The sequence below is a fragment of the Microvirga sp. P5_D2 genome (assembly GCF_054049475.1).
This window is the reverse complement of record NZ_JBFUMH010000034.1, coordinates 1-41,868: the sequence shown is the minus strand read 5'-3', so window position 1 is coordinate 41,868 and position 41,868 is coordinate 1. Positions and strand designations below refer to the sequence as shown.

Below are 41,868 nucleotides of genomic sequence, written 5' to 3'. Positions count from 1 at the left end.
AGAAGGCCGTACACTGCCTGAAGCAAAGAGGCGCCTGGTTCCTGTTCCTGCCACCGTACAGTCCGGATTTGAACCCGATTGAGCAGGTCTTCTCCCAGATCAAAGCGCACTTGCGCACAGCCGAAGCCCGAACCGTTGAGGCGCTCTGGCACGCCATCGGCGACATTTGCGATCTGGTCGAGCCCGACGCATGCCGCAACTACTTCACCGCTGCCGGATATGGATTCGTCTGAATGCCCGTTGCTCTAGGCCCAAACAAAAAACCCACCCTCCGCGAGGAGGATGGGGTGATGATACAGCCGAATAGTCCGGCGATTAGGTGTTCATCGAGTCGAAGAACTCGCTGTTCGACTTGGTCTGACGCAGCTTGTCGAGCAGGAACTCGATGGCGTCCACCGTGCCCATCGGGTTGAGGATGCGGCGCAGCACGTACATCTTCTTGAGCGTGTCGCTCGGCACCAGCAGTTCTTCCTTACGAGTGCCGGAGCGGGTGATGTCGATGGCCGGGAAGGTACGCTTGTCGGCGACCTTGCGGTCGAGAATGATTTCCGAGTTGCCGGTGCCCTTGAACTCTTCGAAGATCACTTCGTCCATGCGCGAACCGGTATCGATGAGCGCCGTCGCGATGATGGTGAGCGAACCGCCCTCCTCGATGTTACGGGCGGCACCAAAGAAGCGCTTCGGGCGCTGGAGCGCGTTGGCGTCCACACCGCCGGTCAGCACCTTGCCGGAGGACGGAACCACCGTGTTGTAGGCGCGGCCCAGACGCGTGATCGAGTCGAGCAGGATCACCACGTCGCGGCCGTGCTCCACCAGGCGCTTGGCCTTCTCGATCACCATCTCGGCCACCTGCACGTGGCGGGTCGCCGGCTCGTCGAAGGTGGAGGCCACGACCTCGCCCTTCACGGAGCGCTGCATGTCCGTGACTTCCTCCGGGCGCTCGTCGATGAGCAGCACGATGAGGTAGCACTCGGGATGGTTGGTAGTGATCGACTGCGCCACGTTCTGCATCAGCACGGTCTTACCGGTGCGCGGCGGCGCGACGATGAGCGCGCGCTGGCCCTTACCGATGGGCGACACGATGTCGATGATGCGTGGCGAGAAATCTTTTCGCGTGGGATCGGCGATCTCGAGATTGAAGCGCTCGTGCGGGAAGAGCGGCGTCAGGTTGTCGAAATGCACCTTGTGCCGGATCTTCTCGGGATCCTCGAAATTGATGGTGTTGACCTTCAGCAGGGCGAAGTAGCGCTCGCCCTCTTTGGGTCCACGGATCGGGCCGTCCACCGTATCGCCGGTGCGCAGGCCGAATTTGCGGATCTGGCTCGGCGACACGTAGATGTCGTCCGGGCCCGGCAGGTAGTTCGAATCGGCCGAGCGGAGAAAGCCGAAGCCGTCCTGCAGCACCTCGACGACGCCGGCGCCGATGATCTCCACCTCGCGGGCAGCGAGCTGCTTGAGGATGGCGAACATGAGCTCCTGCTTGCGCATCGTGCTCGCGTTCTCGACCTCGAGTTCCTCGGCGAAGGTGATGAGTTCGGTGGCGGATTTGGATTTCAGGTCTTGAAGCTTGATTTCCCTCATCGGGGAACACTCTCGGGGTAAAAAGCGCGGGCAGGTTCACTGTGCGCGGGGGAGATCGGGGAAATATTCGACAGGGCCACCCAGTCCACGAAGAGTGACTGTTTAAGAGCCCTGTAGGCCCCCGGTGCAGCGCAACCTGTCTTTTATGGAAGAGAAGGTCTTTATAGCCGCGTTCGCGGGATTTCTCAAGTGCTGTTTGGAAAAGCTTTACTGGCGGTCACCCCGGACGGCGTTAGCGATCCGGGATGACCGGTGCAAATCAGAACGGCTTCACGATCACCAGGATGACGATGCCGATCATCAGAACCGTCGGCACCTCGTTGATCATTCGGTAGAATTTCGCCGGACGCACGTTCTGGTCGGCGGCGAAGACCTTGACGGTCTTCGACAGGAACCCGTGCATGCCGGACAGGATCAGCACGAGAAGCACCTTCGCGTGGAGCCAGCCGGAGGTGTACCAGCCGCCGTCCCAGATCAGGTAGAGGCCGAGCACCCAGGCGGTAATCATCGCCGGGTTGATGATCGCCTTGAGCAGGCGCCGCTCCATGATCTTGAAGGTCTCGGACTGGATCGAACCTTTTTGCGTCTCGCAATGATAGACGAAGAGGCGCGGCAGATAGAGCATGCCCGCCATCCAGGCGATGATCGCGATGACGTGGAACGCCTTGATCCAGAGATACAACATTTTTTAAGCCCCCCGCACGCGAGCGATCATCTGCTCGACATGAGCGGTCGGTGTCTCCGGCAGGATGCCGTGGCCGAGATTGAAGATATGCGGGCGGCCGCGCACCGCGTTCAGAATATGGTCGATCCCCTTCTCCATGGGCTCACCACCGGCGATCAGAGCGAGCGGATCGAGATTGCCCTGGGTGGCGATGGTATCCGGCAGGGTCGGCAGCACGAGGGCCGGATCGAGGGTCCAGTCGAGGGCCAGCCCATCGCCGATCCCGGCTGATGCGAAGCGATGGAGGTTGGCGCCGCCTCCCCGCACGAACACGATCACCTTGGCCTGAGGCCGTGCGCTCTTGAGGCCCTCCACCATGCGGCGGATCGGCTCGAGGGACAGCCGGTCGAAGAGAGCCGGCGGCAGAGCCGAGCCGAAGCTCTCGAAAATCTGGACCGCTTCCGCGCCCGCATCGATCTGGCGGATGAGATAGGCGGTGGAGGCCCGCACCAGCTTGTCGATGAGCCCATCCATGAAAGCCGGATCGCGATAGGCGGCCAACCGCGCCGGCGCCTGGTCCGGGGTGCCCTTGCCGGCAATCATGTAGCTCGCAACGGTCCAGGGCGCGCCGCAGAAACCGAGGAGCGTGGTCTCCTTCGGCAGCGATGACTTCAGGCGGTCGAGGGTTTCGAAGACGGGCTCCAGCCGCTCCAGCGGCAGCTCTTCGGCTAGCCTCTTGAAGTCCTCCTGCGAGGTGATCGGATCGAGTTTAGGTCCTTCGTTCTCGACGAAGCGCACGTCCTGGCCGAGAGCATGCGGAATGACAAGAATGTCCGAGAACAGGATCGAGGCATCGAAGCCGAAACGGCGGATCGGCTGAAGGGTCACTTCCTCGGCAAGCCTGGGATTGTAGCAAAGGTCGAGGAAGGAACCCGCCTGCTTACGGGTCTCCCGGTATTCCGGAAGATAACGGCCGGCCTGACGCATGATCCAGATCGGAAGAGGCCAGACTGCTTCGCCGTTCAGCACACGAAGGATCGCTTTGGTGGGACGCTCGCTCACAGGGCCTCTCTAAATATAAGAATCTTTGAATCTTAGAATCTGTTGTTTCTCTTGGGCCGTGAATCATAAAGCCGCAAGCCCGTCCACAAGCGGTCCACATTGCCCGGGGCGTTAACCATTCGTTTACGATTGGGGCAGCTCTGCCTCAATCCTTTCCGAAATCTTAAAGCTTAACAGCCCGTTAATGGAGATTAACGAAGTCTGAATCGAACCCTTGGAGGTGATTCGTACCGGATTCTCCCAATTCGGCGTCGGCAGAGTCGCACAACGGGCAGCCCTGTTGATGATCGTCCGACGGACTCACAGGGTGCTTTCCCTGGACCTCGGCGAACAGCCGTTCTATCCACATTTATCGACTCCTTTCCCGTGCTTCATACATGGGGTGAGGGAGCAATCCGTCTCAGGAGACAGGCCTTGGCGGGACGCAGCTATTTCCATCTCCATCTCGTGTCGGACTCGACCGGCGAGACCCTGATCACGGTCGCCCGCGCGGTGGTGGCCCAGTATGAAGGGGTGGCGGCCATCGAGCACGTCTATCCCCTGGTGCGCTCCACCACGCAGCTGGAACGGGTGTTGAGCGAGATCGAGACCGCGCCGGGCATCGTTCTCTATACCCTCGTCGAACCGGAACTTGCTCAGCGCTTGGAGGACACCTGCCGGGCGACGAGCTCACCGTTCCTCTCGGTGCTCGAGCCGGTGCATTCCCTGCTCTCCTCCTATCTCGGCACCCATTCGACGGCGCGGCCCGGCGCTCAGCACATGCTGAACGCGGAATATTTCAAGCGCATCGACGCCATGAACTTCACGCTCCTCCACGATGACGGGCACCTGCCCGACGATCTCGACGATGCGGATGTGATCCTGGTGGGCGTGAGCCGCACGTCCAAGACGCCGACCGCGATCTATCTCGCCAATCGCGGCTTGAAGACGTCGAACATTCCTCTGGTGCCCGGCATCCCGCCGCCGGCGATTCTGGAGACGGCCCGTAAGGCCCTCATCATCGGCCTCGTGGCGTCCCCGGAGCGCATCGTCCAGATCCGTCAGAACCGGCTGCTCAGCCTCAAGGCGGATGACGACACGTCTTACGTGGACCGCGACGCGGTGGCGGAGGAGATCGCGGTGTCGCGGCGGCTCTTCGCACGACATGGTTGGCCCGTGATCGACGTGACCCGCCGCTCCATCGAGGAGACGGCGGCCGCGATCATCGATCACTACCGGGACCACCGTCTGAAATTCATCGCGGAATAGGCCATGCCCCTGCTCTGGACCCCCACCGAGAACCTGTTGCTCGCTTCCACCAGCGCCACGCGTCTGCGCTTGCTCATGAGCGCGGGGCTCATGGTGGAAACGCAGAAATCTGAGGTCGATGAGCGGGCCATCGAGGCAGCAGTTCAGAAGGAAGCCCTCGATCCTCTGGAACTGGCGGCGCGTTTGGCCGCCGAGAAGGCGCTCGCCGTCAGCCGCCGCCATCCGGAACGGGTCGTGCTCGGCGCGGATCAGGTTCTCGCCTGCGAGGACGTGTTGTTCCACAAGGCGCCGAACCGCAAAGCGGCCCATCGAAAATTGCAGACGCTCTCGGGAAAGACCCACTTCCTGCATTCCGCCGGCGCCATCGCCATCGGCGGTAAGGTGGTCGAACAATTCGATGCGAGCGCGTGCCTCACTATGCGCAGGCTAACGGATGAGGCCATCGATCTCTATCTCGAACTTGCCGGTCCCGACGTGCTCCAGAGCGTCGGCGTCTATCATTATGAAAGCCTGGGGGCTCACCTGTTCGAGACCGTCGAGGGCGATCACTCCACGATCCTCGGCCTTCCCCTGCTCCCGCTTCTCTCAGCCCTGCGCCGTCTCGGCTGCCTGTCTCTTTAGGAACCGTCATGAAGAAGGCCTTCATCATTGGCCATCCGATCAAGCATTCCCGCTCGCCGCTGATCCATAGCTATTGGCTGAAGCAGTATGGGATCGACGGCTCCTATGAGCGCATCGATGTGGCGCCTGTGAACTTCGGGGATTTCCTCAACGGTTTCGAGAGCCAGGGCTTCGTCGGCGGCAACGTGACGATCCCGCACAAGGAAGCGGCCTTTGCCGCCGTCGACCGCATGACGGCGCGCGCGGAGAGATTGGGCGCCGTGAACACGCTCTGGATCGAGAACGGCCAGATCTGGGGCGACAACACCGACGTGCTCGGCTTCATGGCTAATCTCGATGCGAGCCTGGGGACAGGCTGGGAGCAGAGTGTGGATACCGTGCTCGTTCTCGGCGCGGGCGGTGCCGCGCGCGGCATCGTTGCGGGTCTTCAGGATCGCTCGCTCACGCGCATTCTCGTCACCAACCGCACGCGCGAGCGAGCCGAGGAACTGGTGCGCGCTTTGAGCGGCACCAGCGCGGTCAAAATCGAAACGCTCGCATGGGACGATCTCGAACGCGGCGTCGCGCAATCGCAGCTCATCGTCAACACCACGTCGCTCGGCATGGCGGGCCAGCCGCCTCTGCCCACCGATTTGAGACAAGCGCCTGACAACGCGATTGTCTCCGATATTGTTTACGTTCCCCTGCGCACGCCACTTCTCGCCGCCGCCGAAGCGCGCGGATTGCGCACAGTGGACGGCTTGGGGATGCTGCTGCATCAGGCGGCACCCGGCTTCGAGCGTTGGTTCGGCGTGAAACCGCAGGTGACGGCGGAGTTGCGCGCCATCATCGTGGCCGATCTCGCGAGCCAATCATGACGTTCATCCTCGGATTGACCGGCTCCATCGGCATGGGAAAATCGGCTACCGCCAATCTCTTCCGGCGGCTCGGCGTTCCGGTTCACGATGCGGATGCATCCGTGCACGCGCTCTATCGCGGCCGCGCCGCGCCGCTGATCGAGCGAGCTTTTCCCGGCACCGTCACCGATGGTGTGGTCGACCGCCGCGCCCTCGGTGGAATCGTGCTGGGCGATGCTGAAAAATTGAAACAGCTCGAATCCATCGTGCATCCGCTGGTGCGCGAGGAGGAGCAGAAATTTTTGTCCTCCGTCACGACGACCATCGCCGTGCTCGATATTCCTCTCCTCTTCGAAACCGGCGGTGAGAAGCGCTGCGACGCGGTGCTGGTGGTGACAGCGCCTTCGGATGTGCAGCGTCAGCGTGTCATGGCGCGACCAAACATGACGGACGAGACATTTCGTGCGATCCTGGCTAAACAGATGCCGGATGCCGAGAAGCGCGCCCGCGCGCATTTTCTGGTCGATACCGGCCGGGGTTTCGACTCCGCGACGGCGCAGGTGCGGTCCATTCTCGCCAGCCTCGCCGGGCGGCCGGGACGGCACACACAGATTTGAGAGACGAGTGTTTGACGATGTTGCGTGAAATAGTTCTCGATACCGAAACCACCGGCACCGACCACGCCAAGGGCGACCGGATCGTCGAAATCGGCTGCGTCGAGCTGCTCAACCACATTCCCACCGGCAAGACCTATCACGTCTATATCAACCCGGAATTTCCGGTGCATCCCGGCGCGTTCGCGGTGCACGGATTGAGCAACGAATTTCTCGCCGACAAACCGGTCTTCGCCGCCATCGCCGACGAATTTTACGATTTCATCCGCGACGGCCGCCTCGTCATCCACAACGCGCCCTTCGATATCGGCTTCATCAACGCGGAATTCGCGCGCACCGGCCATCCGGCGGTCAGTCTTCCGGATGCGGTCGACACGCTCATCATGGCGCGGCGCAAGCATCCTGGTGCGGCGAACAATCTCGATGCGCTCTGCTCGCGCTATGGCATCGACAATTCCAAGCGCACGAAGCATGGCGCCCTGCTCGACTCGGAAATCCTGGCCGAGGTCTATATCGAGCTGATCGGTGGCCGTCAGGTCGGCTTCGATCTCACCGCGCAGCCCGCGAAGGGCGCGGGTTCTGCCGCGCGCACCGATGCCGGCGCGCCGCGCGAGATTCGTCAGCGCCCCATGATCTCGCGTCTGACGGATGCGGAGCGCGCGGCCCACGCCGCCTTCATCGAGCAGCTTGGGGCAAGCGCGCTGTGGCGCGAATATATGGGCGAGGGTTCGCCGGAAACCTCGCCCTGAGCTGAGGCATCTTTTCCGCACATCAAACTTCCTCACGTCATCACCGGCCTTGTGCCGGTGATCCGATGAATTGAGGCGCAGCGCTTTTCGGATCGGGATGGCCGGGACAAGCCCGGCCATGACGTGGTGTGTCATTCCGCATCTCTTGAAGGCGGAGTGAAAAACAAAAAGGGCGAAGCAGTCGCCCGCCTCGCCCTCGAATTCTGGAAAAGCTGAACTGTCTTACGACAGAATCTGGCCGCCCGGCTGGCCTTGGACCTCGGCCGCGCGCTGGCGGTAGAGAGCCACGAAATCGATCGGGTCGATATAGAGGGGCGGGAAGCCGCCGTTGCGTACCGCTTCGGCAACCATCTGGCGGGCGAAGGGGAACAGCAGGCGCGGGCACTCGATCATGACCACCGGGTGCAGCTGGTCCTGTGGGATGTTCTGCACGCGGAACACGCCGGAATAGGTGAGCTCGAAGGCGAAGAGCACGTCCTTGCCGCCGACCTTGGCATCACCCTCGAGGGTGAGGTCCACTTCGAAATCGGCCTCGGCCAGCTGCTTGGCGTTCACGTTGACCTGCAGGTTGATCTGCGGGCCTTCCGCCTGCTGCTGCAGGGAGCGGGGCGCGTTGGGGTTCTCGAACGAGAAATCCTTGCAGTACTGCGCAAGGGCGTTCAGCGCGGGCGTTGCGCCGGGCGCTCCGTTGTTTGCCGGGTTGTCGGCCATGGTTTTCGTGCTCCGAAGAGGGGTATCGGTCGAGCCCGGACGTGGCGCTTCGTTCGAAAGCGCCTGATCGGCGACGGGCCGTGGAACTCCGCGCTATCATGTTTCCGGCGCGAGAGGCAAGATTTTGCAAGCCCCCGATTTTGCGAGCCTCCTTCGCTTGTCGTGGGGAAAGGTGGATGTTACGACCCCTAGGCCCCATATGCAAAGGATCACACCTTCTCCCTTTGGGGTATGCCCGGCCCAAAACCGGATCCCGACAGGCTGACAACTGGATCGACGATGCAGGACTCCTTCGACATCACGACCCTCATTTTTATCGTTCTCGCAATCTTCGTGATCTGGCGCCTCCGTTCGGTGCTGGGGCAGAAGACCGGCAGCGAACAGCCGCCCTTCGATCCGCTGTCGCGCCGCGATGCGCCGGTGCGTCCGGGCAACCAGACGCCCGAGCCCGATCACAATGTGGTGCGCCTTCCCGGCGCGAACGGCGCCCGCCCCGCCGCCGAGGTCCAGACTGCCGAGCGCTGGAAGGGCATCGCGGAGCCCGGCACGCCCATGGCGGCGGCGCTCGACGAGATCGCCCGCTCCGAACCCAATTTCGACGCTGCCGAATTTCTCGAGGGCGCCAAGTCCGCCTATGAGATGATCGTCTCTGCCTTCGCTGTCGGCGACCGCAAGACCCTCAAGGATCTTCTGTCGAAAGAAGTTTATGAGGGCTTCGAGCGCGCCATCACCGAGCGCGAGCAGCGCGGCGAGCGCGTGGAGACCACCTTCGTGTCCATCGACAAGGCCGAGATGGCCGGCGCCGAGATTCACGGCAAGGTGGGACAGATTGCGGTGCGCTTCCTCTCGCAGCTGATCACCGTAACCCGCGACACCTCCGGCAATGTGGTGGATGGAAGCCCCGACAGCGTCGCCGAGGTCACCGATGTGTGGACCTTCGCCCGTACGCTCGGCAGCCGTGATCCGAACTGGCAGCTTGTCGCGACCGAAGCGGGGCAATGATCCATGCGGGGCGAGTCCTCCTCGCGTGTTTCCTTATCGGGACAATGAGCATGTCGTCGAGCGAGGCCGCATCCGGCCTGGCGGGACAGGCGCGCCTGGAGCCCCTGTCATTCGCGGATCTGGCGGGCTGGGCTGATGACGATCACGCCGCCGCCTTCAGGGCCTTTCTCCGCTCCTGCCGCGCCCTCGACGCCAGCGCCGCCGAACTGCGCCCGGCGAAACTGCCTGAAAAGCAGCTGCTGGGTATCTGCCGCGAGGCGTTGAACGCCGGGAACCCGACACGCGCCCAGGCGCGCGGATTTTTCGAGACGCATTTCCAGCCCTTCGCCATTCACCCCCATTCCGGCAGGGGCTTTCTGACCGGCTATTACGAACCCGAATTCCGCGGGTCTCGCACCGCCAGTTCCACCTTCAAGGTGCCCCTGCTCGCCCGGCCCGACGATCTGGTGACGGTCGCGCAGGGGGAAACTCTTCCCGGCATCGACAAAAGCTTCCAGGCCGCGCGTCGCACGGCCAAAGGCTACGAGCCCTATCCGGACCGCGCCGCCATCGAGGATGGTGCGCTCGGGTTGCGGGCAAAGCCCGTCGTCTACCTTCGTGAGCCTGGCGAGGCCTTCATCATCCATGTGCAGGGCTCCTCCCGCATCCGCCTCAACGACGGTTCGGTGATGCGCGTGGCCTATGCCGGGCGCAACGGCAGGCCCTACACCTCCATCGGGAAGCTCCTGGTACAGCAGGGCGAGATGGACCTGGAATCCATGACGCTTGCCAAGCTCATGGGCTGGCTCAAGGACAATCCCGGTCCGGCAAAAGACCTGATGCGCCAGAACCAATCCTACATTTTCTTCCGCGAGGCCGATGAGCTGGCGCCGGAGGATGGACCCATCGGCGGATCGGGCATTCCGCTCGTGCCGGGCCGCAGCCTCGCGGTCGATCGCTCGCTCTGGGCCTATGGCCTGCCCTTCTGGCTGGAGGGTGAATTGCCGTTCTCGCTCGAAAAAGCCGAGCCCCTGCGCCGGCTGATGATCGCGCAGGATACGGGCTCGGCCATCGTCGGCCCGGCGCGCGGCGATTTCTTCTTCGGCAGCGGCGAGGAGGCGGGCGTTCGCGCGGGCCTTATGCGCCATACCACCCGCTTCGTGGTGCTGCAGCCGAAAGCTAAGTGATCCCTTCAGCATGACCAAGCGCCGCCGATCACGCCAGCTGAGTGCCGAGGAACGACGGCTCTGGTCCCATGTGGCGCGCCATGTCACGCCCATGAAGGGCAAGCTCTTGCCGGTCGAGCCCGAGCCGGACGAGGAGCCGGCGACCGCGCCTCCCCCGAAGATCACCTCGCCCTCCCCGGTTCTGCCCGCGCTTCCGGTTCAGAAGCCGGCTCTGCCGCCGCTCGCGCCCGTGGAGCGCAAGACCCTGGTAGCGCTGCGCCGGGGCCGCAAGGAGGTGGACAGTGTTATCGACCTGCACGGCATGCGCCAGGACGAGGCGCATTTCGCGCTCCTGCGCTTTCTCCATCGGGCCCAGAATTCGGGCTATGCCCTCGTGCTGGTGATTACCGGTAAAGGCGGCGCGGCCTTAAGTCCCGGCCTGTTCGAGGAGCGAGGGGTCTTACGCCGCATGGTGCCCCATTGGCTTCGCCTACCCGATCTCAGATCTCTTGTGGTCGGCTTCGAAGAGGCCTCTCCCCAACATGGCGGTTCCGGTGCACTCTATGTCAGGCTCCGCCGCAGGCGGGGCGCAGGATAGTGCGATGACTCCCTTTGGTGAACGGGTGCGGCAGCTGCGCCGCGAGCGCGGTCTCATGTTGAAGGACATGGCCGCCCATCTCGGCGTGTCGAGCGCCTATCTCTCCGCGCTCGAGCGCGGAGAGCGCGGCAAGCCCACCTGGGCGCTCATCCAGGGTGTCTTCCAGTACTTCCACATCATCTGGGACGAGGCCGACGAGCTGAAGCGGCTGGCCGATCTCTCCGACCCGCGTGTAAAAATCGATACCGCCGGCGCCGACCCGAAAGCCACGCTTCTCGCCAACCGTCTCGCCCGCGAAATCCGGAATCTCTCGGGAGGCGAACTCGAGGACATGCTCGCCATCCTCGACCGAGCGCAAAGCCGCGAGCGCCGTGCCCTGGTGCCGATCCAGGCCGTGCAGGATGCGGTCTGACAAGGCTTAAGTCTTGACCCCGACGGTCATGGATGCCAAAGCGCCTCAACTCATTCAGCAATTCGGTTACTCATGTCCCAGACCCGCATCGACGTGCTCACGCTCGGCAACGCCATCGTTGACGTGCTCGCCCATACCGACGAGGCCTTCCTGCTCCAGAAGAAGGTGCACAAGGGCGCCATGATGCTTATCGACGAGGATCGCGCCGAGGAGCTCTATCGGGATATGGGCCCCGCCACCATCGTGTCCGGCGGTTCCGGCGCCAACACGGCGGCGGGCGCTGCCTCCTTCGGTGTGAAGGCGGGCTTCATCGGCAAGGTGAAGAACGACGAGACGGGCAAGCTTTTCTCTCACGACCTGAAGGCCATTGACGTCCATTACGATGTGGCACTTGCCCAGGACGGCCCCGCCACCGCGCGCAGCTTCATTCTGGTGACGCCGGACGGCGAGCGCACCATGAACACCTATCTCGGCGCCTGCCAGAACCTCACGCCCGACGACGTGAACCCGGATACGGTGCGCGCCTCCAACATCGTCTATCTCGAAGGCTATCTGTGGGACCCGCCGGCAGCCAAGGAAGCTTTCCGCAAGGCCGTGAAGATCGCGCACGAGGCCGGCAACAAGGTGGCGCTCACGCTTTCCGATGCTTTCTGCGTCGACCGCTATCGCGATGAGTTTTTAGGCCTCATGCGCGATGGCAGCCTCGATATCCTCTTCGCCAATATCCACGAGCTGCAGAGCCTCTACGGTACCTCCTCGGCCGAGAGCGCCCTCGCGGCGCTCCGCGAGGAAAAGGTGCTCGGCGTGATCACCCGCTCGGCCGACGGCGCGCTGGTGGTGAGCCGCGGCGAGACGCTCGCCGTTCCCGCCTTCCCCGTCGAGCGCGTGGTCGACACCACAGGTGCTGGCGATCTCTTCGCATCCGGCTTCCTTGCCGGCCTGACGCAGAACCTCAGCCTCACGGATTGCGCCCGCCTCGGCGGCCTGGCTGCCGCCGAAATCATCAGCCATCTCGGCGCACGCCCCCAGACGAGCCTGCGCGAGCTGGCGCAGCAGGAAGGGCTCCTCGCCTGACGAGCGCCTAAGTTTTCACGGCTTCGGCAATCCTGGCGGCAACGAGCTTTTGCAGCCGCCAGAGATTGCTGTCGTGAATGCCATTCTCTTCAAGGTGAAGAACTGTGTTGTGGAGGTATTCGGCTCCCGATCCCCAATGCCCGCAGGCCTTGGCGAGCACATCGGCCACCTCCTCTGGGGCGAGCCGCCCGACATAGGCCGGGGCCTGACGGTTCATCACGAAGGCAAGGGCCGTAACGGGCCCTTCATCGGTCTCGACCTTGATCCAACGCGGCATGGAGTTCGCCGGCTTCACGGTAAACTCGCGCCGAAACAGTTTTCCTAATTGCTCCGGGAGCGAATGCCCGGGAAGACGGTAGAGCATTCCCTGGCATTGCCCGCCCCGGTCCAGCGCCATCATGAGCCCGGGCTGCTCTCGCGTCGCACGCCAGCGGGTGATCCGGAAACAGAAGGCGCGATGCCACCCGCGCGCCGTACCCAGCCGTGCCCCCGTATGCTCGATCTCCGGTTTCCAGATCAGGGAACCATAGGCGAAGAGCCAAACATCGCTGGCAGGTGGATGCGATGCCAGAATCCTGGCGACGACAGCATCGTAATCTGCCGCGTCATGATAGACGAGCCCAGGTTCCGGTCCGGGATCATCGAGAGCACGATGAACGAGCGTGATGAGATCAGATGTCAGCGCCATCTGCCGGGCTCCCATGGGATCACCTCCACTCGTGCTCATTCCAAAAAGACTAGCCTAAGTGGACCCCCTTCCAGAAATCCAGGGCCCATAGGTCTTACCCACCCGTTTTCCCGAACCACAGCCCGAACAAGGCGGCGAGCGAAACAAGCGCCAGGAAGCCGTTGAAGAGCACGAGCAGGAAGGGCGAGAGTTGCTGCACGTCCGGGTGAGGCGGCTGCGCTCCGGTGAACAGCTGACGCCAGACGGCGGCTGCGAAGCAGAAGGCGCTGAAGAACACCAGCACCGAGCCGGTCGAGAGGATCATCCAACCCGGCACCACCCCTTCGAGCAGCTTCTGCGCGCCGATGCCGGCGGCGAGCGAGGCGAGACCCGTGCGCACCCAGGCTGCATAAGTGCGCTCGGCGGCGAAGACGGTGCGGTTGGCGGCCAGTTCCGTGCGCCGGTCCGCGCTGTCCTTCATCTGCACGCTGGCAACGGCGCTGGTTTGAGCGGCAGCCTGCGTATGCTCGGCCGCCTCCTGCGTGTTTTCAGCCGCTTCCTGAGTCTGGACAGCGGCTTCCTTCGCGTGCTCGGCGCTGCGCTTGAGCTTTTCCTCGACCGGGGGTGTGGGCATGCGGCCTCCTTACAGAGGCACAACGCTCAAGATTGCGAAATGGATCTGAGATTACAGCCGCCGCAACGCCACCGTCTCGATCCGGTGGCTTGCGCCCTTCTTCAGGATCAGGCTCGCGCGCTGGCGGGTCGGCACGATGTTGTCGCGCAGGTTCACCAGGTTGATGCGGTTCCAGAGGCCGTCGGCGGTGGCGATGGCTTCCGTTTCCGCAAGCTCGGCGTAGCGGCGGAAATAGGAGAGCGGATCGCGGAAGGCCGTGTGGCGCAGGCGCAGGAAGCGGTTCACGTACCAGCGGTGCAGGTCCTCCTCCTCCGCGTCGATATAGACGGAGAAGTCGAAGTAATCGGACACGAAGGGAATGGCCTCGCCGTCCTTGGGCAGCCGTGCGGGTTGAAGCACGTTGAGGCCCTCGACGATGAGGATATCCGGCCGGTCGACCGTGGTTTCCTCGCCGGGCACCACGTCATAGACGAGGTGGGAATAGAGTGGCGCCTTCACGTTGCGCTTGCCCGCCTTGATGTCGGCGAGAAAGCGCAGAAGCTTGCCGGTATCGTAGCTTTCCGGAAAGCCCTTGCGCTCCATCAGGCCAAGCCGCGTCAGCTCGGCGTTGGGTAAAAGGAACCCGTCCGTGGTGATGAGGCCGACCTTCGGCGTGTTGGGCCAGCGGGCGAGAAGCGCCTTCAGCACGCGGGCGGTGGTGGATTTGCCCACCGCCACCGATCCGGCAACGCCGATGATGTAGGGCACCTTTTCCTCCTGCTCGGCCAGCAGGAAGCGCTGGGTCGCCTTGAACAGCCCCTGCGTCGCCGCGACGTAAAGCGAGAGCAGGCGGGACAGCGGCAGGTAGATCGCGGCGACCTCGTCGAGCGAGATCGGATCGTTGAGGGATTGCAGCTGCATCACCTCGTCGGCGGTGAGCGTCATGGGCGCATCGGCACGCAACTTCGCCCATTCGTCGCGCGAGAATGTGCGATAGGGGGAGAGGCCGTCATCGTCCGGCAGGTTCTGCAACACGTTGAGCTGGTCCATGCGAACCGCCTTTTCGTCTCAAAGCTTGCGCGAGGCTTTCTCCGCGAGCCCCGATTGTACGGTGCGGCGCTCCAGTTCGGCCATTACTTCACTTAGCGGAATGTTCGCGCCCTGCAACACGACCAAAAGATGATACAGCACGTCCGCCGCTTCCGCCGTCAGGTTCTGCCGGTCGCCCTGCACGGCGGCGATGGCTGCCTCCACCGCCTCCTCGCCGAGCTTTTTGGCCGGTTTGGCCGGCCCGCCGCTGAGAAGCTTCGCCGTATAGGATTCGCTTGCGGGAGCCGCGGCACGCTCGGCCACGATGCGGGCGAGATCGTCGAGGGTGAAGGAGGTCATGGTTGAACTAGCCCGGTAATGTTACGACAAGGGGACCGTTGCGTGTGGCGACGACCGTGTGCTCGTACTGGACCGTCGGAGCGCGCGGGTCGCTGAGCAGCGTCCATTCATCATCGCCGTCGGTCGCCCAGTTCGCACCCAGCGACAGAAAGGGCTCCACCGTAAAGACGAGGCCCTCACTCATGACCCGCCTCTCGGAGCGATCCGGCCAAGTGGGAATTTCTCCCGGTTCTTCATGAAGGGAATAGCCGATGCCATGGCTCGCCAGATTGCGGACCAGGGTATAGCCGTTCTTTTCCGCAAATGTCCCGATGGCCTGGCCGATCCCCGCAATCGGCTTGTCGGCACCAACCTGGCGCAGGCCTACCCACATCGCGCGTCGGCCGTCCCGACACAGCCGCTTGATGGCATTGGTGGTCGGCGGAACCATGAAAGAAGCGCCGGTATCGGCATAGACCCCGTTCTTTTCCGCCGAGATATCGATGTTGACGAGATCGCCTGCCTCGATCCGGCGAGTCCCGGGAATGCCGTGAGCGATCTGCTCGTTCACGCTGATGCAGGTTGCACCGGGAAAATCGTAAACGAGCTCCGGGCCGGAACGAGCACCGGCTTTTTCGAGAAGCTTGCGACCGATCATGTCGAGCTCCGCCGTCGTCATCCCCGGCTCAAGCGCCGCAGCCATGGCCTCAAGGGTATTGGCGACGATCCTGCCGATTTCCTGAAGCTTGTTGAGATCATCCTCGTTGGAGACCGTCATAGGCTAAATTCCTTCATCTGTCCGGGCTGCGGCGCGCTGGGCCACGATGCAGGCGAGATTGTCGAGAGTGAAGGAGGTCATGGGTGGTCCTCATCAAAGGGCCCCCTTCACGACTGGGTTGCCTTACGCTGCCTTACTGTTTTTCCCTGCCATGGCAAGTGCCGCCTTCAACCCGGCCCCCGGACTTGTGAGCGGTCGACCGGCCCGGCACAGCTCCGCTGCCCCGGTCATGGAAGCCTGAGCCAAGGCGACATGGGCAATTCCCTCGCCGAAGGCCTGATCCGCCGCTTGGGCGATCAGCGTGAGATAAGCTTCTCTCTGCCCGGCCTTGAACAGATCCCAAGCCGAGGGAACGAAACGCACGTCAACGCTTGCTCCGGTTGCCTGCGCTGCCGTCTCGAACAGGGCGCGGGTCGGCTCAAGGGTCGTTGCAACGGCACACAAAGCCACCACCGTTCCACCGTCTTTGGCAGCCTCGCGGGCCAAGGCTTCATCGATCCGCAGGATCGGCGTCGATGTCATCGCCGATGCCTTTGCAGCAACCGGGCCGAGGCTGGAGCAGGTCAAGAGCACGGCGTCCGCTTTCCCAGCCAGATCGAGAAGCGCCTTGATGGTTCTTTCTTCGATGGACGGGATGAGGCCCTTGTGTTGCTCCACCTCGGCCAGAAGCTCGGCGCGCACTTCATGAAGCAGCTGCACGGCGGAAAAATCTGCGTTGCGGCGGGCTTCCTCAAGAACTGTGATGTTGCTGTCGGCTGTGTGCAAGCATGCGATGCGCATTATCCGTCCTCATTGAGAGATGAGGATTAAAGTAGAGTTTTACGCAACTTTATCCAACCGCATCTTCAAGCCTGCCTTTGCCATGTAGCCCTTCGCTTCGGAAATCGTATGCGTGCCAAAGTGGAAGATCGAGGCTGCGAGTACCGCGCTGGCATGGCCCTTTTCGACACCGTCGACGAGGTGATCGAGATTGCCGACGCCGCCGGAGGCGATGACGGGGACGGAGACGGCGTCCGCGATGGCGCGCACGAGCGCAAGATCATAGCCGCCCTTGGTGCCGTCCCGGTCCATGGAGGTGACGAGGAGTTCGCCCGCGCCGAGATTCGCCACCTGCTTGGCGAAAGCGATGGCATCGATGCCGGTGGCGGTGCGGCCGCCATGGGTGAAGATCTCCCAGCGCGGTTCCTCGCTTGTCGACGAGACCTTCTTCGCATCGATGGCGACGACAATGCATTGGTTGCCGAATTTTTCCGAAGCCTCGCGCACGAAATCCGGGTTGTTCACAGCGGCGGTGTTGATCGACACCTTGTCGGCGCCGGCGAGCAGCAGCTTGCGGATATCCTCCACCGTGCGCACGCCGCCGCCCACGGTGAGCGGCATGAAGCAGGCTTCCGCTGTCCGCTGCACCACATCGAGCAGGATGCCGCGCGCCTCAACGCTCGCGGTGATGTCGAGGAAGCAGAGTTCGTCCGCGCCCGCCGCGTCATAGGCTTTCGCGGCTTCCACCGGATCGCCCGCATCGACGAGATCAACGAACTGCACGCCTTTCACGACGCGCCCGTCCTTCACGTCGAGGCAGGGAATGAGACGCACTTTCAGCATCAGGCAGGTTCCTTGCGCACGGAGCGGAGCAGCGCCAGGGCCTGATCCGGGTCGATGCGTCCGTCATAGAGCGCGCGGCCGGAAATGGCGCCGTTGAGCACGGCGCAATCGGGTTGAGTAAGGCGCTCGATATCGGCCATGGAGGCGAGGCCGCCCGACGCGATTACGGGGATCGAGACGGCGCGGGCGAGGCCTAAGGTCATCGGGAAGTTGAGGCCCTTGAGAATGCCGTCGCGGGCGATGTCGGTGTAGATGATTGCGGCGACGCCCGCATCTTCGAAGCGGCGGCCGAGTTCTTCGGCCGAGAGGGTCGAAGTCTGCGCCCAGCCTTCAACCGCGACCAAGCCATCCTTCGCGTCGATGCCGACGGCGATCTTGCCCGGATGAAGCCTTGCGGCCTCACGCACGAAATCGGGATCGCGCACGGCGGCGGTGCCGATGATCACGCGGGTCACACCCTTGGCGAGCCAGCCTTCGACGGTCTTCATGTCGCGAATGCCGCCGCCGAGCTGCACGGGAATTTTCACGCGCTTCAGAATGTCTTCCACCGCTGAGGCGTTCATCGGCTTGCCCGCGAAGGCGCCGTCGAGATCGACCACGTGAAGCCACTCGAAGCCTTGAGCCTCGAAGGTCGCGGCCTGATCAGCGGGATCGTCGTTGAATACAGTCGCCTGATCCATGTCGCCCTGAATGAGGCGAACGCAGCGGCCTTCCTTCAAATCGATCGCAGGATAAAGAATCACGGTTGCCACCTTAAAAAATTCGCAATGAGCTTCAGGCCGAGGGCCTGACTTTTCTCGGGATGAAATTGCGTGCCGACGATGTTGTCCCGCCCGACGATGGCCGTGACCGGACCGCCGTAATCGGCGCTGGCAATGACATCGCTGGGATCAGTGGGAGACAGGGCGTAGGAATGCACGAAATAGGCGTGCAGCCCGTCGGGCCCCGTGGGAATGCCATCGAGCAGCGCATGCGGACGGCTCTGTGTCAGCGTGTTCCAGCCCATGTGCGGGATCTTGAGATTGGGATCGCTCGGCGTGATCGCCTTCACGTCGCCGTGGATCCAGTCGAGCCCGTAGCTCGTGGTGTGTTCGAGCCCGCGCGTCGCCATGAGCTGCATGCCCACGCAGATGCCGAGGAAGGGGCGGCCCTCCTCATGCACGCGGCGTTGCAGCACCTCCACCATGCCCGGCACGGAATCGAGGCCCCGGCGGCAATCGGCGAAGGCGCCGACGCCCGGCAGCACGATCCGGTCGGCCTTGGCGACGAGATCGGGATCGGACGTCACGGTGATGGTCTGGTCGAGGCCCGCCTCGCGGCTTGCGCGCTCGAAGGCCTTGGCAGCCGAGTGCAGGTTGCCGGAACCGTAATCGATAATCGCGACGCTCACCGGCTGCGCTCCGCATCGGGGAAGAGACCGATCACGGGATCGAGCCTTCTGGGGGTGGAGGGAATGGGCGTAGAGGCCTGAGTGCGCGGCGCAGCGGGGCGCTGTTCGAGCCAACGCGCGAAGGACTTCGCCTCCGCCTCGTCGCGATCTTCGGCCGTGACCACATCGGCGATGGCGAATCCGTGGCGCGCGAGTGTCCAGCGGCGGAGGCTGTTGGCCTCCAGGCCGATCAGGATCTGCAGCAGCAGCGCCGCGACCGTGGCGGCGACAGGATGAACGTCGAGCAGCTCCAGGGACGTGCCGAAGGCGAAGACGAGCACGAGGATGCCCAAACCGGCGAGCCAGAGGCGATGGAAGAAGAACCAGAGGAAGGTGAAGAAGAACGCGCCCCAGGAAAAGGCGTCCTTCACGATCTCCGCTTCTTCCAAAGCGGCCGGATCACCCGGCCGCGCATCGCGCGGGAGGTGCAGGGTAAAGGTGGTCATGGCGTCGTTTCCTCAGGCCGTCCGGTGAGGTGAAGACTTCATCCGCCCGGACAGGCGTCATTAAATTTAGAGCGTACCTTTGGTGGAGGGAACGCGTCCCTCTTCCCTTGGGTCCACCGCAACCGCCTGACGCAAAGCCCGTGCCAGCCCCTTGTAGCAGCTTTCCGCGATGTGGTGGCTGTTCTCCCCGTAGAGGGTCTCCACATGGAGTGTCAGCCCCGCCTGGATGGCGAAGGCCTGGAAGAACTCGCGTACCAGCTCGGTGTCGAAAGCGCCGATCTTCTCCGTCGGGAAGGTGGTGCGGAACACCAGGAAGGGGCGGCCGGAAATATCCAGCGCGACGCGCGTCAGCGTCTCATCCATCGGGAGATGGATGTCCGCATAGCGGGTGATGCCCTTTTTATCGCCAAGCGCCTTCAGGATAGCCTGACCGAGCGCAATGCCCGTGTCCTCGGTCGTATGATGCTGGTCCACATGCAGGTCGCCCGTCACCTTCACGGTCAGGTCGAACAGACCGTGGCGGGCGAACAGTTCAAGCATATGGTCCAGAAAGCCGACCCCGGTGGAGATCTCGGCCTTGCCGGTGCCATCGAGGGCAATCGACACGGCCACATCGGTCTCGGCGGTGCGGCGGCTGACGCTCGCGGAGCGCATCATGAAAGTCCCTTGCGGAGAGTGAGATGAGGGCGTTCTAACAAGATGTACGGGAAAATGCCACCCGCACGTCATGCATGGAAGCGTCCTCTTTCCGACCTGCCTCGCAAGGACGAAGGAAGAGATGCATCCCTCGACGCCATGGCCGGGACAGGCCCGGCCATCCCAATCCGAAAAGCGCTGCGCTTCAATCCATCGGGATCACCGGCACAAGGCCGGTGATGACGTGAGGAGGGCTGTCGGTGCTTGATCGGCCAGACGCTGAGGCAGCTATGCGGCCGCGTCGGACGGAAGCCGCTGGTCGTATTCGTCCCGCAGGCGGATCCAGCCGTCCCAGAACGGATCGGGCTTCCGGCCGGAGGCGCAGGCCTCGAGGATGTCGAGATGCATATGCCAGCCGGCGCCGACCATAAGCATCGTCGCGCGATCCGGCAGGCGGCGATGGGTGAGGGTGAGGAGCACCTTCGTGCCTAGGGATTCGAGCTCGATGGAAACGTCGCCACTGCCGATCCAGGTGAAACCGATCTTGTGCGGCGGATCGAGCTCCGTGATGCGGCTTTCCATCCGCTGCTCCTCCGCAAACCCGTCGGGCCTGCGGCCTGGCGGATCGGAGAGCTCGTCGTTGCGCCAGACGAGTTCGAAAGGCGCGCCCACCTTCAGGTCCATCTCGCCGGCGGCCAGCCATTGGCGGCGCAGGTCGCTCTTGGTCAAATAATCCCAGACGCGCTCGACGGGGCCCGGCAGGATACGCTGGAGCTTCAGGGTCGCGGGCTCGATCAGGGTGCCGTAGCGGTCCAGGGTCGCAAGGTCGTTCATGACTTAGTCTCCTTTGGGGGCGGGATTTGGCGGGCATCCTCCTCGCGGAGGAGCCGGTCCAGGGCATCCAGACGGCCGGTCCAGAAGCGTTCGTAGATGCCGAGCCACTCATGGGCGCTGGCGAGCGGGCCGGGGTCGAGATGGCACAGATGAGTGCGGCCCCGGACCTCGCGGCGGATCAGTCCCGCATGCTCCAGCGTCTTGATGTGCTTCGACGCCGCGGCGAGCGAAATCTCAAAGGGCTCCGCAAGTTGGCTCACGGTTCGTGCGCCGCCCGAGAGCTCTCGCAGCATGTGCCGACGCGTGGCGTCGCCGAGGGCGTGAAAGACGGTATCCAATTGGGGTGCATGTAATTCAACCATGTGGTTAAATATATGAGAGGACGCGAAGTTAGTCAACCGAATGGTTGAATGTTTTTGGAAGGGCCCGAGCCGAGACGGTGCCTAGGTTTGAGAGTGCATCGGACACAATCCGCGCGTTGCTTTCGCGCCGTGAGTGATTAAGTCAGGCATTCGAGCGGCCTTAGCCGCCTTCCATTCTACCCGCCGGAGTTTCCTTGTGTCCGAAGACGCCACGCCCCGCATGCATGCCACCACGATCCTCATGGTCCGCAAGGGCGGCCGCGTCGTCATCGGCGGCGATGGTCAGGTCAGCCTCGGCCAGACCGTGGTGAAGGGCAATGCGCGGAAGGTGCGCCGCCTCGCCAAGGGCGGCGTGATCGGCGGCTTCGCCGGCTCCACGGCCGACGCCTTCACTCTCTTCGAGCGCCTTGAAGCGAAGCTCGAGCAATATCCCGGCCAGCTCACCCGCGCCTGCGTCGAACTCACCAAGGATTGGCGCACGGATCGTTACCTGCGTCGGCTCGAGGCGATGATGCTTGTCGCCGACAAGGAGGTGGGCCTTCTGCTCTCCGGCGCGGGCGACGTGCTGGAGCCGGAGAACGGCATCATGGCCATCGGCTCCGGCGGCAATTATGCGCTGGCGGCTGCGCGCGCGCTTGCCGATTCCGATATGGATGCGGAAGCCATCGTGCGCCGTTCGCTCAACATCGCCGCCGAGATCTGCGTCTACACGAACTCGAATATTGTCATTGAGACTTTGGATATCGAATGACCACGTTCTCCCCCCGCGAAATCGTTTCCGAACTCGACCGCTACATCGTCGGCCAGAACGACGCGAAGCGCGCCGTCGCCATCGCCCTGCGCAACCGCTGGCGCAGGCAGCAGCTCGAAGGTAGCTTACGTGAAGAGGTGGCACCGAAAAACATTCTGATGATCGGCCCCACCGGCTGCGGCAAGACGGAGATTTCCCGCCGTCTCGCCAAGCTCGCGGGCGCGCCGTTCATCAAGATCGAGGCGACGAAATTCACGGAGGTCGGCTATGTCGGCCGCGACGTGGAGCAGATCGTGCGCGACCTCGTGGAGATCGGCATCGGCCTCGTGAAGGAAGAGCGCCGCAAGCAGGTTCAGGCGAAGGCGCATATCGCGGCGGAAGAGCGCGTGCTCGATGCGCTTGTCGGCTCCACCTCCAGCGCCGCCACGCGCGATTCCTTCCGCAAGAAATTGCGCGCCAACGAACTCGACGACAAGGAAATCGAGATCGAGCTCCAGCAATCGAGCGGCGGCGGCATGCCCATGTTCGAAATCCCCGGAATGCCCGGCGCGTCGATGGGCGCGATCAATCTCTCCGACATGTTCGGCAAGGCTTTCGGCGGCCAGCGCAAGACGCGCCGCACAACGGTGCAAGAGGCCTATGAGCCGCTGGTGACGGAAGAAGCCGACAAGATGATAGACCAGGACGCCATCGTGCAGGAGGCGCTGCGCCAAGTGGAGAACAACGGCATCGTCTTCCTCGACGAGATCGACAAGATCGCCGGTCGCGAAGGCCGTTCCGGCGCCGACGTGTCGCGCGAAGGCGTGCAGCGCGATCTGCTGCCGCTGATCGAAGGCACCACGGTGTCCACGAAATACGGGCCGGTAAAGACGGACCATATCCTCTTTATCGCGTCGGGCGCATTCCACGTGTCGAAGCCGTCGGACCTGCTGCCGGAATTGCAGGGCCGCCTGCCGATCCGCGTCGAACTCTCGCCGCTCACCGTCGAGGATTTCCGCCGCATCCTCACCGAGACGGAGGCGAGTCTCATCAAGCAATCCGTCGCGCTAATGCGTACAGAGGGGGTAGAACTCGTCTTCACCGACGATTCCATCGACGCGCTGGCGCAGGTGGCTGTCGAGGTGAACAACACGGTCGAAAACATCGGCGCGCGCCGCCTGCAAACGGTGCTGGAGCGCGTGCTGGACGATGTCTCATTCACTGCTCCCGACCGTTCCGGCGAGTCGGTGACCATCGACGCGGCTTACGTGCGCGGTGAGGTGGAGAGCTTGGCGAAGAACACGGATCTGAGCCGGTTTATTCTGTAATCACGCCCACCCGTCGTCATAGCCGAGCTTGTCCCGGCTATGACGACCCGAAAAGCGCAGCACTTCAATCCATCGGGATCACCGGTATAAGGCCGGTGATGACGGCAGAGGGTGTCATAGCCTAGTAGCGCGAATTGCTCCCGAGAGAAGGGAACCACTGAGTCCGCATCCGACTTAGGTTCCCATGAATCCGGACCTGGAGCAGCTGAAGGACAAGGCGCTCGTCATTCACGAGCGTCTCTGCACGGTCTACAATTGTCCGATTGCCTATTTCCATAGGCTCGATCCTTTAAGCGAACTCTTGTCCTCGCTTCTCTCACATCGCACGCGCAACGCGGATTCGGGCCGCGCCTTCAAGGCGCTTCGGGCACGCTACGCGGATTGGGCCGCGCTGATGAACGCGCCAACCGAAGCGGTCGAGGAAACGATCCAGGGCGTGACCTGGCCCGAGCAGAAGGCCCCTCGCCTGCAAGCGGTTCTGCGCGCCGTACAAGAGCGGCATGGATCGCTGTCGCTCGATTTTCTCGATGATATGCCGGTGCAGGAAGCGCGCGCTTGGCTCGAGAGCATTCCCGGCATCGGGCCGAAAACCAGTGCTGCAGTTTTGTCCTTCTCCACCCTACGCAAGGCAGCCCTGCCGGTGGACAGCCATCACCACCGGGTGGCGCAGCGCACCGGGCTCATTCCGCGTTCGCTGGCGGTCGGCCCATCGCATGTGACCTTGTCGGCACTTCTGCCACCCGATTGGAATGCGCAGCAGGTCTACGATCATCACGAGGTGATGATGCTGCACGGCCAGCGCTGCTGCTTTTTCAACAATCCGGCCTGCGAGCGTTGCGCAGTGCTCGATCTCTGCCCCACGGGGCAGCATCGCATGCAGGAAAAGCCGGCGAAGTCCGGGTCGTCTCAACGCCCATCCGCCACACCTGACGCGTCACGTTTTCGCGAGAGAGGCTAGTCAAAAAAGCCGCAGAACGGAACGACCTCCCAATTGAGACGTTCGCCTCTCACGTGTTTCGTCCCCTGGAGGAGTTACCCCATGCGTAAGATGTTCCTGGCTCTTGCTGCGACCGCCGCCTTGGGTGGTCTGAGCCTCTCGGCTCCCGTTTCCGCCGCACCGGCGCAGCAGCCCAAGCCCCTGAGCGAGCTGGTCGCCGCCGTCCAAAGTGGCGAGGTGCAATCCGACTACGTTCAGTATCGTCGTTATTATAACGGTGGTGCGCGTCATGTGGACCGTGGATATTATCGCGGCGGCCCGCGCTATGTGGAGCGTCGCTATTACCGTGGCGGCCCGCGTTATGGCTATGGTCCAGGCTACTACCGCCGTGATTATGGCTCGGCTGCTGCAGCCGGCGCCATCGGCCTCGCGACCGGCGCCATCATCGGCGGCGCCATCGCCAATTCGCAGGCTCAGGCCGCTCCGGCCTATGGCGGCAACGGCTCGGCCTATTGCGCGCAGCGCTACCGCTCGTACGACCCGGCTTCGGGCACCTATATGGGCTATGACGGCGTGCGCCGCTCCTGCCCGTAAGATCCGGCATGTCGGAATGATGGAAGCGGGCCTCTCGGCCCGCTTCTTTTATGCGCGTCTTACTTCGCTGCGATAACGGCGATCTCGACCTTGAACTGAGGCGCTGCGAGCTTGGCCTCGACGGTCGCGCGGGCAGGCGTGTTGCCGGCGGAGACCCAGGCATCCCACACGGCGTTCATTTCCTGGAACGTGCTCATGTCGGTGAGCCAGATATTGGTCATCAGGATCTTCGACTTGTCGGTGCCGGCTTCCGTCAGAAGGCTGTCGATGATCGACAGGATTTCCTTCGTCTGCTCGGCGACGCTCTGGCCGGCCGACTGGTTCGCCACCTGACCCGAGAGATAAACCGTGTCGCCGTGAACGACGGCTCCGCTCATGCGCGGGCCTGCCTTGATGCGTTGAATCGTCATGATGGTCTCCTTCCAATCGATGCGGCTGCACTTGTGACCGCTCGAGGACGCATCGTAAAGGCCTATGAGACCGCATGCCTTCGATCCGCATGGCTCTTCAACAGCCATGGAACCGCGCCGTTATCCAACCCGTTCACCGCTATCCAGTGATATTTGCCTGGATACGATCTGCTTGGACGAGGTGCATCATGTCGAGGACTCTCATCTTAAGCCTGACTATCGCTGCCGCCCTGACAGGGGCGCCATATGCCTTGGCCAAGGACCAGCCGAACCAAACCTTTATCAAGAAGGCAATCGAAGGAAATCTCGCGGAAGTCGCTGTGGGCCAACTCGCCCAGCAGAAAGGCGGCAGCAACGGCGTGAAGGATTTCGGGCGCCTGCTTGAGACTGATCATTCCGCAGCCAATCAAAAGGCCATGAACGTAGCAAGCTCGCTCAGCGTGACGCCGCCGACCGAACCTAGCAAGCAGCAGAAGGAAACCTACCAGAAGCTGTCCAAGCTCTCGGGCGCTGCCTTCGACCGCGCATTCATCAAGGAAGCGGTCACAGATCACAAGAAGGATATCGCGGAATACGAGAAGGAGGCCAAGCGGCAGAACGATCCTGCGGCTGCCTATGCCAACGAGACCTTGCCTGCTCTGCAAAAGCATCTGCAGACGGCCCAGTCGCTCGAAAATCAGCCGAAGACGCAATAGCCGATGCTGTCTCCTTTTAGAGGAGCAGCGTGTGGGCCCGAACGATGCTCTAGTAGAGCGTCGTCTTCTGCCGTTCCGGCAGAGCCTTGTCGTAGGCCTCGCCGTCGAACCGGTTGGCGGTTACGGCAGCCAGGATCTGACCGGCGCTTGGAAGCGTATTGCGCACCACATGCTTCTGCGGATTCCACAGTTCCGAGCGCAGGATCGCGCGGGCGCATTGGAAAAAGACCGCATCGACCGTGATCGCGATGACGGATTTCGGTGCCTTGCCATCAACAGTGAAGCTTTCGAGCAGGGCAGGCTCCACGCTGATCACGGCGCGCCCGTTTACGCGCAGGGTCTCGCCGATGCCGGGAATCAGAAACAGCAGGGCCACTTGCGGATCGCGCACGATATTGCGCAGGGAATCGATGCGGTTGTTGCCGCGCCGGTCCGGCAGCAGAAGCGTTTTCTCATCCTGCACGCGTACGAAGCCCGGCGCATCGCCGCGGGGCGAGCAATCGAGCCCCTCTGGGCCGCGCGTGGCGAGCGCCGCGAAGGGCGCGGCCTCGATGAGAGCGCGGTATTCGGGAATGATGCGGTCCGTCTCCTTGAGCAGCGAGGCCTCGGCGGGCTGGTCGTAAAGCGCTTCGAGCTCAGTGAGGCTGGAAATCGTGGCCGGCATGAAAGCCTCTTCTCAAGGTTCAGGGACGATCCGGCATAGCCCCGCCCGCCCCTCGCCGCAATGGTGGGATGCATCGTGAAACCTTGTGTGTCCGATGCCGGTATGAAATGGCTGTCGGGACAAGGATTGCCGTCATGACCGCCTCCTCCATCGAGTCCCCATCCGCTCCCGCCAAGCGCCCCTATGCGGGCTATGCCATGGCGGCGGCAGGAGCCACGCTGTTCGCCACCAAGGGCATCCTCATCAAGCTCGCCTATGCGCAGGGGATCGACGCGGAAACGACGCTGGCGCTGCGCATGATCCTCGCCCTGCCCTTCTATCTGGTCATCGGCCTCCATGCCTTCAGAACTGCGAAGAACAACGGCTCAGAATTGCCGGATGGGCGGCTGTGGCTGCGTCTGATCGGCGTAGGCCTCCTTGGCTATTGGGTCTCGAGCTATCTCGACTTCAAGGGGCTGGAATACATCTCCGCCCATTACGAGCGGCTGATCCTGTTCACCTATCCGCTTTTCGTGGTGTTGTTCGGCGCAGCCTTCTTCCGGCAGCCCATCCGCCCCAAGGCGCTGGTGGCCTTCGCGGTGAGCTATGCGGGCCTGGGCCTTCTCTTCGCGCAAAACCTTTCCGCCTCCGGCATGAGCACCATGACGGGCGCGCTCTATGTGCTCACCGCCGCCGTAACCTTCGCGCTCTATCAGCTCTTCGCCAAGCCGCTGATCATGCGGGTTGGGCCGCAGCTTTTCACCTGCGTCGCCATGGGCGCAGCGGGCGTAGCCGTGATCCTGCAATTCCTGGTCACGCATCCCATCCAGGCGATCTTCGTCTCACCGACTTTATGGGGTTTAGGCCTAGCCCTCGCCTTCGGCGCGACGGTGCTGCCGTCGTTTTTCCTGAGCGCCGCGCTCAAGCAGATCACCGCCCAGGCCAATGCCACCATCGGCATGCTGAGCCCGGTGGTCACCATCATCCTCGCCATGGCGATCCTCGGCGATGCGGTGACTGGGATGGACTGGATCGGCGCGGCCCTCGTGATCCTCGGCATCGGCTGGTTCACCCTCTCCGAGCGCAAGGCTTGAGGCTCGCCAGTCCAGAGATAGTGATTTGACTCTTCCGAGGTCCATATCCCTCCTTGGGGTCAGACCTTGAGTGAAAAGAGGCCGATGCGGGAGCAGGGCAAGACAGGGGCGGGATCGATCGGCCGCACCGCGATTCCATGGCGGGAGATTCGGCTGGCTTCGGGCCTCGTGCTCGGGCTGTTCCTGCTCACCCATTTCAGCAATCATGCGCTCGGCCTCGTCTCCGTCGAGGCGATGGAGGCGGGGCGCCACTGGTTCAACCGCCTCTGGCGAAATCCGGTCGGCACCACCCTCCTCTACGGCTCGCTGCTGCTGCATTTCCTGCTGGCGCTCTATGCGCTCTACTGGCGGCGCACCTTACGCATGCCATTGCGCGAAGCGGGGCAGCTGATCCTCGGCCTGGCCCTGCCCTTCCTCATCATCTCGCATGTGGTCGGCACGCGTATCGAATGGAGCATCACCGGCTGGGAGGCCGACTACCCGGAGGTCGTGCGCAATCTCTGGATCAACCGACCCATGATCGGCGCGCGCCAAGCCGTTGCCCTGGTGGTGGCGTGGCTCCATGGATGTCTGGGCATCTATTTCTGGCTGCGCCCGAAACCCTGGTTTCCGCGCCCTGCCCTTGCCCTTTACACGGCGGCGATCCTCCTGCCCGTGCTGGCGCTCCTCGGCTTCGCGGAAGCCGGGCGGGAAATCGCCGCGATGCCGGAGCGCTTTCCCGTTGAGATGCGGCCCGAGTCCGGCTCCCTCCTGCTGGCCTATGCGGATGTGGGCCTCTATGCCGCCTTTACGGGACTCATCGGCGCGACTCTTTTCGCCCGTGGCATTCGCAGTGGCATGCTGTTCAAGCGGCGGGTGCGGATTTCCTATCCCAACAATCAGACCGCCACCGTGCCCATCGGCTTCAGCGTGCTGGAGGCGAGCCGCATCGCGGGCATTCCGCATATCTCCGTGTGCGGCGGGCGCGGCCGCTGCTCCACCTGCCGGGTGYGGGTGATCGACGGTCACCACAGAGATCCGCCACCGTCACCGCAGGAGCAGGCAACACTCAACCGCATCAAGGCGGGGCCGCATGTGCGCCTCGCCTGCCAGTTCAGGCCTACCCACGATGTGTCGGTGGTGCCGATCCTCTCGGCGGGCCGCAACGGCCTGACGCCGCTTGTGAGCGCCGGCCGGGCGCAGGGTCAGGAGCGGGAGATCGCGGTTCTGTTCTGCGACCTGCGCGGCTTCACGAGCCTCGCCGAACGCCGCCTGCCCTTCGACACGGTCTTCATCCTCAACCGCTATTTCGAGGTGGTGGGCGAATCCGTGGAGGATGCCGGCGGCTATATCGACAAGTTCGTGGGCGACGGCGTGCTTGCCCTCTTCGGCCTCAAAGCCTCATCCGAGGAAGCAGCCCGTCAGGCCGTGGACGCCGCCCGCCGCATTCATGCGGGCCTCGCCGACCTCAACGCCGATTACTCAACCGAATTCGAACACCCRCTCAAGATCGCCATGAGCCTCCATGCAGGCCCCGCCATCGTCGGCGAAATGGGCTACGGCCAGGCGACCAGCCTCACCGCCGTGGGCGATACCATCAACGCCGCAAGCCGCCTGGAGGGCCTCGCCAAGGAGCTCGACGTCGAACTGGTGATCTCCGAACACCTTGCCACCCGCGCCGGCCTCGACCTCTCGCAACATGAGCGCCAGACAGTGATGATCCGGGGCAGGGCGGCGCCGCTGGACAGCTGGATCATTCCGGAGGTGAGCGGGCTGGAGAGGCAGTAATATAACTGCTTATGAATACCGGCCGCAGTTTTTCGCTTAAAGCGCTGTGATCGTTGCAGAGACTAACATCACTTTCGGCATCTTATGCAGCTTACTCTTTTTCTGGTGATAAGGTCCCGTTCCTCCTGACTGTTACTCCTACTAAGGCCAGATTTCTCAGCATTTGGGTTTTAAGTTGCATAGACGTGAGTTACATGCCTCACAAACTTGCAAAGATTTTCTTGGAAGCAGTCGAGGACTGAATTAGTGCTTTCCACTTTTCTGGACAGGATCAATCAAAGCAACGAGCTAATGGCCGTTGTATTGGCCTCAGCATTTTCCGTTGTTGGTTTTGTAGTGCTACGCATCCTCTCGCCTAAAGCGCGGGTGATCTGGGGAGAGACCAGCAGAAATCATTTTTTGATGGAGACTGCTCCTGACAGGAAAATCAGTATCCAAACGAGAAATTTGACTTTCCAAAGCTCAGGACGCGCTGCAGTTGAAAACCTAGAGATAACCTTCAACTGGAAACCGGAGCATTTTGAGATATTTCCGCATTTGCACTTCGATCAGCACACCAATCCGGATGGGCGCTTCATTATCAAGTTTTCTACTTTAAACCCAAAGGAATTCGTCAATTTCGTACTGCTAACAATCGAAGGCAGCGTCCCTGATGTAACTTATGTGCGCTTCAACAATGGTAAGGCCCAGCAGATAAGGATGATCGCACAACGAGTTTRGCCTATGTGGGTTAACATCAGCGCCTTGATATTCATGCTGGCCGGAGTTTTTACTGCAGTTTATCTAATAGTTCGAAGCATTCTACTATTGTTATAAATCGTAACATTGGTCCAGAGGCTGCCTAGTCAAAAGCCTACTACTAGATAAGTTATGAGTAGGTCGAAGGCTTGCTCCTTGGATTTGGCAAAGAAAAAGGCGCGGCCTGAGCCGCGCCTTCTTTGTTCTTAGTCAGGCTTAACGCAGTTACTCGCCGGCAGCTTTCTGCTGGTCGCGCTGGGCCTTTTCGGCGTCGCGCTCGGCCTTGAGCTGCTCGGTGATATCTTCGCCGGTTTCCTGGTTCACGACCTTCATGGAGAGACGGACCTTGCCGCGCTCGTCCATGCCGAGGAACTTCACCTTCACCTTGTCGCCTTCCTTGACGACGTCGGTCACCTTGCCGACGCGGTTCTTGGCGAGCTCCGAGATGTGCACGAGGCCGTCGCGGGAACCGAAGAAGTTCACGAAGGCGCCGAACTCCATCACCTTCACCACCGTGCCTTCATAGATCACATTGACCTCGGGCTCGGCGACGATGGAGCGGATCCAGTTATAGGCGGCCTTGATCGACTTGCCGTCGGCGGAGGCGATCTTGATGAGGCCGTCGTCGTTGATGTCGATCTTCGCGCCGGTCTTCTCCACGATCTCGCGGATGACCTTGCCGCCCGAACCGATGACTTCGCGGATCTTGTCGACCGGGATCTGCATGGTCTCGATGCGCGGGGCATGCTCGCCGAGTTCGGCGCGCGGAGCGGTGAGGGCCTTGTTCATCTCGTCGAGAATGTACGCGCGGCCGCCCTTGGCCTGATCGAGCGCGACACGCATGATCTCTTCCGTGATGCCGGCGATCTTGATGTCCATCTGGAGCGAGGTGATGCCCTGATCGGTGCCGGCCACCTTGAAGTCCATGTCGCCGAGGTGATCCTCGTCGCCGAGAATGTCGGACAGGACCGCGTAGCGCTCACCCTCGAGGATGAGGCCCATGGCGATGCCCGCCACCGGACGGCGAAGCGGAACACCCGCATCCATCAGCGCCAGCGAAGCGCCGCAGACGGAGGCCATGGAGGAGGAGCCGTTCGACTCGGTGATCTCCGACACGACGCGGATCGTGTAGGGGAAGTCGTGGGCTACCGGCAGCATCGGGTGGATGGCGCGCCAAGCGAGCTTGCCGTGGCCGATTTCGCGGCGGCCGGGCGAGCCCATGCGGCCCGTCTCACCGACGGAGTAGGGCGGGAAGTTGTAGTGCAGCAGGAAGGTTTCCTTGCGGGTGCCTTCGAGCTGGTCGATGTACTGCTCGTCCTCGCCGGTGCCGAGGGTGGCAACCACGAGGGCCTGCGTCTCGCCGCGGGTGAACACGGCCGAGCCGTGGGTGCGGGGCAGAACGCCGACTTCGGAGACGATCGAGCGCACGGTCTTGAGATCGCGGCCGTCGATGCGGGAGCCGGTGTCGAGGATATTCCAGCGCACGACCTTGGCCTGCACTTCCTTGAAGGCAGCCTTGACCTTCTCGGGCTCGAACTTGGGCTCGCCGTCGGCGGGAAGCAGCTCGGCCATCACCTTCGCCTTCACGGCGTCGACGGCGGCGTAGCGGTCCTGCTTCTTGGTGAGCTTGTAGGCTTCGCGCAGGTCCTTCTCGGCGATCTCGAGAACGGCCTTCTCCACATCGGACAGGTCGGCCGGCTGGTAATCGCGCGGCTCCTTGGCGGCCTTCTCGGCGAGGCGGATGATGGCTTCGATCACCGGCTGGAAGTGCTTGTGGCCGAACATCACGGCGCCGAGCATCACGTCTTCCGGCAGTTCCTTGGCTTCCGACTCGACCATCAGAACCGCGTCGGCCGTTCCGGCGACGACGAGGTCAAGGACGGTCTCTTCCATTTCCTGCAGCGGCGGGTTCAGCTTGTACTGGCCGCCGATATAACCGACGCGGGCAGCGCCCACGGGGCCCATGAAGGGCACGCCGGAGAGCGTGAGGGCAGCGGAAGCGGCCACCATGCCGACGATGTCAGGATCGTTCTCGAGATCGTGCGAGAGCACGGTCACGACGACCTGGGTGTCGTTCTTGTAGCCCTCGACGAAGAGGGGGCGGATCGGGCGGTCGATGAGGCGGGAGACCAGGGTCTCCTTCTCGCTCGGACGGCCTTCGCGCTTGAAGTAGCCGCCCGGAATGCGACCGGCGGCGTAGGCGCGCTCCTGGTAGTTCACCGTGAGCGGGAAGAAGTCGAAGCCGGGCTTCGGCTCCTTGGCCGAAACGACGGTGGCGAGCACGGTGGTCTCACCATAGGTGGCGACCACGGCGCCATCGGCCTGGCGGGCCATGCGGCCGGTTTCGAGCGTGAGCTTGCGCCCACCCCAGATCAGTTCTTCGCGTTGTGTATCGAACATGTTTCGTCTTTCATGACAGCAGGAGCGGGGGCTCGATGCCATGAGCAAGACGGCAAGAGGCTCTGCAGGCGGAGCATGCCGCCGTTCCAAGCCTCTTGCGATCCTGCCATGGTCATCGCGTCGTCCGTCTCCTCGATAAGGCGCGGGGACATTTCCTGTCTTGACCAGCGCCGGAGCGAACCTTTCGGGTCGTTTGCCCGATCCGTTCGGAGGTCCGGGCGATTTTTGCAATCGGCCCGGAAAGCCGTCCGGAGCCATGCTCCGGACGGAAGTTTTCAAAAAAGCTTAGCGGCGGATGCCGAGCTTCTCGATCAGCGTGCGGTAGCGGCTCTCGTCCTTCTTCTTCAGATAGTCGAGAAGCGAACGGCGCGACGACACGAGTTTCAGGAGGCCACGACGGGAGTGGTTGTCCTTGGCGTGAGTCTTGAAGTGACCGGTCAGGTTGTTGATCCGCTCGGTGAGAATGGCGACCTGCACCTCAGGGGAGCCCGTATCGCCAGCCTTCTGCGCGAATTCATTCACGAGCGCAGTCTTGCGCTCAGCAGTAATCGACATCGCATATCCTTTCAGGTTTGCTTGTTCGTGATGACCTTGGCCTTGGAAGGCCGTCAGGTCGAGTTCGTCCGGGAAAGGCCGGGCCGGGATGTCGTCCAGCGCGGTCTTCAAATCCGTGACGACCTTGAGGGCTCAAGGCCTCTCAAAGCGGGCGCACCATACACCAATTGTGGCGGAGTGCCAGAGAAATCATTTTTGCCAAGCGGGACAATGGGATGGCCGGTTCGGCCAAGTTCTTCGGAACAAGTCCCGGCGGCCATTGTTGGTGAGCGAGAACCCTCACGACAGGAAACCGATACCATGGCTGCACCCACCGCAGGCACGCTGGACCTTGCGTCCAACGAGACCGTCAAGAACATCTTCGTCACCGGCCTTCAGAACGCCCATGCCGTCGAGAAGGAAGCCATCCAGCTCATGAGCCGCCAGCTCGAGCGCTTCGAGAACTACCCGGAAATCTCGGATCTCCTACGCACCCATTTGCGCGAGACCGAGGATCAGGTGCGCCGCCTCGACGAGATTCTGCATACCTTCGGCGAGGACCGCTCGCTCCTGAAGGACATGGCGACCCAGTTCATGGCCAACATGGCCGCCGCCGGCCACATGCCGATGGCGGACGAGGTTCTGAAGAACACCTTCGCCAACCACGCCTTCGAGAATTTCGAGATCGCGTCCTACAAGTCCCTCATCGCCATGGCCGAGGCCTCCGGCTACCGGAAGTTTATTCCGGCCCTCCAGGAGAGCCTGGGCGAAGAGGAAAAGACCGCTCAGCTGATCTACGACTCGATCGAGACGATCACCTTGAAATACCTGACGAGGGAAGCGCAGGGGCTGAAAGCGGATCGGTAATTCCTGAGTGTCATCCTGGACGGCGAAAGCCGATCCGGGATCGTCACCAGAATTAAGTGCCACTCTCATCGAACGATCTCGGGTTCTGCTGCGCAGCCCCGGGATAACGTGTTTTAGGCTCCCAGATTGAACACCCGGTGCGGCACCAACTCGCCGCGTTCCACGTCGCCGACTGCGACCAACACCCCGTTGCAGGTGGCGTAGGCCTTGCCGGACAACGGAGCATCGCGGCCGCGCAGGATAATGGATTGGCCGCGCATGAGGCGGGTGGCCATGTCGCGGCTGACGGCGACGGACGGGATCTCGTCGAGAGCCGTTTCCACGGGACGCAAAGCGGCGGCGTTGGTGGCGAGATCGTCCACCGTCACTGCATCATGTTCGCTGAAGGGTCCTACGCGGGTACGGCGGAGCGCCGCGATATGGCCGAGGCAACCGAGCGTGCGACCAAGATCGCGGGCGATGGCGCGCACATAGGTGCCCTTGCCGCAATCGGCCTCGATGATGGAGCGGTTGCCGTCGTGGTGGACGAGGGTGAGGCGGTCGATCTCCACGGTCCGCGCTTGCAACTCCACCACCTCGCCATCGCGAGCGAGGTCGTAGGCGCGCTCGCCCTGGATCTTGATGGCCGAAAAGYGCGGCGGCACCTGCTGGATGGAGCCGGTAAAGCTCGGCAGCAGCGCCTCGATCTCGGACGGCTCCGGCAGCTTGTCCGTCTGCTCGACGATATCGCCTTCGGTGTCATCCGTGTTGGTTTCCGCGCCCCAGGCGACGGTGAACACATAAGACTTTCGCCCGTCCATGATGAACGGCACGGTCTTGGTGGCTTCACCCAGCGCAATCGGCAGGATGCCGGAGGCGAGGGGATCGAGCGTGCCGGCATGGCCCGCTTTCTTGGCAGAGAGCCCACGCTTGACCACCGCGACTGCGTGCGTCGAGGTCATGCCGACGCCTTTGTCGAGAATGATCCAGCCGTTCACGTCGCGCTTCTTCGGACGGTCGCCCTGCGGACGACGGGGAGAGCGATCTTCGGGACGTTCTTCAGTCATCGATCTCACTCGTCGTTGTCGTCGTCGGACACATCGAGACCGGGCTTGCCGGTGTCGCGGGCAACTCGCTCGGAGCGCAGCAGCGCGTCGATGCGCGCGGCCTCGTCGAAGCTCTCGTCGCGGCGGAAGCGCAGATCGGGCGCGAATTTCAGGTTCACCCGGCGGGCGACTTCCTGGCGCAGGTGCTTCTTGTTCTTCTCCAGCGCCTTGATCACCGCATCCTCGTCCTTGCCGCCGAGCGGCATGACATAGGCAGTGGCGAGCTTGAGATCCGGCGACATGCGCACTTCGGGGATCGTGATGACGTTCCTCGTCAGCACGTCGTCCTGCAAGTCACCGCGGGAGAGCACCTCGGCCAGAGCATGACGGATGATTTCGGCCACGCGCTGCTGGCGCTGCGAGGGGCCGGTGGTTTGTTCGAAACGTTTTGCCATTGTCATTTCTCCGGGATCGGACCGGATCCTTCAAAAAAATCGTGGCCGGGAATAACCCGGCCACGATGATGAATGTTTCAGACCTGATGGATCAGGCGCGAAGCGGATCAGAGCGAGCGCTTCACTTCCTCGACGCGGTAGCACTCGATCAAGTCGCCTGCGCGCATGTCCTGGTAGTTCTCGAAGGACATACCGCATTCCTGGCCCGAGGTGACCTCGCGGGCATCGTCCTTGAAGCGCTTGAGCTGAGACAGCTTGCCTTCGTGGATGACCACGTTGTCGCGGATGAGGCGGACATGAGCGCCGCGCTGGACCACGCCGTCGAGGACGCGGCAGCCTGCGATCTTGCCGACCTTGGACACGTTGAACACCTCGAGGATCTGCGCCTCGCCGAGCCGCTCTTCGCGCAGCGTCGGAGCGAGCAGTCCGGACATCGCCGCCTTCACGTCATCCACGAGATCGTAGATGATGTTGTAGTAGCGGATCTCGATGCCGGCGCGCTCGGCCGCCTCGCGTGCTTCCTTATGGGCGCGCACGTTGAAGCCGAGGATGATCGCACCGGATGCTTCCGCCAGCGTGACGTCGGATTCGGAGATACCGCCGACGCCGGTCTGGATGATGCGGGCGCCCACTTCCTCGTTGCCGATCTTGTCGAGAGCACCGGCGATGGCTTCCGCCGAGCCCTGCACGTCCGCACGAACCACGAGCGGGAATTCCTTGCGGCCGGCTCCGGCCTTCAGGTCGCGCATCATGTCGGCGAGCGTGCGTCCGGCCGAACCCATGCGGGCGGCCTGACGTTCGCGCTTCTGGCGTGTGCGGTACTCGGTGACTTCGCGGGCACGGGCTTCGGATTCGACCACCGCGACGCGGTCGCCCGCCTCCGGAGTGCCGTTGAAGCCCAGAACCTCGACCGGAACCGAGGGACCGGCTTCCTTCACGTTGGCGCCCAGATCGTTGATCAGCGCGCGCACGCGGCCCCATTCGGCGCCGGCCACCACGATGTCGCCGGTATGCAGCGTGCCGCGCTGGACGAGAACGGTCGCCACCGGACCGCGACCGCGATCGAGCTTGGCTTCGATGACGGTGCCTTCGGCGGAACGCTCCGAGTTAGCCTTCAGGTCGAGAATTTCGGCCTGGAGCTGGAGACCTTCGAGCAGGGTTTCGAGACCCTGGCCCGTCTTGGCGGACACCTCGAATTCGAGGGTTTCGCCACCCATGGATTCCACGACGATCGAATGCTGGAGCAGCTCGGTGCGCACCCGCTGCGGGTTCGCGTCGGGCTTGTCCACCTTGTTGATCGCCACGATCAGCGGCACGCCGGCCGCCTGGGCGTGGTTGATCGCCTCGATGGTCTGGGGCATGACGCCGTCATCGGCCGCCACCACGAGCACGACAATGTCCGTCACCTTGGCGCCGCGGGCGCGCATGGCGGTGAAGGCGGCGTGGCCGGGGGTGTCGATGAAGGTGATCTTGCCGCCGAGCGGCGAGGTCACCTGATAGGCGCCGATATGCTGCGTGATGCCGCCGGCTTCGCCGGAAACCACGTTGGTCTTGCGGATCGCGTCGAGCAGCGAGGTCTTGCCGTGATCGACGTGGCCCATGATGGTGACCACCGGGGGACGGGACGTGAGGTTCTCGTCCGTATCCGGGGTGTCGAACAGGCCTTCCTCGACGTCCGATTCCGCAACGCGCTTCACCGTGTGGCCGAGCTCTTCCGCGACGAGCTGCGCGGTATCGGCATCGATCACGTCGGTGATCTTGTGCATCTGTCCCTGCTTCATCAGGAACTTGATCACGTCCACGGCGCGCTCCGACATGCGGTTGGCGAGCTCCTGGATGGTGATCGTCTCAGGAACGATCACCTCACGGGCGATCTTTTCCTTCTGCTCCACCTGGCGGTGGCCCATCAGACGCTGGTTGCGGCGGCGGAAGGCCGCGAGCGAGCGGGTGCGCTCGTCGTCGCCCGAGGTCGCCGTTGCAAGCGTCAGGCGGCCACGACGGCGTTCTTCGCCGGGAGCAGCCTTGGGCGTCTTCGGAGCGGCAACCGGCTTCGCCGGAGTGCCGGGACGGCGAACCGTGCGCGGTGCCTCATCATCGTCGATCTCGACGGCGGGACCACGGGTCGCGACCGGCGCAGCGGTGCGGGTATTGGGCTTGGCCGTCGACGGATCCGGAATCGCCGGAGCCGCGGGGCGTGCCATATGGTTCAGGCTCGGCGGACGGCCACCTGTGGTGCCGCCTCCGCTGCGGGGGCCGCTGAAGCCGCCAGGGCGTCCTTCACGCGGGCCATCGGAACGGAAGCCGCCGGGACGACCTTCGCCACGCGGACCACCTTCCGAGCGGAAACCGCCGGGACGGCCTTCACCGCGAGGAGCATCGGAGCGGAAGCCACCGGAACGGGGGGCATCGCCACGCGGGCCATCGGAACGGAAACCGCCGGAGCGCGGGCCATCGCCGCGGGGAGCGTCGCCGCGCGGGCCATCCTGGCGGAAGCCGCCGGGGCGTCCCTCGGAGCGCGGGCCATCCTGGCGCGGAGCCGGGGCACGATCACGGTCGCGAGCCTGTGCGAGTGCCGGAGCGGCTGCATCGCCAAGGCGACGGCGGGCCTCTTCCTCGGCACGGCGCTTGTGCTCGGCTTCCTGACGGCGGCGCTCGTCTTCCTCGTTCTTGCGGGCTTCGGCCGCAGCACGGTCCTGTGCTTCGGCAGCTTCACGCTCGGTACGGCGGACAGCTTCCTCGGCCTGACGTTTGCGGTCTTCCTCGTCGCGGCGACGGGCATCGACCAGGGCGTTCATGCGGGCGTCGCGTTCCTGATCGGACAGCGTCTGCAGAACCACACCGGAGCGGGGCGCATTGGAGGAGGAGCCACCGGAGCGCTGCGGGCGTCGGTCCTGCGCGGGGGCTGCGGGCTTTGGCGCCGGGGCAGGCGCCTTCGGCGCGGCAACGGGTGCTGCAGCCTGCGGGGTTGCCGGCTTTTCATCCTTGGCCCCCGTGGGGCCAACGGCAGGGCGACGCTTGACTGTCTCGACCACGACCGCCTTCGAGCGGCCATGGGAGAAGCTTTGGCGCACCGTGCCTTGCTCGACGGGGCGCTTCAGCGACAGCGTCTTGGGCGACACATGGAGCGTCTTGTCGCCCTGGTTTTTGGTATCAGTCATTCCGCCTCAGTTCCTGCGGGTTTCAAAATCGTGGGTTCGCCGGTCTCGAAATCGAGGCCAGATGGATTGGCATCGGCGCCGCAATAGGTGCGGTAGCGATGCCAGCGGTTCAGAAAGCCGTCGCTCCCAGCGCCCGCGACGAGGGCAGCATGTATCACATGAGACCGGCCTAATGCCAAATCCAATTCGTCAATCGACAATACTTGGATGACCGGAAAGCTAGATATTGCCTCGCCGAGGCGTTTTCGCAACGGGTTCGCCAATTTTCTTCGCCCATCTTCGGCCGCCTCTGCGGCATGAATAAGGGCAACGATGGGTTTATCCGTGATAGCCGACTCGACTTTCTGGAAGCCGGTGATGACGTTGCCCGCCTTATTGGCGAGCGCCAGACCCTGCCGCAAATCGTCCCGGAGCACGCGCTCGATGTCGTCGGGCAGGGTCTCGGAGGCCTTGGCCTCGGTCTTGAAGGCGCGGGAGAAAAGGCGGCGCTTGACCGCCTGCTCTACCATGTCGCGGCGGGCCGTGACCCAGACGCCGCGGCCCGGAAGCTTATGACGCAGATCGGGCACGACTTGGCTGTCGGGCCCGAGGACAAAGCGGATCAGTCCCGCGGGGCCTTGCGCCTCGCGGGTAATGATGCAGGTGCGCTCCGGTTCATGCCGCGGCACTGGTGCTGACCTCGCTTTGCCATAACCGGGGGTTAAGACGGTTGAGCCTCGGTCTCGGCCTCATCGGCCGATTCCTCGGTCTCCACCACCTCTTCCGGCGCCTCGATCCAGCCGGCCTTCACGCGGGCTGCCATGACCATCGACTCGGCCTCGGCCCGCGACACATCGAAGCCGTCGAGAGCGCCCTTGTAACGAGTCGCCTCGGCGCCCTTGCCTTCCGTCCAGCCGACGAGATCGTCGGTGGCGCAGCCGGCCAGGTCCTCGACATTCTTGATGTCGTTCTCGCCAAAGGCCACAAGCATGGCCGTGGTGACGCCGTCGATCTCCTTCAGGTCGTCCTCGACGCCCAGCTCCGTGCGGCGTGCCTCGTTCTCGGCCTCGATGCGAGCCAGATATTCGCGGGCGCGTTCCTGGATCTCGCCGGCGGTGTCCTCGTCGAAGCCTTCGATGGAAGCCACTTCGCCGGCATCCACGTAGGCGATTTCCTCGACAGAGCGGAAGCCTTCGGAAGCGAGCAGCTGGCCCACCACCTCGTCCACGTCGAGGGCGTTCATGAAGAGATCGGTGCGCTCGGCGAATTCCTTCTGACGGCGCTCGGATTCTTCGGCCTCGGTGAGAATGTCGATGTCCCAGCCGGTGAGCTGCGAAGCCAGACGCACGTTCTGGCCGCGACGGCCGATGGCGAGCGAGAGCTGATCGTCGGGCACCACCACTTCGATGCGGTCGGCTTCCTCGTCGAGCACCACCTTCACGACCTCGGCCGGCTGGAGCGCGTTGACGATGAAGGTCGCCTGATCGGGGGACCACGGAATGATGTCGATCTTCTCGCCCTGCAATTCGCCGACGACCGCCTGGACGCGCGATCCGCGCATACCGACGCAGGCGCCGACAGGATCGATCGAGGAATCGCGCGAGATCACGGCGATCTTGGCGCGGGAGCCGGGATCGCGGGCCACTGCCTGCACGGTGACGATGCCGTCGTAGATCTCCGGCACTTCAGAGGCGAAGAGCTTCGACATGAACTGCGGATGCGTGCGCGACAGGAAGATCTGCGGGCCGCGGGTCTCGCGGCGCACGTCGAAGAGATAAGCGCGGACGCGGTCGCCGGGGCGGAACGTCTCGCGCGGGATCAGCTCGTCGCGGCGGATGATCGCCTCGCCACGGCCGAGATCGACGATCACGTTGCCGTATTCGACGCGCTTCACGGCGCCGTTCACCACATCGCCGATGCGGTCCTTGTATTCCTGGTACTGGCGGTCACGCTCGGCATCGCGCACCTTCTGCACGATCACCTGCTTGGCCGACTGCGCCGCGATGCGGCCGAAATCGAAGGGGGGCAGGGTGTCGGCGATCACGTCGCCGACCTGGGCCGCCGGATTGTGGCGCGAACGGGCTTCCGAGAGAGTGATCTCGCGGGAATCGTTCTCCATCGCGCCGTCCTCGACCACGAGGAGATGGCGCGCGAGGCGCAGCTCACCGGTCTTCGGGTTGATCTCGGCGTGGATGTCGGTCTCGGCGCCGTAGCGCGACCGCGCGGCCTTCGCGATGGCATCGGCCATGGCGTCCAGCACGATCTGCTTGTCGATCACCTTCTCACGCGCGACCGCATCGGCGATCTGCAAGAGCTCAAGCCTGTTGGCGCTAACAGCCATCGAGGTCACTCCTTAGTTCGGTTTCGTATCGGACGGGTCGTTGTCCTGTTCAGGCGCTTCCACCACGTCCGTGTCTTCATCAAGATCGTCCGTGGTCGGCGCGGTTCCCCGGCGCAGCGATTCACGGACCAGGTCGTCGGTCAGAACCAGACGCGCCTCACCCAGGTCCGAGAGGGGAACGCGCGCGATGGGCTCGAGGCCTTCCTTCACGTCCGGCAATTCGATCACGAGTTCGCCGTTCTCCACGCCCCGCAGGAAACCGCGGAAGCGCTTGCGGCCCGCCACCGGCACGGCCATCTCGATCTTGGCGTCATGGCCGGTCCAGCGCTCGAAATCGCTGATGCGCACGAGCGGACGGTCAATGCCCGGCGAGGAGACTTCGAGATAATAGGCGGTCGAGATCGGGTCTTCGAGATCCAGCACCGGCGAAACGGCGCGGCTGACGGTCTCGCAATCGCTCACCAACATGGTGCCGTCAGGCCGCTCGGCCATGATCTGCACGGTGCAGCCATTCTCGCCGGTGACCTTCACGCGCACGAGATTGAAGCCCAGATCCTCGATCACGGGCTCGACGATGGCAGCCACCCGGGCGGCGACGCCGTCCTCAGTAATCAGCCGCTTGTCGCGTTCGTTCGTCATGGTTCTCCAAAGCTCCGGCATTCAAGCAATAAAAAAGAGCGGACCCGGCGGGGCCCACTCTCGAAGGGCAGCTTAACGCTGCAACCAGAGCTGACGGCGAGAGATATAGCTCCACAAGGCTAAAAACGCAAGACTTCTCGAAAGTGTCCGCCTTGCGGCTTCGGAAAATAGCTTAAACCCGCACCATCGTCAGGTAGCTCGGCACGCGGCCCTCGCGGATCGCCTTCGCCTCATAACGGGTGCCCGGCCAGCCTTCATAAGCGTTGCGCCAATCGTCGGGGCGGGTGGCGGTCCAGCGGAAATCCTTTGAGCGCATCACCCGGGCGAGTACCCAGCCGATGTAGTCGTCGATGTCGCTGGCAAAGCGCAGCTCGGCGCTCGGCTTCATGACGCGGGCAAGCTCGACGAGCATCTCGTCCGACACCAGGCGGCGCTTGCGCTGGCGGCGCTTGGGCCAAGGGTCGGGATAGAGGATGTAGACG

The 41,868-nt window shown here is 63.3% G+C and carries 47 protein-coding genes and 1 pseudogene; 20 read left to right on the top strand and 28 right to left on the bottom strand.

Features of this window, described 5'->3' with window-relative positions:
• Positions 1-233 (top strand): transposase (locus ACXJKO_RS11915; RefSeq protein ID WP_457091306.1); only part of this gene is annotated, 233 nt, incomplete at its 5' end.
• Positions 234-315: 82 nt separating this feature from the next.
• Here ACXJKO_RS11915 and rho read toward each other — a convergent pair.
• From rho to hemE, 3 genes are all read right to left on the bottom strand, one after another.
• Positions 316-1,581, bottom strand: a complete 1,266-nt coding sequence (gene rho / locus ACXJKO_RS11910; RefSeq protein WP_213564810.1) for a transcription termination factor Rho — start codon at positions 1,579-1,581, stop codon at positions 316-318.
• Positions 1,582-1,840: 259 nt separating this feature from the next.
• Positions 1,841-2,266 (bottom strand): protoporphyrinogen oxidase HemJ, encoded by a 426-nt coding sequence (gene hemJ / locus ACXJKO_RS11905; RefSeq protein WP_457091305.1) that lies wholly within the window; start codon positions 2,264-2,266, stop codon positions 1,841-1,843.
• Between the two features lie 3 nt (positions 2,267-2,269).
• A complete protein-coding gene (gene hemE / locus ACXJKO_RS11900) occupies positions 2,270-3,307 on the bottom strand; it encodes a uroporphyrinogen decarboxylase (RefSeq protein ID WP_457091304.1) in 1,038 nt (345 codons plus the stop codon).
• Positions 3,308-3,721: 414 nt separating this feature from the next.
• Here hemE and ACXJKO_RS11895 point away from each other — a divergent pair, with 414 nt between their 5' ends.
• From ACXJKO_RS11895 to dnaQ, 5 genes are read left to right on the top strand one after another with little or no spacing between them, the layout of a single operon-like run.
• Positions 3,722-4,555: a pyruvate, water dikinase regulatory protein gene (locus tag ACXJKO_RS11895; protein ID WP_457091303.1), complete on the top strand. Its 834-nt coding sequence runs from the start codon at positions 3,722-3,724 to the stop codon at positions 4,553-4,555.
• Between the two features lie 3 nt (positions 4,556-4,558).
• Complete coding sequence (locus ACXJKO_RS11890) at positions 4,559-5,176, top strand: Maf family protein (RefSeq protein ID WP_457091302.1); 618 nt, start codon at positions 4,559-4,561, stop codon at positions 5,174-5,176.
• 8 nt (positions 5,177-5,184) lie between these two features.
• A complete protein-coding gene (locus tag ACXJKO_RS11885; RefSeq protein ID WP_457091301.1) occupies positions 5,185-6,033 on the top strand; it encodes a shikimate dehydrogenase in 849 nt (282 codons plus the stop codon).
• The gene (gene coaE / locus ACXJKO_RS11880) at positions 6,030-6,629 is read left to right on the top strand and encodes a dephospho-CoA kinase (protein WP_457091300.1); all 600 of its coding nucleotides are present in this window, start codon (positions 6,030-6,032) and stop codon (positions 6,627-6,629) included. The genes ACXJKO_RS11885 and coaE overlap by 4 nt, the downstream gene beginning before the upstream one ends.
• A 17-nt stretch (positions 6,630-6,646) precedes the next feature.
• A complete protein-coding gene (gene dnaQ, locus ACXJKO_RS11875; RefSeq protein WP_457091299.1) occupies positions 6,647-7,375 on the top strand; it encodes a DNA polymerase III subunit epsilon in 729 nt (242 codons plus the stop codon).
• 222 nt (positions 7,376-7,597) lie between these two features.
• On the opposite strand, the gene secB is transcribed toward dnaQ, so the two are convergent.
• Positions 7,598-8,086 carry a protein-export chaperone SecB gene (gene secB / locus ACXJKO_RS11870; protein WP_457091298.1) on the bottom strand — a complete coding sequence of 163 codons (489 nt, stop codon included), beginning with the start codon at positions 8,084-8,086 and terminating at the stop codon, positions 7,598-7,600.
• Positions 8,087-8,365: 279 nt separating this feature from the next.
• On the opposite strand from secB, the gene ACXJKO_RS11865 reads away from it, so the two are divergent.
• From ACXJKO_RS11865 to ACXJKO_RS11845, 5 genes are all read left to right on the top strand, one after another.
• Complete coding sequence (locus tag ACXJKO_RS11865) at positions 8,366-9,088, top strand: Tim44/TimA family putative adaptor protein (protein ID WP_457091297.1); 723 nt, start codon at positions 8,366-8,368, stop codon at positions 9,086-9,088.
• Positions 9,089-9,138: 50 nt separating this feature from the next.
• Entirely contained in the window at positions 9,139-10,254 is a 1,116-nt protein-coding gene (gene mltA / locus ACXJKO_RS11860) for a murein transglycosylase A (protein WP_457091296.1), read from the top strand.
• Between the two features lie 10 nt (positions 10,255-10,264).
• Complete coding sequence (locus ACXJKO_RS11855) at positions 10,265-10,831, top strand: Smr/MutS family protein (RefSeq protein ID WP_457091295.1); 567 nt, start codon at positions 10,265-10,267, stop codon at positions 10,829-10,831.
• Positions 10,832-10,835: 4 nt separating this feature from the next.
• Positions 10,836-11,243 carry a helix-turn-helix domain-containing protein gene (locus ACXJKO_RS11850; RefSeq protein ID WP_457091294.1) on the top strand — a complete coding sequence of 136 codons (408 nt, stop codon included), beginning with the start codon at positions 10,836-10,838 and terminating at the stop codon, positions 11,241-11,243.
• Positions 11,244-11,315: 72 nt separating this feature from the next.
• Positions 11,316-12,317 carry an adenosine kinase gene (locus tag ACXJKO_RS11845; RefSeq protein ID WP_457091293.1) on the top strand — a complete coding sequence of 334 codons (1,002 nt, stop codon included), beginning with the start codon at positions 11,316-11,318 and terminating at the stop codon, positions 12,315-12,317.
• Positions 12,318-12,324: 7 nt separating this feature from the next.
• Here the strand turns inward: ACXJKO_RS11845 and ACXJKO_RS11840 are convergent, their stop codons facing one another.
• From ACXJKO_RS11840 to ACXJKO_RS11780, 13 genes are all read right to left on the bottom strand, one after another.
• Entirely contained in the window at positions 12,325-13,005 is a 681-nt protein-coding gene (locus ACXJKO_RS11840; RefSeq protein ID WP_457091292.1) for a gamma-glutamylcyclotransferase, read from the bottom strand.
• Positions 13,006-13,099: 94 nt separating this feature from the next.
• Positions 13,100-13,618: a YidH family protein gene (locus ACXJKO_RS11835; RefSeq protein ID WP_457091291.1), complete on the bottom strand. Its 519-nt coding sequence runs from the start codon at positions 13,616-13,618 to the stop codon at positions 13,100-13,102.
• Between the two features lie 51 nt (positions 13,619-13,669).
• The gene (coaA, locus tag ACXJKO_RS11830; RefSeq protein WP_457091290.1) at positions 13,670-14,647 is read right to left on the bottom strand and encodes a type I pantothenate kinase; all 978 of its coding nucleotides are present in this window, start codon (positions 14,645-14,647) and stop codon (positions 13,670-13,672) included.
• An 18-nt stretch (positions 14,648-14,665) separates the two neighbouring features.
• Positions 14,666-14,986: a phosphoribosyl-ATP diphosphatase gene (locus ACXJKO_RS11825; RefSeq protein WP_457091289.1), complete on the bottom strand. Its 321-nt coding sequence runs from the start codon at positions 14,984-14,986 to the stop codon at positions 14,666-14,668.
• 7 nt (positions 14,987-14,993) lie between these two features.
• Complete coding sequence (gene map / locus ACXJKO_RS11820) at positions 14,994-15,743, bottom strand: type I methionyl aminopeptidase (protein WP_457091288.1); 750 nt, start codon at positions 15,741-15,743, stop codon at positions 14,994-14,996.
• 123 nt (positions 15,744-15,866) lie between these two features.
• Positions 15,867-16,523 carry an aspartate/glutamate racemase family protein gene (locus tag ACXJKO_RS11815; RefSeq protein WP_457091287.1) on the bottom strand — a complete coding sequence of 219 codons (657 nt, stop codon included), beginning with the start codon at positions 16,521-16,523 and terminating at the stop codon, positions 15,867-15,869.
• Positions 16,524-16,562: 39 nt separating this feature from the next.
• Positions 16,563-17,345: an imidazole glycerol phosphate synthase subunit HisF gene (gene hisF, locus ACXJKO_RS11810; protein WP_457091286.1), complete on the bottom strand. Its 783-nt coding sequence runs from the start codon at positions 17,343-17,345 to the stop codon at positions 16,563-16,565.
• Positions 17,345-18,097 (bottom strand): 1-(5-phosphoribosyl)-5-[(5-phosphoribosylamino)methylideneamino]imidazole-4-carboxamide isomerase, encoded by a 753-nt coding sequence (gene hisA, locus ACXJKO_RS11805; protein ID WP_457091285.1) that lies wholly within the window; start codon positions 18,095-18,097, stop codon positions 17,345-17,347. Before hisA ends, hisF begins: the two co-directional genes overlap by 1 nt.
• Entirely contained in the window at positions 18,085-18,735 is a 651-nt protein-coding gene (gene hisH / locus ACXJKO_RS11800; RefSeq protein ID WP_457091284.1) for an imidazole glycerol phosphate synthase subunit HisH, read from the bottom strand. The genes hisA and hisH overlap by 13 nt, the downstream gene beginning before the upstream one ends.
• The gene (locus ACXJKO_RS11795) at positions 18,732-19,220 is read right to left on the bottom strand and encodes a DUF2628 domain-containing protein (protein ID WP_457091283.1); all 489 of its coding nucleotides are present in this window, start codon (positions 19,218-19,220) and stop codon (positions 18,732-18,734) included. Before ACXJKO_RS11795 ends, hisH begins: the two co-directional genes overlap by 4 nt.
• Before the next feature lie 66 nt (positions 19,221-19,286).
• Positions 19,287-19,874, bottom strand: coding sequence for an imidazoleglycerol-phosphate dehydratase HisB (hisB, locus tag ACXJKO_RS11790; RefSeq protein ID WP_457091308.1), 588 nt, complete (start codon positions 19,872-19,874; stop codon positions 19,287-19,289).
• A gap of 270 nt (positions 19,875-20,144) precedes the next feature.
• Positions 20,145-20,690 (bottom strand): SRPBCC family protein, encoded by a 546-nt coding sequence (locus ACXJKO_RS11785; RefSeq protein ID WP_457091282.1) that lies wholly within the window; start codon positions 20,688-20,690, stop codon positions 20,145-20,147.
• Positions 20,687-21,052 (bottom strand): ArsR/SmtB family transcription factor, encoded by a 366-nt coding sequence (locus ACXJKO_RS11780; protein ID WP_457091281.1) that lies wholly within the window; start codon positions 21,050-21,052, stop codon positions 20,687-20,689. Before ACXJKO_RS11780 ends, ACXJKO_RS11785 begins: the two co-directional genes overlap by 4 nt.
• A gap of 220 nt (positions 21,053-21,272) precedes the next feature.
• Here ACXJKO_RS11780 and hslV point away from each other — a divergent pair, with 220 nt between their 5' ends.
• The 4 genes from hslV to ACXJKO_RS11760 all read left to right on the top strand — a co-directional run bounded on the left by hslV (position 21,273) and on the right by ACXJKO_RS11760 (position 24,641).
• Positions 21,273-21,803, top strand: coding sequence for an ATP-dependent protease subunit HslV (hslV, locus tag ACXJKO_RS11775; RefSeq protein ID WP_457091307.1), 531 nt, complete (start codon positions 21,273-21,275; stop codon positions 21,801-21,803).
• On the top strand, positions 21,800-23,110 hold the full coding sequence (gene hslU, locus ACXJKO_RS11770) for an ATP-dependent protease ATPase subunit HslU (RefSeq protein ID WP_457091280.1): 1,311 nt from the start codon (positions 21,800-21,802) through the stop codon (positions 23,108-23,110). Before hslV ends, hslU begins: the two co-directional genes overlap by 4 nt.
• A 184-nt stretch (positions 23,111-23,294) precedes the next feature.
• Positions 23,295-24,068, top strand: a complete 774-nt coding sequence (locus ACXJKO_RS11765; protein ID WP_457091279.1) for an endonuclease III domain-containing protein — start codon at positions 23,295-23,297, stop codon at positions 24,066-24,068.
• An 81-nt stretch (positions 24,069-24,149) separates the two neighbouring features.
• Positions 24,150-24,641, top strand: coding sequence for a BA14K family protein (locus ACXJKO_RS11760; protein WP_457091278.1), 492 nt, complete (start codon positions 24,150-24,152; stop codon positions 24,639-24,641).
• 59 nt (positions 24,642-24,700) lie between these two features.
• On the opposite strand, the gene ACXJKO_RS11755 is transcribed toward ACXJKO_RS11760, so the two are convergent.
• Complete coding sequence (locus ACXJKO_RS11755; protein WP_457091277.1) at positions 24,701-25,051, bottom strand: RidA family protein; 351 nt, start codon at positions 25,049-25,051, stop codon at positions 24,701-24,703.
• A gap of 188 nt (positions 25,052-25,239) precedes the next feature.
• On the opposite strand from ACXJKO_RS11755, the gene ACXJKO_RS11750 reads away from it, so the two are divergent.
• Positions 25,240-25,746 carry a DUF4142 domain-containing protein gene (locus ACXJKO_RS11750; protein ID WP_457091276.1) on the top strand — a complete coding sequence of 169 codons (507 nt, stop codon included), beginning with the start codon at positions 25,240-25,242 and terminating at the stop codon, positions 25,744-25,746.
• A gap of 49 nt (positions 25,747-25,795) precedes the next feature.
• On the opposite strand, the gene ACXJKO_RS11745 is transcribed toward ACXJKO_RS11750, so the two are convergent.
• Positions 25,796-26,410, bottom strand: a complete 615-nt coding sequence (locus ACXJKO_RS11745) for a pyridoxamine 5'-phosphate oxidase family protein (RefSeq protein ID WP_457091275.1) — start codon at positions 26,408-26,410, stop codon at positions 25,796-25,798.
• 134 nt (positions 26,411-26,544) lie between these two features.
• Between ACXJKO_RS11745 and ACXJKO_RS11740 the strand changes: the two genes are divergently transcribed.
• The 3 genes from ACXJKO_RS11740 (at position 26,545) to ACXJKO_RS11730 (ending at position 30,066) form a co-directional block, all read left to right on the top strand.
• A complete protein-coding gene (locus ACXJKO_RS11740; RefSeq protein WP_457091274.1) occupies positions 26,545-27,483 on the top strand; it encodes a DMT family transporter in 939 nt (312 codons plus the stop codon).
• A 66-nt stretch (positions 27,484-27,549) separates the two neighbouring features.
• Entirely contained in the window at positions 27,550-29,250 is a 1,701-nt protein-coding gene (locus ACXJKO_RS11735; protein ID WP_457091273.1) for an adenylate/guanylate cyclase domain-containing protein, read from the top strand.
• Between the two features lie 246 nt (positions 29,251-29,496).
• Entirely contained in the window at positions 29,497-30,066 is a 570-nt protein-coding gene (locus ACXJKO_RS11730; RefSeq protein ID WP_457091272.1) for a hypothetical protein, read from the top strand.
• A gap of 147 nt (positions 30,067-30,213) precedes the next feature.
• On the opposite strand, the gene pnp is transcribed toward ACXJKO_RS11730, so the two are convergent.
• Entirely contained in the window at positions 30,214-32,388 is a 2,175-nt protein-coding gene (gene pnp, locus ACXJKO_RS11725) for a polyribonucleotide nucleotidyltransferase (protein WP_457091271.1), read from the bottom strand.
• 285 nt (positions 32,389-32,673) lie between these two features.
• Entirely contained in the window at positions 32,674-32,943 is a 270-nt protein-coding gene (rpsO, locus tag ACXJKO_RS11720) for a 30S ribosomal protein S15 (protein WP_457091270.1), read from the bottom strand.
• A gap of 300 nt (positions 32,944-33,243) precedes the next feature.
• Between rpsO and ACXJKO_RS11715 the strand changes: the two genes are divergently transcribed.
• The gene (locus tag ACXJKO_RS11715) at positions 33,244-33,789 is read left to right on the top strand and encodes a ferritin-like domain-containing protein (RefSeq protein WP_457091269.1); all 546 of its coding nucleotides are present in this window, start codon (positions 33,244-33,246) and stop codon (positions 33,787-33,789) included.
• A gap of 113 nt (positions 33,790-33,902) precedes the next feature.
• Here ACXJKO_RS11715 and truB read toward each other — a convergent pair whose 3' ends face one another.
• The 7 genes and pseudogenes from truB to trmB form a co-directional block, all read right to left on the bottom strand.
• Positions 33,903-34,835 carry a tRNA pseudouridine(55) synthase TruB gene (gene truB, locus ACXJKO_RS11710; protein ID WP_457091268.1) on the bottom strand — a complete coding sequence of 311 codons (933 nt, stop codon included), beginning with the start codon at positions 34,833-34,835 and terminating at the stop codon, positions 33,903-33,905.
• Between the two features lie 5 nt (positions 34,836-34,840).
• A complete protein-coding gene (gene rbfA, locus ACXJKO_RS11705) occupies positions 34,841-35,269 on the bottom strand; it encodes a 30S ribosome-binding factor RbfA (protein ID WP_457091267.1) in 429 nt (142 codons plus the stop codon).
• A 107-nt stretch (positions 35,270-35,376) separates the two neighbouring features.
• Positions 35,377-38,427, bottom strand: coding sequence for a translation initiation factor IF-2 (infB, locus tag ACXJKO_RS11700; RefSeq protein WP_457091266.1), 3,051 nt, complete (start codon positions 38,425-38,427; stop codon positions 35,377-35,379).
• Positions 38,424-39,095 (bottom strand): RNA-binding protein, encoded by a 672-nt coding sequence (locus ACXJKO_RS11695; protein ID WP_457091265.1) that lies wholly within the window; start codon positions 39,093-39,095, stop codon positions 38,424-38,426. The genes infB and ACXJKO_RS11695 overlap by 4 nt, the downstream gene beginning before the upstream one ends.
• Before the next feature lie 32 nt (positions 39,096-39,127).
• On the bottom strand, positions 39,128-40,747 hold the full coding sequence (nusA, locus tag ACXJKO_RS11690) for a transcription termination factor NusA (RefSeq protein ID WP_457091264.1): 1,620 nt from the start codon (positions 40,745-40,747) through the stop codon (positions 39,128-39,130).
• Positions 40,748-40,783: 36 nt separating this feature from the next.
• Positions 40,784-41,386, bottom strand: a pseudogene (gene rimP / locus ACXJKO_RS11685) (ribosome maturation factor RimP); the annotation flags it as partial.
• 172 nt (positions 41,387-41,558) lie between these two features.
• The coding region (gene trmB / locus ACXJKO_RS11680) for a tRNA (guanine(46)-N(7))-methyltransferase TrmB (RefSeq protein ID WP_457091263.1) at positions 41,559-41,868 on the bottom strand (310 nt) is incomplete at its 5' end.

What these genes read in the sequence shown, in the direction of transcription:
- rho (WP_213564810.1), bottom strand. Translation starts at nt 1,581, where the DNA reads ATGAGGGAAATCAAGCTTCAAGACCTGAAATCCAAATCCGCCACCGAA.
- hemJ (WP_457091305.1), bottom strand. Translation starts at nt 2,266, where the DNA reads ATGTTGTATCTCTGGATCAAGGCGTTCCACGTCATCGCGATCATCGCC.
- ACXJKO_RS11890 (WP_457091302.1), top strand. Translation starts at nt 4,559, where the DNA reads ATGCCCCTGCTCTGGACCCCCACCGAGAACCTGTTGCTCGCTTCCACC.
- ACXJKO_RS11885 (WP_457091301.1), top strand. Translation starts at nt 5,185, where the DNA reads ATGAAGAAGGCCTTCATCATTGGCCATCCGATCAAGCATTCCCGCTCG.
- coaE (WP_457091300.1), top strand. Translation starts at nt 6,030, where the DNA reads ATGACGTTCATCCTCGGATTGACCGGCTCCATCGGCATGGGAAAATCG.
- dnaQ (WP_457091299.1), top strand. Translation starts at nt 6,647, where the DNA reads ATGTTGCGTGAAATAGTTCTCGATACCGAAACCACCGGCACCGACCAC.
- secB (WP_457091298.1), bottom strand. Translation starts at nt 8,086, where the DNA reads ATGGCCGACAACCCGGCAAACAACGGAGCGCCCGGCGCAACGCCCGCG.
- ACXJKO_RS11865 (WP_457091297.1), top strand. Translation starts at nt 8,366, where the DNA reads ATGCAGGACTCCTTCGACATCACGACCCTCATTTTTATCGTTCTCGCA.
- mltA (WP_457091296.1), top strand. Translation starts at nt 9,139, where the DNA reads ATGTCGTCGAGCGAGGCCGCATCCGGCCTGGCGGGACAGGCGCGCCTG.
- ACXJKO_RS11855 (WP_457091295.1), top strand. Translation starts at nt 10,265, where the DNA reads ATGACCAAGCGCCGCCGATCACGCCAGCTGAGTGCCGAGGAACGACGG.
- ACXJKO_RS11850 (WP_457091294.1), top strand. Translation starts at nt 10,836, where the DNA reads ATGACTCCCTTTGGTGAACGGGTGCGGCAGCTGCGCCGCGAGCGCGGT.
- ACXJKO_RS11845 (WP_457091293.1), top strand. Translation starts at nt 11,316, where the DNA reads ATGTCCCAGACCCGCATCGACGTGCTCACGCTCGGCAACGCCATCGTT.
- ACXJKO_RS11840 (WP_457091292.1), bottom strand. Translation starts at nt 13,005, where the DNA reads ATGGCGCTGACATCTGATCTCATCACGCTCGTTCATCGTGCTCTCGAT.
- ACXJKO_RS11835 (WP_457091291.1), bottom strand. Translation starts at nt 13,618, where the DNA reads ATGCCCACACCCCCGGTCGAGGAAAAGCTCAAGCGCAGCGCCGAGCAC.
- coaA (WP_457091290.1), bottom strand. Translation starts at nt 14,647, where the DNA reads ATGGACCAGCTCAACGTGTTGCAGAACCTGCCGGACGATGACGGCCTC.
- ACXJKO_RS11825 (WP_457091289.1), bottom strand. Translation starts at nt 14,986, where the DNA reads ATGACCTCCTTCACCCTCGACGATCTCGCCCGCATCGTGGCCGAGCGT.
- map (WP_457091288.1), bottom strand. Translation starts at nt 15,743, where the DNA reads ATGACGGTCTCCAACGAGGATGATCTCAACAAGCTTCAGGAAATCGGC.
- ACXJKO_RS11815 (WP_457091287.1), bottom strand. Translation starts at nt 16,523, where the DNA reads ATGCGCATCGCATGCTTGCACACAGCCGACAGCAACATCACAGTTCTT.
- hisF (WP_457091286.1), bottom strand. Translation starts at nt 17,345, where the DNA reads ATGCTGAAAGTGCGTCTCATTCCCTGCCTCGACGTGAAGGACGGGCGC.
- ACXJKO_RS11795 (WP_457091283.1), bottom strand. Translation starts at nt 19,220, where the DNA reads ATGACCACCTTTACCCTGCACCTCCCGCGCGATGCGCGGCCGGGTGAT.
- hisB (WP_457091308.1), bottom strand. Translation starts at nt 19,874, where the DNA reads ATGCGCTCCGCGAGCGTCAGCCGCCGCACCGCCGAGACCGATGTGGCC.
- ACXJKO_RS11785 (WP_457091282.1), bottom strand. Translation starts at nt 20,690, where the DNA reads ATGAACGACCTTGCGACCCTGGACCGCTACGGCACCCTGATCGAGCCC.
- ACXJKO_RS11780 (WP_457091281.1), bottom strand. Translation starts at nt 21,052, where the DNA reads ATGGTTGAATTACATGCACCCCAATTGGATACCGTCTTTCACGCCCTC.
- hslV (WP_457091307.1), top strand. Translation starts at nt 21,273, where the DNA reads ATGCATGCCACCACGATCCTCATGGTCCGCAAGGGCGGCCGCGTCGTC.
- hslU (WP_457091280.1), top strand. Translation starts at nt 21,800, where the DNA reads ATGACCACGTTCTCCCCCCGCGAAATCGTTTCCGAACTCGACCGCTAC.
- ACXJKO_RS11765 (WP_457091279.1), top strand. Translation starts at nt 23,295, where the DNA reads ATGAATCCGGACCTGGAGCAGCTGAAGGACAAGGCGCTCGTCATTCAC.
- ACXJKO_RS11760 (WP_457091278.1), top strand. Translation starts at nt 24,150, where the DNA reads ATGCGTAAGATGTTCCTGGCTCTTGCTGCGACCGCCGCCTTGGGTGGT.
- ACXJKO_RS11755 (WP_457091277.1), bottom strand. Translation starts at nt 25,051, where the DNA reads ATGACGATTCAACGCATCAAGGCAGGCCCGCGCATGAGCGGAGCCGTC.
- ACXJKO_RS11750 (WP_457091276.1), top strand. Translation starts at nt 25,240, where the DNA reads ATGTCGAGGACTCTCATCTTAAGCCTGACTATCGCTGCCGCCCTGACA.
- ACXJKO_RS11745 (WP_457091275.1), bottom strand. Translation starts at nt 26,410, where the DNA reads ATGCCGGCCACGATTTCCAGCCTCACTGAGCTCGAAGCGCTTTACGAC.
- ACXJKO_RS11740 (WP_457091274.1), top strand. Translation starts at nt 26,545, where the DNA reads ATGACCGCCTCCTCCATCGAGTCCCCATCCGCTCCCGCCAAGCGCCCC.
- pnp (WP_457091271.1), bottom strand. Translation starts at nt 32,388, where the DNA reads ATGTTCGATACACAACGCGAAGAACTGATCTGGGGTGGGCGCAAGCTC.
- rpsO (WP_457091270.1), bottom strand. Translation starts at nt 32,943, where the DNA reads ATGTCGATTACTGCTGAGCGCAAGACTGCGCTCGTGAATGAATTCGCG.
- ACXJKO_RS11715 (WP_457091269.1), top strand. Translation starts at nt 33,244, where the DNA reads ATGGCTGCACCCACCGCAGGCACGCTGGACCTTGCGTCCAACGAGACC.
- rbfA (WP_457091267.1), bottom strand. Translation starts at nt 35,269, where the DNA reads ATGGCAAAACGTTTCGAACAAACCACCGGCCCCTCGCAGCGCCAGCAG.
- infB (WP_457091266.1), bottom strand. Translation starts at nt 38,427, where the DNA reads ATGACTGATACCAAAAACCAGGGCGACAAGACGCTCCATGTGTCGCCC.
- nusA (WP_457091264.1), bottom strand. Translation starts at nt 40,747, where the DNA reads ATGGCTGTTAGCGCCAACAGGCTTGAGCTCTTGCAGATCGCCGATGCG.